Annotated in this window: 46 protein-coding genes; 23 read left to right on the top strand and 23 right to left on the bottom strand. The window is 45.2% G+C overall.

The window, feature by feature from the left end:
* Positions 1 to 135: 135 nt before the first annotated feature.
* A complete protein-coding gene (gene fdhF / locus L9Q40_RS07630) occupies positions 136 to 4,404 on the bottom strand; it encodes a formate dehydrogenase subunit alpha (protein ID WP_498792959.1) in 4,269 nt (1,422 codons plus the stop codon).
* A gap of 189 nt (positions 4,405 to 4,593) precedes the next feature.
* On the opposite strand from fdhF, the gene L9Q40_RS07625 reads away from it, so the two are divergent.
* The 5 genes from L9Q40_RS07625 (at position 4,594) to copI (ending at position 12,095) form a co-directional block, all read left to right on the top strand.
* The gene (locus L9Q40_RS07625; RefSeq protein ID WP_076633466.1) at positions 4,594 to 4,989 is read left to right on the top strand and encodes a hypothetical protein; all 396 of its coding nucleotides are present in this window, start codon (positions 4,594 to 4,596) and stop codon (positions 4,987 to 4,989) included.
* A 297-nt stretch (positions 4,990 to 5,286) separates the two neighbouring features.
* Positions 5,287 to 6,603, top strand: a complete 1,317-nt coding sequence (locus L9Q40_RS07620; protein ID WP_498792965.1) for a TolC family protein — start codon at positions 5,287 to 5,289, stop codon at positions 6,601 to 6,603.
* 2 nt (positions 6,604 to 6,605) lie between these two features.
* On the top strand, positions 6,606 to 8,321 hold the full coding sequence (locus L9Q40_RS07615) for an efflux RND transporter periplasmic adaptor subunit (RefSeq protein WP_440878747.1): 1,716 nt from the start codon (positions 6,606 to 6,608) through the stop codon (positions 8,319 to 8,321).
* 2 nt (positions 8,322 to 8,323) lie between these two features.
* Positions 8,324 to 11,464, top strand: coding sequence for an efflux RND transporter permease subunit (locus tag L9Q40_RS07610; RefSeq protein WP_498792958.1), 3,141 nt, complete (start codon positions 8,324 to 8,326; stop codon positions 11,462 to 11,464).
* 64 nt (positions 11,465 to 11,528) lie between these two features.
* Complete coding sequence (gene copI / locus L9Q40_RS07605) at positions 11,529 to 12,095, top strand: copper-resistant cuproprotein CopI (protein WP_498792957.1); 567 nt, start codon at positions 11,529 to 11,531, stop codon at positions 12,093 to 12,095.
* A gap of 71 nt (positions 12,096 to 12,166) precedes the next feature.
* On the opposite strand, the gene L9Q40_RS07600 is transcribed toward copI, so the two are convergent.
* Positions 12,167 to 13,501, bottom strand: coding sequence for a ferredoxin reductase family protein (locus tag L9Q40_RS07600; protein WP_498792956.1), 1,335 nt, complete (start codon positions 13,499 to 13,501; stop codon positions 12,167 to 12,169).
* A gap of 211 nt (positions 13,502 to 13,712) precedes the next feature.
* On the opposite strand from L9Q40_RS07600, the gene blaCARB reads away from it, so the two are divergent.
* On the top strand, positions 13,713 to 14,564 hold the full coding sequence (blaCARB, locus tag L9Q40_RS07595) for a CARB/PSE/RTG family carbenicillin-hydrolyzing class A beta-lactamase (RefSeq protein ID WP_498792955.1): 852 nt from the start codon (positions 13,713 to 13,715) through the stop codon (positions 14,562 to 14,564).
* Positions 14,565 to 14,864: 300 nt separating this feature from the next.
* Positions 14,865 to 15,923, top strand: coding sequence for a sensor domain-containing diguanylate cyclase (locus L9Q40_RS07590; protein ID WP_024372867.1), 1,059 nt, complete (start codon positions 14,865 to 14,867; stop codon positions 15,921 to 15,923).
* Positions 15,924 to 16,001: 78 nt separating this feature from the next.
* Here the strand turns inward: L9Q40_RS07590 and L9Q40_RS07585 are convergent, their stop codons facing one another.
* Positions 16,002 to 16,154: a hypothetical protein gene (locus L9Q40_RS07585; RefSeq protein ID WP_014234686.1), complete on the bottom strand. Its 153-nt coding sequence runs from the start codon at positions 16,152 to 16,154 to the stop codon at positions 16,002 to 16,004.
* Between the two features lie 255 nt (positions 16,155 to 16,409).
* Between L9Q40_RS07585 and speG the strand changes: the two genes are divergently transcribed.
* A complete protein-coding gene (gene speG / locus L9Q40_RS07580) occupies positions 16,410 to 16,949 on the top strand; it encodes a spermidine N1-acetyltransferase (RefSeq protein WP_014234687.1) in 540 nt (179 codons plus the stop codon).
* Between the two features lie 100 nt (positions 16,950 to 17,049).
* Here the strand turns inward: speG and L9Q40_RS07575 are convergent, their stop codons facing one another.
* Positions 17,050 to 18,174: an OmpP1/FadL family transporter gene (locus L9Q40_RS07575; RefSeq protein ID WP_498792954.1), complete on the bottom strand. Its 1,125-nt coding sequence runs from the start codon at positions 18,172 to 18,174 to the stop codon at positions 17,050 to 17,052.
* 578 nt (positions 18,175 to 18,752) lie between these two features.
* Between L9Q40_RS07575 and L9Q40_RS07570 the strand changes: the two genes are divergently transcribed.
* Positions 18,753 to 19,178 carry a universal stress protein gene (locus L9Q40_RS07570; RefSeq protein WP_014234689.1) on the top strand — a complete coding sequence of 142 codons (426 nt, stop codon included), beginning with the start codon at positions 18,753 to 18,755 and terminating at the stop codon, positions 19,176 to 19,178.
* Positions 19,179 to 19,305: 127 nt separating this feature from the next.
* On the opposite strand, the gene L9Q40_RS07565 is transcribed toward L9Q40_RS07570, so the two are convergent.
* The 7 genes from L9Q40_RS07565 to L9Q40_RS07535 form a co-directional block, all read right to left on the bottom strand.
* On the bottom strand, positions 19,306 to 19,983 hold the full coding sequence (locus L9Q40_RS07565; RefSeq protein WP_014234690.1) for an SDR family NAD(P)-dependent oxidoreductase: 678 nt from the start codon (positions 19,981 to 19,983) through the stop codon (positions 19,306 to 19,308).
* Between the two features lie 2 nt (positions 19,984 to 19,985).
* Positions 19,986 to 20,456, bottom strand: coding sequence for a NanQ anomerase/TabA/YiaL family protein (locus L9Q40_RS07560; protein ID WP_498792953.1), 471 nt, complete (start codon positions 20,454 to 20,456; stop codon positions 19,986 to 19,988).
* A 61-nt stretch (positions 20,457 to 20,517) separates the two neighbouring features.
* Positions 20,518 to 21,675: a sialidase family protein gene (locus L9Q40_RS07555; protein WP_014234692.1), complete on the bottom strand. Its 1,158-nt coding sequence runs from the start codon at positions 21,673 to 21,675 to the stop codon at positions 20,518 to 20,520.
* Between the two features lie 82 nt (positions 21,676 to 21,757).
* Positions 21,758 to 23,641 carry a TRAP transporter permease gene (locus L9Q40_RS07550; protein ID WP_014234693.1) on the bottom strand — a complete coding sequence of 628 codons (1,884 nt, stop codon included), beginning with the start codon at positions 23,639 to 23,641 and terminating at the stop codon, positions 21,758 to 21,760.
* Positions 23,642 to 23,746: 105 nt separating this feature from the next.
* Positions 23,747 to 24,745 carry a TAXI family TRAP transporter solute-binding subunit gene (locus tag L9Q40_RS07545; RefSeq protein ID WP_014234694.1) on the bottom strand — a complete coding sequence of 333 codons (999 nt, stop codon included), beginning with the start codon at positions 24,743 to 24,745 and terminating at the stop codon, positions 23,747 to 23,749.
* Between the two features lie 33 nt (positions 24,746 to 24,778).
* On the bottom strand, positions 24,779 to 25,654 hold the full coding sequence (locus L9Q40_RS07540; protein ID WP_498792952.1) for a dihydrodipicolinate synthase family protein: 876 nt from the start codon (positions 25,652 to 25,654) through the stop codon (positions 24,779 to 24,781).
* Positions 25,655 to 25,663: 9 nt separating this feature from the next.
* Positions 25,664 to 26,800, bottom strand: coding sequence for an iron-containing alcohol dehydrogenase (locus L9Q40_RS07535; RefSeq protein WP_498792951.1), 1,137 nt, complete (start codon positions 26,798 to 26,800; stop codon positions 25,664 to 25,666).
* 207 nt (positions 26,801 to 27,007) lie between these two features.
* Between L9Q40_RS07535 and L9Q40_RS07530 the strand changes: the two genes are divergently transcribed.
* The 5 genes from L9Q40_RS07530 (at position 27,008) to L9Q40_RS07510 (ending at position 32,957) form a co-directional block, all read left to right on the top strand.
* Positions 27,008 to 28,309 carry a four-carbon acid sugar kinase family protein gene (locus L9Q40_RS07530; protein WP_498792950.1) on the top strand — a complete coding sequence of 434 codons (1,302 nt, stop codon included), beginning with the start codon at positions 27,008 to 27,010 and terminating at the stop codon, positions 28,307 to 28,309.
* A complete protein-coding gene (gene pdxA / locus L9Q40_RS07525; RefSeq protein ID WP_498792949.1) occupies positions 28,309 to 29,295 on the top strand; it encodes a 4-hydroxythreonine-4-phosphate dehydrogenase PdxA in 987 nt (328 codons plus the stop codon). The genes L9Q40_RS07530 and pdxA overlap by 1 nt, the downstream gene beginning before the upstream one ends.
* Complete coding sequence (locus L9Q40_RS07520; protein WP_498792948.1) at positions 29,292 to 30,047, top strand: DeoR/GlpR family DNA-binding transcription regulator; 756 nt, start codon at positions 29,292 to 29,294, stop codon at positions 30,045 to 30,047. Before pdxA ends, L9Q40_RS07520 begins: the two co-directional genes overlap by 4 nt.
* A 337-nt stretch (positions 30,048 to 30,384) precedes the next feature.
* On the top strand, positions 30,385 to 31,002 hold the full coding sequence (locus tag L9Q40_RS07515) for an NAD(P)H-dependent oxidoreductase (protein ID WP_065298250.1): 618 nt from the start codon (positions 30,385 to 30,387) through the stop codon (positions 31,000 to 31,002).
* On the top strand, positions 30,999 to 32,957 hold the full coding sequence (locus L9Q40_RS07510) for a monovalent cation:proton antiporter-2 (CPA2) family protein (protein WP_498792947.1): 1,959 nt from the start codon (positions 30,999 to 31,001) through the stop codon (positions 32,955 to 32,957). The genes L9Q40_RS07515 and L9Q40_RS07510 overlap by 4 nt, the downstream gene beginning before the upstream one ends.
* A gap of 81 nt (positions 32,958 to 33,038) precedes the next feature.
* On the opposite strand, the gene L9Q40_RS07505 is transcribed toward L9Q40_RS07510, so the two are convergent.
* Positions 33,039 to 33,332, bottom strand: a complete 294-nt coding sequence (locus L9Q40_RS07505) for a hypothetical protein (protein WP_014234702.1) — start codon at positions 33,330 to 33,332, stop codon at positions 33,039 to 33,041.
* Between the two features lie 299 nt (positions 33,333 to 33,631).
* Positions 33,632 to 34,984: an alpha-amylase family protein gene (locus L9Q40_RS07500; RefSeq protein WP_498792946.1), complete on the bottom strand. Its 1,353-nt coding sequence runs from the start codon at positions 34,982 to 34,984 to the stop codon at positions 33,632 to 33,634.
* 628 nt (positions 34,985 to 35,612) lie between these two features.
* On the opposite strand from L9Q40_RS07500, the gene solA reads away from it, so the two are divergent.
* Positions 35,613 to 36,737 carry an N-methyl-L-tryptophan oxidase gene (gene solA, locus L9Q40_RS07495; RefSeq protein WP_498792945.1) on the top strand — a complete coding sequence of 375 codons (1,125 nt, stop codon included), beginning with the start codon at positions 35,613 to 35,615 and terminating at the stop codon, positions 36,735 to 36,737.
* A gap of 79 nt (positions 36,738 to 36,816) precedes the next feature.
* Here solA and pdxR read toward each other — a convergent pair whose 3' ends face one another.
* From pdxR to L9Q40_RS07480, 3 genes are all read right to left on the bottom strand, one after another.
* A complete protein-coding gene (pdxR, locus tag L9Q40_RS07490; RefSeq protein WP_014234708.1) occupies positions 36,817 to 38,640 on the bottom strand; it encodes a MocR-like pyridoxine biosynthesis transcription factor PdxR in 1,824 nt (607 codons plus the stop codon).
* A 100-nt stretch (positions 38,641 to 38,740) separates the two neighbouring features.
* The gene (gene gabT, locus L9Q40_RS07485) at positions 38,741 to 40,015 is read right to left on the bottom strand and encodes a 4-aminobutyrate--2-oxoglutarate transaminase (protein ID WP_065303882.1); all 1,275 of its coding nucleotides are present in this window, start codon (positions 40,013 to 40,015) and stop codon (positions 38,741 to 38,743) included.
* Positions 40,016 to 40,054: 39 nt separating this feature from the next.
* Positions 40,055 to 41,482 carry an NAD-dependent succinate-semialdehyde dehydrogenase gene (locus L9Q40_RS07480; RefSeq protein WP_498792944.1) on the bottom strand — a complete coding sequence of 476 codons (1,428 nt, stop codon included), beginning with the start codon at positions 41,480 to 41,482 and terminating at the stop codon, positions 40,055 to 40,057.
* A gap of 208 nt (positions 41,483 to 41,690) precedes the next feature.
* On the opposite strand from L9Q40_RS07480, the gene L9Q40_RS07475 reads away from it, so the two are divergent.
* Genes L9Q40_RS07475 through L9Q40_RS07465 form a run of 3 tightly spaced genes read left to right on the top strand, consistent with a single transcriptional unit; the run spans position 41,691 to position 44,709 of the window.
* Positions 41,691 to 42,707 (top strand): TRAP transporter substrate-binding protein, encoded by a 1,017-nt coding sequence (locus L9Q40_RS07475; RefSeq protein ID WP_065298240.1) that lies wholly within the window; start codon positions 41,691 to 41,693, stop codon positions 42,705 to 42,707.
* Between the two features lie 60 nt (positions 42,708 to 42,767).
* A complete protein-coding gene (locus tag L9Q40_RS07470; RefSeq protein ID WP_014234712.1) occupies positions 42,768 to 43,394 on the top strand; it encodes a TRAP transporter small permease subunit in 627 nt (208 codons plus the stop codon).
* The gene (locus tag L9Q40_RS07465) at positions 43,384 to 44,709 is read left to right on the top strand and encodes a TRAP transporter large permease (RefSeq protein ID WP_014234713.1); all 1,326 of its coding nucleotides are present in this window, start codon (positions 43,384 to 43,386) and stop codon (positions 44,707 to 44,709) included. Before L9Q40_RS07470 ends, L9Q40_RS07465 begins: the two co-directional genes overlap by 11 nt.
* Positions 44,710 to 44,756: 47 nt before the next feature.
* Here L9Q40_RS07465 and L9Q40_RS07460 read toward each other — a convergent pair whose 3' ends face one another.
* Together L9Q40_RS07460 and L9Q40_RS07455 are read right to left on the bottom strand one after the other, a co-directional pair.
* Positions 44,757 to 44,993, bottom strand: coding sequence for a thioredoxin family protein (locus L9Q40_RS07460; protein ID WP_065303884.1), 237 nt, complete (start codon positions 44,991 to 44,993; stop codon positions 44,757 to 44,759).
* A 9-nt stretch (positions 44,994 to 45,002) separates the two neighbouring features.
* On the bottom strand, positions 45,003 to 46,004 hold the full coding sequence (locus L9Q40_RS07455) for a permease (protein ID WP_498792943.1): 1,002 nt from the start codon (positions 46,002 to 46,004) through the stop codon (positions 45,003 to 45,005).
* A 298-nt stretch (positions 46,005 to 46,302) separates the two neighbouring features.
* Here L9Q40_RS07455 and L9Q40_RS07450 point away from each other — a divergent pair, with 298 nt between their 5' ends.
* Together L9Q40_RS07450 and L9Q40_RS07445 are read left to right on the top strand one after the other, a co-directional pair.
* Positions 46,303 to 46,482, top strand: coding sequence for a hypothetical protein (locus L9Q40_RS07450; protein ID WP_065298237.1), 180 nt, complete (start codon positions 46,303 to 46,305; stop codon positions 46,480 to 46,482).
* Positions 46,483 to 46,610: 128 nt separating this feature from the next.
* Positions 46,611 to 48,701 carry a cation:proton antiporter gene (locus L9Q40_RS07445; RefSeq protein ID WP_498792942.1) on the top strand — a complete coding sequence of 697 codons (2,091 nt, stop codon included), beginning with the start codon at positions 46,611 to 46,613 and terminating at the stop codon, positions 48,699 to 48,701.
* A 69-nt stretch (positions 48,702 to 48,770) separates the two neighbouring features.
* Here the strand turns inward: L9Q40_RS07445 and alr are convergent, their stop codons facing one another.
* Positions 48,771 to 49,850, bottom strand: coding sequence for an alanine racemase (alr, locus tag L9Q40_RS07440; RefSeq protein ID WP_020335354.1), 1,080 nt, complete (start codon positions 49,848 to 49,850; stop codon positions 48,771 to 48,773).
* 1,064 nt (positions 49,851 to 50,914) lie between these two features.
* Between alr and dgcN the strand changes: the two genes are divergently transcribed.
* Genes dgcN through L9Q40_RS07425 form a run of 3 tightly spaced genes read left to right on the top strand, consistent with a single transcriptional unit; the run spans position 50,915 to position 53,761 of the window.
* On the top strand, positions 50,915 to 51,919 hold the full coding sequence (gene dgcN / locus L9Q40_RS07435) for an N-acetyltransferase DgcN (RefSeq protein ID WP_065298234.1): 1,005 nt from the start codon (positions 50,915 to 50,917) through the stop codon (positions 51,917 to 51,919).
* Positions 51,919 to 52,893, top strand: coding sequence for an N-acetyl-D-Glu racemase DgcA (gene dgcA / locus L9Q40_RS07430; RefSeq protein WP_014234720.1), 975 nt, complete (start codon positions 51,919 to 51,921; stop codon positions 52,891 to 52,893). The genes dgcN and dgcA overlap by 1 nt, the downstream gene beginning before the upstream one ends.
* Positions 52,894 to 52,903: 10 nt before the next feature.
* Positions 52,904 to 53,761 carry a D-amino-acid transaminase gene (locus L9Q40_RS07425; protein ID WP_498792941.1) on the top strand — a complete coding sequence of 286 codons (858 nt, stop codon included), beginning with the start codon at positions 52,904 to 52,906 and terminating at the stop codon, positions 53,759 to 53,761.
* Between the two features lie 86 nt (positions 53,762 to 53,847).
* On the opposite strand, the gene L9Q40_RS07420 is transcribed toward L9Q40_RS07425, so the two are convergent.
* From L9Q40_RS07420 to L9Q40_RS07405, 4 genes are all read right to left on the bottom strand, one after another.
* Positions 53,848 to 54,693: a CPBP family intramembrane glutamic endopeptidase gene (locus L9Q40_RS07420; protein ID WP_065298231.1), complete on the bottom strand. Its 846-nt coding sequence runs from the start codon at positions 54,691 to 54,693 to the stop codon at positions 53,848 to 53,850.
* Between the two features lie 137 nt (positions 54,694 to 54,830).
* The gene (locus L9Q40_RS07415; RefSeq protein ID WP_498792940.1) at positions 54,831 to 55,574 is read right to left on the bottom strand and encodes a dienelactone hydrolase family protein; all 744 of its coding nucleotides are present in this window, start codon (positions 55,572 to 55,574) and stop codon (positions 54,831 to 54,833) included.
* Positions 55,575 to 55,835: 261 nt separating this feature from the next.
* On the bottom strand, positions 55,836 to 56,936 hold the full coding sequence (locus L9Q40_RS07410) for an alkene reductase (protein ID WP_498792939.1): 1,101 nt from the start codon (positions 56,934 to 56,936) through the stop codon (positions 55,836 to 55,838).
* A gap of 129 nt (positions 56,937 to 57,065) precedes the next feature.
* The coding region (locus tag L9Q40_RS07405; RefSeq protein WP_498792938.1) for a LysR substrate-binding domain-containing protein at positions 57,066 to 57,671 on the bottom strand (606 nt) is incomplete at its 5' end.

Here is a 57,671-nt window from a genome sequence, read left to right as displayed (position 1 = left end):
ACAGAGGGCCGTCAGAAACAGTCAATTCTCTGACAATCTCGCGTCCAATTCACATAAAAAAGGGCAGGGATCATATTATGATTCCTGCCCATTTCTTTTCGAGGCCCAATGCGAAGCCCGTTTTATCCTGTCTACCTAATCCGTATGTACGTGTTCGGTAGTTATGCTCTCAGTCTTAACGAGTTCTACTATTTCAACTTTTACCGCCGCAACCTTAAATTCTGGGATTTTCGCATGCGGATCCGTTGCCGTAGTTGTTAAGCGGTTGACTGGTGATTCCACAAAGTGGAAAGGAATAAACACCACCCCTTTTTGCATTCTCTTGGTTACAAATGCATCAATTTCGATATGACCACGACGTGTCGATATTTTCAGGCGCTGACCATTGCTGATCCCCAAAGCTTCGGCATCTTCGACGCTGATCATGGCTCTCGGTCCCGCAAGATTATCCAATCCTTTCGTTTTTCTCGTCATGGTCCCGGTATGGAACTGCTCCAGCACTCGGCCAGTTGTCAGTACCAAAGGATACTCTTCATCTGGAAGTTCAGCAGCATAACGGAACGGAATGCCGACCATTTGCCCTTTACCACGGGTAAACTGGGTTTGGTGCATGATTCGCGTGCCGTTCGGGTTATTCTTGTTGCTCGGCCATTGCACACCATTTGGCGTGATAGCGTCCCAACGTAAACCAGCATACTGAGGCGTCACACGAGCAATCTCGCTGGTAATTTCAGACACGCAGTGATAATTCCAGTCACTACCCATCGCGTTAGCCAGCTCTTGAATGATCCACCAATCCTCTTTGGCCTCTCCTGGGGCGGTAACAACAGCATTCACACGCTGTACCCGACGCTCGGTGTTAGTGAAATGACCTGATTTTTCAGCAAATGAGCAAGAAGGCAGAACCACATCGGCATACTGCGCCGTTTCAGTAAGGAAGATATCCTGCACAACCAAGAAATCCAGTGTCTCTAAGCCTTCAATGACATGCGCTTGGTTTGGATCACTCAATACAGGGTTTTCACCCATGATGTACATGCCTCGAACTTCTCGTTTGCATGCGGCATCAATAATTTCAGTCAGAGTTAACCCTTGTTCTGCCGACAAATCGGGCGCATTCCATTCTATGGCAAACTTTTGTCGTACCATTGGGTTATACACTTTTTGATAGCCCGGATAACAGTTTGGCAATGCCCCCATGTCGCACGCCCCTTGCACGTTTGACTGACCGCGCAATGGGTTGATGCCTCCACCTTCGATACCAATGTTTCCACACAACAATTGCAGGTTAGCAATCGAACGAACGTTATCATGCCCGGTGGTATGCTGCGTAATCCCCATCGAATAATACACAGCCGTACGCTTGGCAGTCCCGATCATACGTGCCATGGCGAAAATATCGTCGGCTGTCACACCCGTGACCAGTTCTACTTTGTCCAGGTTGTAAGCGGGTGACATCACTTCTTGCAGTAAGGTATCAAAGCCATCAACGCGCTCTTCGATGTACTCCTGATCAAACCAGCCATTCTTAATAATCAGCTGCATTACGCCATTTAGTAGCATGACATCCGTACCGGGACGATGTGCTAAATAAAGCTCTGCATGCTCAACAATATCGACACGTTTTGGATCAGCCACCACCAGACGTGCACCATGATGACGAATAGCTTGCTTGATATGAGATGCGATGATTGGATGCGCAGAAGTGGTGTCTGAACCGATAATAAAAATCACATCCGAGTGTTTGATACTCGGAATATCATTGGTCATTGCCCCACTGCCTAATGAGGCTTCCAGACCAGTGACGCTTGATGCATGACAAAGTCTCGCGCAATGGTCAACGTTATTGGTACCGAGTTCGCGGCGAATGAATTTCTGAAACGCGTAATTGTCTTCGTTGGTGGTTTTTGCTGAAGAGAAACCCGCCAGCGCATTGCTGCCAAAATCTTGTTTTATAGACGTAAACTTAGACGCGACTAATTGAATAGCTTCTTCCCAACTTGCTGGTTGCAGCCATCCATCTTTACGAATAAGTGGCGTAGTTAATCGCTCTTCGCTGCCAATGAAGTCAAAACCAAAGCGCCCTTTTACGCACAACATGCCTTGGTTAACCGGTGAGTCAGCACCTTTGACATAGCGAATTTTATTCTCTGCTTCGTCAACAAACATGGTTAACTTACAGCCGACACCGCAGTAGGTACAGATAGTGTCAACGGCCTTCAAATCCTCAGTTCGGCCTTGTGAACGATCACGGCTGTCTACCATTGCACCCGTTGGGCACGCTTGCACACAAGCACCACATTGCACGCACTTGGAATCGCCCATTAGCGTTAAGCCACTAGGCTTATTTGCTTTTTGTTCTGAACGGAATCGAGGCCGGTCATCCGGTCTCAGTGCCGGACGGCCATTAGCATCGCTCACAAAACTGAGCACGCCATGAACGGCTTGCTCTCGACATGCCTGAATACACTGACCACAACTGATACAGCGGTTGGCATCGAACTCAATAAACTCCGAACTGCGGTCGACTTCGTATTTATGGCGAAGATCTTTAGCTCGCAAATCAAGCCATCCTTGATGATCGACGACATTGGTTGCTTTAGCTTGTAAGGAATCACCGAATTTCTGTTCAGCTTGATATTCCGTTGAATAATCTCGTAAAGCACAGTCTGTGTTCGCCTGACAGCCACATTCAAGACAACGTGCCGCTTCTTTCATAGCCTCTTCATTGTCAAATCCGAGTTCAACTTCGGCAAAGCTCTGCTCACGCTGTTCTGGGGTTAATTCCGGCATGATCGTACGCGCGACTTTTTGGATATTTTCAAAGTGAAGCGGATCAACTTGCGACAATTTTTGCTCTTTACGAGAGTTAAAAGCCGGTGTTGGCATATCTGCCATGTCGCCATTCAGGAATAGATCAATGGCTTTTGCGGCAACTCGTCCATCTCCAACCGCTTCTACAGCAGTCGCAGGCCCGCGGCGGAAATCGCCAATACTGAAAATATTGCCTGTACCGGTATGCATGGTTTGCGCGTCAGATTCCGAAGTGTTCCAACGAGTTACGGGAATCGACAACGCATCGTTGTCTAAAAAACTTAAATCTGGCTTTTGAGACACCGCAGCGATCACCGTATCAAATGCTTCGGTGAAGAACTCCCCTGTCGGTTTTGGGCTGCGACGGCCTGATGAATCTGGCTGCCCCAAAGCCATTCGTTCTAAACGAACGGCATGAACGCGCCCGTTTTCATCCGCTAAATTTTCCGCAGGATTGGTCAGAAAGTGGAACTTCACACCTTCGTGTTCAGCTTCAACAATTTCGTAGTCTTCCGCTGGCATTTCGTCTCGAGTTCGACGGTAAATCAGCGTTGTATCAGCCCCTGCTCGTCGCGCCGTTCGGGCACAGTCGATCGCGGTGTTACCACCACCAATAACCGCCACTTTTTTGCCTGTCACATAGCGTTGTTCGGTCACGTAGTCTTTGAGGTAATCGACACCCAAATAACATCCTCTTAAATCGCTACCCGGATAGTTCATCTCCACCGCTTGAGATGCGCCGACAGCCAAACACACTGCGTCGTAATCTTCACTTAATTGGGAAAGCGTAAAGTCAACGCCAAGCTTTGTATTAGTGTTGATCTGCATGCCATTGCGACACATCAATTCGATTTCTTTATCCAGAATGTCCTTTGGAAGGCGGTATTCCGGAATGCCATAGCGTAGCCACCCACCCGCTTTCGGCATCGACTCAAAGACTGTAACGTCATAGCCTTCGTTAGAAAGATAATAGCCGGTGGTTAATCCCCCCGGGCCACTGCCTACCACCGCGATCCTAAGGTTCTTGGTCGGCTTTTTCTCCGGCACGTAAGCGTCATAAGAAGCCAAATCGGTGTCTGCCGCGTGACGCTTAAGTTGACGAATGGCAATAGGCTCATCGACTAAAGAACGGCGGCATTCGCTTTCACAAAAGGCCGGACAAACACGTCCGATTGATAGCGGCATTGGCAGCGTTTTTTTGATCACTTCAATCGCTTTTTGGTGATCATTCTGTGAGATATGGTAGAGGTAAGACTGAATATCGACACCAGCGGGACAAGCCGTTTTACACGGAGCTTCGCAGTCAGCGTAATGGTCCGTCATAATTCGGTTAAGGGCTTTTCTTCGGTGTTCACTGAGTTGCTCTGACTGGGTAACGGCGTTAAGTCCTCGATAGACTTCGAGCTCACACGCTCGTTTGGTACCACCACTTTCTATCTCAACGACACATAAGTCACATGGCACTTTCTCGTTACTTTTGTTCATGCCGCAAAGCGACGGGATTTCCACGCCACATACTTTTGCCGCTTCAAGAAGAGTTTGCCCTTCTTCTACAATTCGATACTTCCCGTCGATGATAATTTCGATCATACGCTACCCTGAGTTAGCCACTTAACCCTTACTGAATCTAAGGATAAATCCTACCGCGGGAAGTTCATGTGACAAAATGCTCACTAACTACATTTTTATCGACAAATATTAACTATTGACTTTCCCCCTAGGGTAACCTTTACTATTCAAGGGTTATTAACGAGATACATTCATTTTACTGGAACGAGTATGCACCTTAAATCCTGGCATACAATTTGGTTGACTCTGCTGACAACGCTGATCCTTTTGGTATCGAGCGTGGTAAACAGTGCACCACTAATGAACCTAAAAATGATGTCAGATCAGACAATAACTCAGCAAGATGAGCACTGTGGGTCACACAGTATGGATATGAGTATGGCGATGTCTCATAGCTCAGCCCCTTCCGACATACCAATGAGCTGTGCGGACAACTCGGGTATGGTTCATAACTGCTGTACAACGTCCTGTTCGTTTGTTTTTGTTTCACTACCCGTTCCCGAAAACAGACTTTCTCCGCTGGCACAAAGAGCCTCCTTCAATATTGAGAGCCATGACCCTGTCGTACAGGTCAGTCACGATCTCTACCGACCTCCTATCGTTTAATTCAATAAAAGCATTCGACCCTGCTTAACCTTGCAGGTTGTTTAATTGCGCCCGACGATTGGTCTATTTACTCAAATAACGCCTTACGATCTCAGATTATTTGTATCGTCTAAGAGCTGAAGTAATCACAACATCCAAACGTCCGGCAATCACCAGCTTTCGCATCGATTCACACTATTTGTGCGTTTACGAGCAAGTCTGGTATTAATTTGGATGAAAACGATGGAATTCACCCCAAATCACTTAGTGACATCAATAGGCTCACTAGCCCTGATTGCTTTGCCTGCATTTAATGTGATGGCACAAACGCCATCACACGAAAAAGCAGTCAATGTATCTCAAGCACAATCGACCCAAGAACTGGCAAAGCTGATTAATATTGCCCTTGAAAACGATGGCAATCGCAAACAGTTCTTTGCTCAATCGGAAGCCATGCGTGAGACCGGCATTGCAAGCGCGACGCTAATGGATCCGAAACTAAAAGTGGGTGTTGGCGGACTACCTGTCGACAGTTTTAAGTTCGACGAAGACCCGATGACTAATATCTCAGTTGGTCTAATGCAGCAGTTTGAGCGCGGTTCTACCCTCGACCTTCAACAGAAGAAAGCGAACCAACAAGCGGATGGTTTATCTCTGCAAGTGCATGCAAGAGAACTGGATATAGCGAATAACATGACTCAACTCTGGCTTGAGCTTGGCTATCAACAACAAGCAGAACAGATCATGTTAGAAAACCGCCGCTTGATGAAGGAAATGGAGAACTTCATACAAACCAATTACTCAATTGGCAAAAGCGAAGCTCAGGACCTTCTTAACGCACAGCTGCAAGTAAGCAAGCTGGATGAAAAGTTACAGGCTAATGCTCAAATGCAGCGACGTTTGGTAGCCCAGCTTTCTGAATGGCTAGGCTCTGACTGGTTGATTAATCATTCTCAACAAGGTACTCCATCGCTACAAGCCAGCAACCAACTTAACTGGAATAATCTGAATCAGGCCCTCTCCTCTGGGGCTGATTCTACGCAGCACTATCAACTACTTAGCCAGCATCCAATGGTGAAAATGGCCGATGTCAGCATTTCAACTAATGAAACTCAGGTTGAAATTGCCGAGCAAGCTTATAGTCCGCAGTTTGGTGTCGAAGTTGCTTATGCCTATCGCCAGTCAAACAACATGAAAGGAGAGCCAGCTTCAGATTTAGTCAGTGCGTATTTAACGATGGATATTCCGCTATTCACTGGCAATCGCCAAGATAAAAACCTCGCAGCGGCGCAGTATCAGGTAGGAGCCGCGCGCTCACAGAAAGACACATTACTGACGCAAATGAACGCCAAAGTGAACACGCTTTTGATCGACCGCAGCAACTTAAGCCAACGCCTGGAGCGTTATCAAACCACTTTACTTCCTCAGGTCAAAGCTCGGATTCGGGCAGTAGAACGGGGATACCAAAATAACACCGCGCAATTCAACGATGTGATTTTGGCCAGTACCGATGAGCTTGCTCTGCAGCTCGAGCAACAACGTTTGATCACTGATTTAAATATCGTCAATAGCAACTTAGCAACGTTACTGGGTGGTTTTGAATATCAAGTATCAGCACCGGAATTAAGGAAGTAACAATGAGTTCGAATTCTATCAAGATCGCCACCATCGCTTTAATAGTAGGTGGGGCTTTAGGCTTTGGTTTCAGCCATTTTAATCCGAGTGCCAATCATGAACTAATGGCGGCTGAGGATAGTGCGTCAAATAGCTCAAACGATCCGCTCTACTGGGTCGCCCCGATGGATCCTAACTACAAACGAGATAAACCGGGCAAGTCACCAATGGGGATGGATTTGATTCCTGTTTATGCTGAAGATCTCGCCGGAGCACAAGATAAGCCTGGCACGGTCACCATTGACCCTTCTGTCGAAAACAATCTTGGGGTTAAAACCGCTCAAGTTTCAGTAGAGAAGTTATCACCGCGTATTGAGACCGTTGGTTACATTGCCTTCGATGAGAGTAAGTTATGGCAAACTAACGTTCGTGTTGCTGGTTGGGTTGAAAAGCTCGACATCAACGCCGTTGGTGAAAAAGTAAGTAAAGGTGACGTGCTATTCACACTCTACTCGCCTGAACTGGTTAAAGCGCAGGAAGAGCTGCTCAACGCGTACCGTACTGGCCGCAGTGGCTTAGTCAAAGGCGCGACTGAACGTTTGGTCACACTTGGTGTCGATCGCTCGCAAATCAAAGCCATAACTCAGCGCGGCAAAGCTTCCCAAACCATCGCAATTAAAGCGCCAGACGACGGTGTTATCGCCAGCTTAAATGTGCGCGAAGGCGGTTACTTATCACCTGCTCAAGCCGTGATTAGTGCAGGTCCACTAGAAAATGTTTGGGTAGATGCAGAAGTGTTTGAGCGTCAGGCTCACTGGATGAAAGCCGGCAGCAATGCAACTATGACGTTAGACGCGATTCCGGGTAAAAACTGGCAAGGTACGGTTGATTACGTCTACCCAATTCTTGATCCAAAAACCCGAACCCTGCGTGTGCGTCTCAAGTTCCCGAACCCTAATGGTGAACTGAAGCCGAACATGTTTGCCAACATTGCGCTACAGCCTGTCAGTGACGATGCCGTGCTGACTATTCCTAAGTCTTCCGTTATTCGCTCTGGCGGTATGACCCGAGTTGTCCTTGCTGAAGGCAACGGAAAGTACCGTTCTACCCGAATCAAAGTCGGTCGCGAAGCCGATGACAGGGCCGAGGTATTAGAAGGCCTAAGCCAAGAAGATCGTATTGTTACCTCCGCGCACTTTATGCTGGACTCAGAATCAAGCCAAACGGCCGATCTTTCTCGTATTTCAGCTCCGCAAGAGTCTGCTGCGGAAACGGCTTGGGCGAAAGGAGAAATTACCGATGTAATGAAAGACCATCGCATGCTCACCATCAATCATCAACCAGTACCGGAATGGGATTGGCCGGGCATGGTGATGAACTTTACCTTTGCCGACGGCGTGGAAATGGGTGATCTGCAAAAAGGTCAAAACATTGAATTTGAAATGCAAAAAACCGATTCAGGCCAATACGAAATTATTGATTACAAAGCAGATGGTAGTGTCGTTGCTACCGATGTATGGCTTACGGGTGACATCAGCATGCTCATGGCTGACTTTGGCATGATCACGCTAAATCACATGCCTGTTGCAGAATGGAACTGGGACGCTGGTGAAATGAACTTCACGGTAGGTGACGAAGTTAGCTTATCTGGTTTCAAGGAAGGCCAAAAAGTTCGGTTTCTAATCGAGAAGCAAGGCACTGACTACGTATTAAAACAACTCGAAGCGATTGAGGGCTAACTATGATTGGAGCAATAATCCGTTGGTCTATCAACAATCGCTTTATGGTGTTAATCGCCACCTTAGTGGTTGTGCTATCAGGGCTTTACAGCGTAAAGAATACACCTGTTGATGCTATTCCCGATCTTTCTGATGTTCAGGTAATCATAAAAACCAGCTACCCAGGCCAAGCACCGCAAGTCGTTGAAGATCAGGTCACTTACCCGCTTACCACAGCGATGTTGGCCGTTCCGGGCGCAGAAACAGTGCGCGGCTATTCTTTCTTCGGGGATTCGTATGTTTACATCATTTTCAATGATGATACCGACATGTACTGGGCGAGATCCCGTGTTTTAGAATACCTAAGCCAGGTAGCACCGAAATTGCCGCCAAGTGCAAAACCGACGCTAGGTCCGGACGCGACAGGTGTGGGCTGGGTTTACAGCTATGTACTGCAAGACAAAACAGGGCAACACGACCTTGCTGAACTTCGTAGTTTTCAGGACTGGTTCTTAAAATACGAACTTCAAACCGTTGATGGGGTTTCTGAGGTAGCCACTGTTGGCGGGATGGTCAAACAATACCAAGTCCAGATCGACCCGGCCAAACTGCGTGCCTACAACCTCACGCTGCAGCAAGTGAACATGGCGATTAAAAACGGCAACCAGGAAACTGGCGCATCCGTTGTGGAAGTGGCAGAAGCGGAACACATGGTTCGCACAACTGGCTACTTAACCAGCATCGAAGATATTGAATCTCTGCCAATCAAAGTGACCGACAAAGGTACGCCGCTCCTACTTGGAGACATCGCAGACATCAATCTCGGCCCGCAAATGCGTCGCGGTATCTCTGAGCTAAATGGTGAAGGGGAAGCCGTCGGCGGCGTTATTGTGATGCGCTACGGTGAAAATGCCAGCGAAGTCATCAGTAAGGTCAAAGAGAAGCTGGATGATTTACAGCGAAGCCTGCCTGATGGCGTAGAAATCGTATCAACTTACGATCGCTCAACGTTAATCAATGCAGCAGTAGACAACCTATGGAAAAAACTCGCCGAAGAGTTCATCGTGGTAGCGATTGTTTGTGCCTTGTTCTTGTTCCATATCCGCTCTTCTTTAGTTATTGCTCTTAGCTTGCCAGTGGGTATTTTGGCTGCCTTTATTGTGATGCACTATCAAGGCATTAATGCCAATATCATGTCACTCGGTGGGATAGCTATTGCCATCGGGGCGATGGTGGACGGCGCGATTGTGATGATAGAAAACGTCCATAAACACATCGAACGGACGCCACTTACAGACAAAAACCGTTGGCAGGTAATTGGTAAAGCAGCCGAAGAAGTGGGTGCTCCCCTATTCTTCTCGCTCCTCATCATTACATTGAGCTTTGTACCGGTGTTCGCGCTGGAAGGGCAAGAAGGCAAAATGTTCTCGCCACTCGCCTTTACTAAAACGTACGCGATGGCCTCGGCGGCGGCTTTGGCTATCACGTTAGTCCCAGTATTAATGGGTTACTTTATTCGCGGTAAGGTACTTCCTGAACACAAAAACCCGGTTAACCGCAGCTTGGTGGCACTTTATCGTCCACTGCTGAACCTCAGTTTGAAGTATCCAAAAGCAATGATCGTGCTGGCTCTTGGGCTAATGGCATCGGCCTACTACCCGACCAGTAAACTGGGCAGTGAATTCATTCCGCCTCTGGATGAAGGCGATTTGATGTACATGCCGACCACCTATCCGGGTATATCTATCGGTAAAGCACGTGAATTGCTCCAACAAACCAATAAGTTGATCAAGACCGTACCGGAAGTGAAAACGGTGTGGGGCAAAATTGGTCGTGCTGATACGGCAACCGACCCTGCCCCACTGACGATGATCGAAACAGTTATTCAATTTAAACCACGTGAAGAATGGCGTGAAGGGGTGACAACAGAATCTTTGCGTAAAGAGTTTGACCAGCTGGTGCAATTCCCTGGATTAACCAACGCCTGGGTTATGCCGATTAAGACTCGTATCGACATGCTCGCAACTGGTATCAAAACCCCTATCGGGATAAAAATCGCCGGCCCTGACCTGAAAGAGATCGAGAAAATTGGTGCGCAAATAGAGCCAATTCTTAATAACGTTTCTGGCACCTCATCGGTTTACGCTGAGCGTGTTGCTGGCGGTCGCTACGTCACCATTGATATCAAACGCCGTGTCGCTGCGCGTTACGGTCTGAATATCAAAGATGTTCAACAGGTGATTTCCACTGCGGTGGGAGGCATGAATGTCGGTGAAACTATCGAAGGTCTGGAACGCTACCCGATCAACGTTCGTTACCCGCAAGACTACCGTGATTCGGTGGTGAAACTGCAAAACCTACCGTTGGTAACACCAAACGGTGCACGTATCGCGCTCGCTGATGTGGCCGATATCCGCTACGAAGATGGTCCACCGATGATCAAAACAGAAAACGCGCGTCCAAATGGCTGGGTGTTTGTTGATATCGACGGACGAGATCTTGGTTCGTACGTGATCGAAGCACAGCAAGCCGTCGCGGATCAGCTGGTTTTACCTACAGGCTATTCTATTGCTTGGTCGGGTCAGTATGAGTACATGGAACGCGCGAAAGACCGACTCAGTGTGGTCGTGCCGATTACTTTAGTGATCATCATGATGTTGCTCTACTTCAGTTTCCGTCGCATCGGAGAAGTCTTGATCATCATGGCGACGCTGCCATTGGCGATGGTGGGTGGCTTGTGGTTAATGTACAGCCTCAGTTACAACTTCTCGATTGCTGTCGGGGTTGGCTTTATTGCCCTTGCGGGTGTCGCTGTTGAGATTGGGGTCATTATGCTGGTTTACCTCAACCAAGCATGGCACCACAAAAAACTGGATGCAGAAGAAAAACGCCAGCCACTGCGCTTAGATGATTTGACTAATGCGATACGCGAAGGGGCTGGTCTACGTGTGCGTCCAGTGATGATGACCGTACTCACCGTCATTATTGGTCTGATTCCAATCATGTATGGCGACGGTACAGGCTCACAGGTAATGCAACGTATCGCTGCCCCGATGATCGGTGGTATGGCATCTGCCTTACTGCTAACTCTACTGGTACTGCCAGCGATTTTTATGCTCTGGAAACAGCGCGAAGTAAAACCTAACAAAAACACAGAGAAATAAACATAAAGCGCTATGGTTCCAATGACCATAGCGCACTACCTCATTGACGATAAAGGAAACCGATATGAAAAAGACACTGATCACTCTTGCTCTGACCTTAGCCTCTGGCAGTGTATTTGCTCAGATGGATAACTCAACCATGGACCATGACAACATGGATCACGGCTCTATGCCTATGGAACATGCGCAGAGCGACAGCATGCCTATGGACCATTCCAACATGGATCATTCTAGTATGGGAGGCATGGTAGCAACGTCTGCCGTCGGCATGCCTGCAAATGGAGCGAAACCGGATAAAGTCGTGCACGTTCTTTTAAGTGATGACATGAAAATCACCTTTAAAAAAGAAGTGAAGATCGAACCCAATGACGTTGTCCAATTTGTCGTAATGAACACGGGTAAAATAAATCATGAGTTCACCATTGGTTCAGCCAAAGAACAGCTAGAGCACCGTGAAATGATGAAAAACATGTCTGGCAATCATATGCATGATTCAGATAATGCCGTAACGGTTGAACCGGGCAAAGCTAAGCAACTCTTGTGGCACTTCCACGGCGACAACAATGTCGAGTTTGCGTGTAACATCCCGGGCCACGCAGAAGCTGGCATGGTGAAAAAACTGAAGTTATAACCTTCAGGGACGGTACATCCATAAAACAAAAGGAGCGGATTGCCGCTCCTTTTATTCGTTCAAACGGATGCTCATCTCATCACAAATAGCTCTTCATGATAGTGATGCTCGGTGTCGAATCGATACTCCATCAGCTGTTGCTTCAATGCTGAAGAAAATGCTTCAGGCCCGCAGAAATAAAGCTCATAGTCTGCCAAATTACCACACTGCTTAACGATGTGTTGTGCGTTAAGTCTTGCCGAAACCTGAGTATCAATAACACTCAATTCAACATCCGCGTGATGAGCACAACGCCATAACTCATCCACTAGTTGACTATCCAATCCGCGTGCACAATAGAATAGATGCACTGGCTGATGCGATTTACGCTCTTTTAATGAAGCAAGTATCGCAAAGAAAACCGCAATACCAACACCACCCGCTATCCAGATCTGAGGTTTGGTGACGTCAAACTCTAATCGACCATAAGGCCCTTCCAGAGTAACTTCATCGCCTGCTTTTACCCTTTCACATAAGCCTGTCGTAAAGTCACCTAACTCTTTGATCAAGAAACGTAACTCTGGTTCACCATTAGCGGAGGCGATGGTAAACGGATGCGGGTCTTCATCGCCAAATCGTATATAGGCGAATTGTCCTGCTTTATGCCCCTGCCAAGAATCTGTTGGGGTGAGTACTAATTCCATGACTCGAGCTTGTGGGAAAAAGCGCGTCGATTTCACTTTCATATTGTGACGGTTAACTCGGCCAACAAAACCCGACAAGCTATAGATAGCCGCAGCGCTGCCAATTAAGGCGAATGCGATAGAAATATAGAAAATCGACTCACCCCAATAGGCTCGCTTGATCAACAACACAGAGTGAACCGCAATCATCAAATAGACCGCCGCCATCATGCGATGCGAGACTTTAAAAGGCTTGTACTTCACGACAGTCCAGAGCGAAATAACAAACAGCACAACTAATAAATAGAAGCCCCACTCGCCAAGGCTAAGGCCAACATCACGCAGGTCAACAATCCAGGATTCCAACGCGGTTAAGTTATTCCCACTAGGCCCTTCCCCGGTATGTTTAAGCGGTTTTTCCAGCATTCCAGACTGGACTAACCATTTGGGTACTTGATAAAGCAGCCAATGCACAATGCCTAAACTCACTCCCGAAATACCCAACCACTTATGAACCCGGTAGGCTTTATCCATACCATTCACCCATTTTTCTACAACAGGTAAGCGCAGTGCTAACACCATAGCAATAGACATTAAGGCGAGTGATACAACACCTGAATATTGAATCAGCGCTGAGCGCCAATAGAAAAACTGCGTCGATGAAAGCAGCTGTGGTTCACTCAAACACCATATGACCGAAACGACTGCAATAACAAGACATATAGAATTCCGTACTGTTTTCATGCTCACTACTCCACCACTGACGACAATTCTAGTTTAGTGCACCATACGTAAAGCAACGTAAACAAAGGTAAAGCAGAGAAAAACGCATCACTTGAGAGGAATTCTACAAAAAATCTACAGGGATTTAACAGTCGTTAGCGCACTCCATCGCTATAGTCACGGTTGATTTCGCATCAATGCGAACCAGAAAAATTAATAAAGATAATCACTCATGAAAAAGTTACTTTTTTTGCTTGCGCTGATGGTCGGCTCACCTTTAAGTCACGCATCGAAACTACATGAAGACGTTTCTCTTCTTGAGCAACAGATCTCCGGACGCATTGGGATCGCCGTCTGGGATACTCAGACCGATAAACACTGGGCTTATCGTGGTGACGAACGATTTCCTTTAGTCGGTACCTTCAAAACGCTAGCTTGCGCAACCATGCTGAGTGAGATGGATACCGGTATCCTCAAAAAAAATGCCACCGCGACTGTAGAAAAACGAGATATGGTGATGTGGTCTCCCATCATGGATAAACTGGCTGGGCAGAATGTCCGTATTGAGCATGCCTGCGAAGCCGCGATGTTGATGAACGATAACACAGCGACGAATCTCGTACTGAGTGAAATCGGCGGGCCTAAGTCGGTCATGCTTTTCCTGCGTACCATCGGAGACAAAGCCACCAGACTCGACAGCGCGGAACCGAGCGTCAACGAAGCTATGCCGGGCGATAAGCATGACACGACAACGCCTAACGCTATGGTAAACACTCTTGAAACACTGATCGATGGTGATGCGCTCTCTTATGAATCTCGCATTCAATTAAAAATTTGGATGCAAGACAGTAAAGTGTCTGATCCACTCATGCGTTCCGTTTTACCGTCGGGTTGGTCTATTGCCGATCGATCAGGAGCAGGTGGCAACGGTTCACTTGGCTTTAACGCCATCATCTGGAAAGAAAACCATAAACCGGTATACATCAGTATCTACCTGGCAGAAACCGAGCTGTCGCTTCAGGCAAGAGAGCAACTCATCGCCCAAATTAGCCAACTTATTTTGTATAAGTACCGAAACATCTAGCAACGAAAACGCAGTGCCCTTCCCTTCCTTAACAAGGGCACTTTTTACGCTAAGCTATCCAAGATTTCTCCTATGTCTACCTTCTTAGTAGTATTTACAGTCACTCAACTCCTACTGTATACATCTTTCGGGTTATTAATTCCTATCACCAGATAAAGTGATATAGTTCTCACTTTGCGTTAACACTAGGGTGAAATAGGCGACAAATTAATCGCATGTTATTCAGCGTTAATATTTTTCTTGAAAATATCTAAGCGTTACTTATTGTTTATATTAAGGGAATGCCCGAGGAGATGGCTATTGAGACTTGAAAGAACATTTGCCCCCACTGACCTATCGACGCAAAACATGGAAAGCCCGATATGTTTGCCGATCGGCTTTGTTCACTTTTTGGCTCAGTCACAAACCTTACAGCAGGTACTTGATACCGTCGCAGAGTGGATTCACCGAATCTTTGAATCTGATCGCGCAAGTATTACTTTGTATGAAAATAGTGACTTCTTGAAGGTCTACTCTTTTTCTGGAAACAAAGCGATCCCGACAGATTTTCTCGTGCCAATTGCCCAGTCTTTCGTTGGCCGAGCTTTTGATACTCAGCAATTGATCATTTGTGACGACTTAAGCCAATCCGATGAAATCGATTGTGTCATGCTGTCTTCAAGCGGAATGGGGACGTGTATGGATGCGCCCTTGATGCACGGCAAGGCTTGTTTGGGTACGCTGAATGTCGCCCACAATCAAACCCACTTTTACACTAAAGAACAAGCCTCGCAGCTGCAATGTATCGCGAACTGGATTGCATTGAATATCGCTTTACATATTCAGGTCATGAAAATGGAGCATCTTGCGAAAACGGATGATCTTACGGGAATACCAAACCGCAGAGAGTTCATGCGTGAGATTGAAAACCGCCTTTCAGACTACCGTACTCAGGGAATCAAGTTCCACGTAGCTATTCTGGATTTAGATCACTTCAAGAAGTTAAATGACAAGTATGGGCACGATGCTGGCGATAAATCGCTGATTCACGTAGTTAATACCATAAAGGGTCATTTGCGTGACTACGATTTACTTGCGCGAGTTGGAGGCGAAGAATTTGCGATTGTCCTTCGACGACGATCATCTCAGGAAGCACTTGATACATTAGAGACCATCCGCAACGCACTAGAAAGCACCGTCATGAAACACTCTGGCCTTGAAATGCCGATAACTGCCAGTATTGGGGTTACTCAAGTGTGCAGTGTTGATAATTCGTTTGAACCACTGATTAAAAGAGCTGACTTAGCGTTATATAAAGCAAAAGAAACGGGTAGAAACCGCGTTGAAATAAACCATGAAGCCCAAAATAAAAAAAGGTAGCGACCTAAAACGCTACCTTTATCCCTACTCGCGCTGACTCCAGACTTACTCAGGTACCAGCGAGATGAGCAGATTCAATTATGCTTTCTTAAGGTCTTTAGTTGGGTATGTTAACGTCGCTTCGCCCGCTTTTACGTGTGTGTAATAACCGCCGCTGCTCACACCTCTAACTACCATTTTACCTAGGTCAACACCCTTAGTTGCAACTACTTCTTCGCCGATTGAAAACATATAAAATACCTTTTATTCAGATTTAGACAATGAGTCAATGCGAGGTATTTAATATGAAATAGCATCGTTTACCTAATCAGCTTTTTTGTCGTTAGGATTAAGTTTTTTACTATTTTTCATCCCTCTCCTTGCTATTTTTCAACACGGATAAACTTCACTAAATCATAAAAAAACAAGTAATAAAATTCCGTATAGTAAGTTAATATTTTCACACATAAGAATAGGAGCAACACCTGCTCCCATTGGAGAAGTATCATGACGAAAGGGCTAAAAATGCGTGCGTTAGAACGATCGGACCTTCGTTTTATCCACGAGCTAAATAACAACCGAAATATTATGGCTTACTGGTTTGAAGAACCTTACGAATCTTACGATGAGCTAGAGGAACTTTATCGAAAGCACATTCATGACGATGCAGAAAGACGCTTCGTCGTAGAGGATATTGACGGTATTGTTATCGGCTTAGTTGAGCTTATCGAGATAAACTACATCCACCGAAGCGCAGAGTTTCAGATCATCATTGCGCCGGAGCACCAAGGCCGTGGCTACGCCATGGAGATGATACACAGAGCGTTAGACTATTCATTTTCTATCCTCAATCTGCGTAAAATTTATCTGTTAGTAGCAGTAGAAAATGAAATTGCAATCCACTTATATAAAAAGTGTGGGTTTATAGAAGAAGGCCACTTAATTGAAGAGTATTTCATTAATGGTGGTTATCGAGACGTTAAGCGTATGTATATTCTGAAGCATCAATATCAAAAGTCGATGGAAGAAAAGAAAGAGAGCAATTAATTCGTCGCAGATTCAGCCTACCCAATCAGCTATAAATAAAAACGCAGCTCAATCACTGCGTTTTTATTTCATCTAAACTCGGGGTACCGATTAATTCTTATTATTGATTTTTCCAGCTATAGCCGAAGCTTAGGAAGTACAACGTAGGGTCTTTGTATCCGGCTAGCTTAGTACCATTCGCCAACGTCGATTCCGACGAGTCAATGATGACAGCTTCAAATGCGACGCTTACTGTATTTTTCTCATCCCACTTGTAATCAACGCCTGTGCCTAGTCGGTATGCATCACCAGTAGGAACGGTAATGTCCCCCTTCGACTGATCCTCATACATACTGCTATCAAACGCCACACCAGCATTCCACATCACTTTGCTATTCAGCTCATACTGAGTACCAAAAGCGACCTGATAAGTATCCTGAGTATCGACATTCAATGTGGTTTGGTACTCGCTCCAGTCTTGCCAGTTCACGTTACCCATCCACGCAAACTTATCATTTATCTGCTGATAAATACTGAAGATCACTTGTTGAGGTGCAACAGATTCTGAGTTTTCAAACTCAAACTTAGTCTCGCTCGAGTAAGATAGCCCGAAGCGCGTCCCTGGAACCAACTCGTACAGCACCCCAAAGCGACCATTGACCTGAACATCGGTATCATCATCTTCAAATGAGAAATTATTATTTGCCGAGCTGGCGTTTGCTTCCACTTGATATTTACCATACTGAACACCGAGCGCAGCTCCCACCGACCACTGGTCATTAATTCGATAAGAAGCACTCGGCTGGACAGTTACCGCTTGTGTAATCGCGGTAGGAATATCTAGTTTAGCAACGGTTCTGTCCACCAACCCTTCGTAGCCCAGTCCAAGACCATAGTTTCCATATAGACCGATACCCAACGTCCATTTTTCGTTCACTTTCTGACTATAAAATGCAGAGCCCATAGGAACAAAACCAATTACGTTACCCGCATCTCCCGCTAATGTATCCAGCTGTGCATCGCCATAAAGACTGATTAAGTGACCAGAGAAAGATTGACCTGAAACATTTGCCAAACCAGCAGGGTTTGCTGCCATAACTGACGCATCCTGTGCTCTTGCAGCCATCCCTGCAGATGCGAGACCGATGTCCGTTGTATTCGTTTCGTATAAGTATAAACCAGCTGCTTGAACCGTCGCGCAGCTTAATAGCGAGCCTGCGACGATGATTTTTGATAGATTTTTCATAACAAAGCCTATTATTTTTAGATAGAACCTATGCCACAGTGAACCGATGTAGGTTATTGAAAAACACTGCCGTTGTTACAAAGCATAGGTCTCAATGAAGTAGAGCGCGAAGAAAGTATTGAATCGATAGTCCAGATTTACTTTTGCTCTCCCAAACCTCACTCATATTGGTATAAGAACACGCGATGAGACTGCATGCCCTATGAGTTCGTCGTTGTAAAAACGGTCCTACTCTAGCCATTTAAAACCAGTCTATTTTCAATTGCGATTTGCTAGTGAAGAGTAAACACAGCGACAAACATCAACTTCTGTCTCAATATTTATACACATGAAAGCACTCTGTGCCTCCGCCTCACGCTCTTTCCGACTAAACCGTGAATAAGCAGCTATCATGAGACTCATTGCATCGTCGAAACCAAAATTAGTGAGCGAACAGTCAACACTAACAAATCACTCCAACTCATTACTTTTATTGATCTTTATTTACACCTTTAACTGGTTTCGAGATCTTGTCGACACAATTTTTTGTCAAGCCATACTATGCTTAGGGTGAATATAATCCACTTAAGGGCGTGGTTATGAAATACAAACATATTCTTGTCGCACTAGAACTTGCTGATGAAAGCACAGTGCTGATTGATAGAGCAGTAGAAATGGCAAACTACCTCGACTCCGACATTTCATTCATCCATGTGGATGGTACTCATGGTGAAATTTATCGCGAGCTCGTGGATATTAAAGCTAACCCAGATCATGTACCGCTAAATGAGCATTCGATGGAGTGTCTAAAAACGTTCAGCGATTATATGGACTACCCACTAAAACACTTCTTTGTGGGTACTGGCGATTTAGCTGACAAACTAGAAACAACCATAAAAGAGCAAGAAGTCGACTTACTGATCTGTGGTCACCATCAGGATTTGTGGAGCAAACTTATCTCCTACTCTCGTCATCTAATAAATAAGTCACCAGTCGATATTCTGGTTGTGCCTATTCACGACTAGGGTTTTCAAATTTCCAGCGCGGATATGTACGATGCATAAAACAAAAGCCAGTAGTTTTAAACTACTGGCTTTTTATTAAGTACATCCCCATAACCTTGATTCTATCGACTAAGCAGATCCGATCCCTCTAGAGAGACGCTCCTCCGCACATGACCAGTTCCTGACCTGTAATCGCGCTAGCATGCGGTGAAAGAATAAACTTCACGTACTCTGCCACTTCGTAAGGAGAAATAAATCGCCCCATTGGTGGAAGCTTTGGTGGGGATGACTTTCTGTCTGGGTTTAGCAGCATCGGCGTTTCTGTCGCGCCAGGAGCAATGATGTTGGCGGTAATACCTTTCGGCGCTAATTCAGCAGCCCAACTGCGTACCATGCCAAATAAAGCTGATTTAGTCGCGACGTATTGCGAACGACCAGCAACCCCTTTCGACGTGCGGCTGCCAATAATCACAATTCGCCCACCATCGCCCAGTTTTGTCGCAAAGTGGTTGGCTAATATTTCTGCTACGTGTACGTGAAGGTGCCAGACAGACTGGCTCTCTTCGATATTCAACTCACCTAAAGGGGCTGCCACCATTTTCCCCGCAGCATGGATAACCGCATCAACCGAAGGCAAGGTTTCCAGACAGCTAATTAAGCTGTCAGTGTCAAACAAATCGACGGTCTGACTGACAAAATTAGGATTCTCATGTTCAACTTTGGAACGGCTTAACCCAGTAACCTTCCATCCTTCGGAAAGTAACGTTTCAGCAATTGCTTGCCCGATACCAGAGCTTGCGCCTGTAACGACGGCATGACGACTCATGATCATTCTCCCAAGATAGATAGAGGGACTTTGAAAACGGCTTTTCGGATTTGCTTAGGTTCTGAAACCATACACAAAGCCTGATGAGGCTCACCTGGCATGAAAATAGCGAAGTCGCCTGGTTTGAGGTGGACAGATTGAGACAGCGTTGGATTCGTTAAAATTAATAAATCCGGTTTCTTTTCTACCGCTTCTTCATCTGAACAATCAACAACACCGTAATTAATAATTTCTTCACCTTCCAATACAACCTGTATATCGGCATACAGATGATGAAACTCTGTGTGTCTTACTTCTTGTTCTTGTGTTTGCGCCGGACCAATATTAACGAACCACCCTTGATCAGATAATTGAATTTTTCCGTCATCTGATTGAATAAGCGAATCAAATAAGCATTCTGGATGAGATAAAATATCTTTAAACGTTTTCGGCAAACCAGCAGTGTTTAGTGATAATAGATTTCCACATATCATAATAGTATCTCTTAATAGCCGGTAGCCCGATATATCAGGCTACCGTTTTAGTTGCGCCTATTTATAGGTGATTGATACGTACATATTTAATTGCTTGGCGGAAATATGTATAGGCAATATGAATAGCGCCGTCGCTAGATTGAGTAATCGTCGGGTATGAGAATTCACGATTGAGTTTTTCTTGTGAATTGTTGGTCATACAGAAGCCATCACCCTCGTCGAGGTTCGCAACGATTTGCCAGCTTGCGCCGTCATCTTTAGAGATAGCCAGTGACATTGGTGCACGAGGTGCTCCCCAGAATGCACTTTTTCCATCGATAATTTCAGGTTCTTTTGCATCGCTATCGTCTTCAATTTCATCATACAAGGAGCTACGACGATCCGTTGCACCTTCTGCACTCATATTATTAAAGACCATCGCCAGGTCACCGTTGTTCAACGCGGTAAGCTGAATCGAAGAGTTATTGTTTGGCAGCTCAGTCGGAACTGGCGCACTCCAGGTCTCACCATTATCGTGGGAGTAGCTTTGGTAAATGGAGTCAGCCCAACGACTACGGTATACCGCGATTAGAGAGCCATTTTTCAATAGCGCTACCGACATGTGCACGCAACCCAAGCTTTCTGGTACGTCTACGTCTCTCCACGTTTGACCCTTGTCTTCCGAGATCTTTACGCTGCTGGTGTCGTAGTTACCCACCCATTTCTCGCCCGGCTTGATCGTGCAGTTAAATATTGGAAGTAACCAGTTACCATTAGGTAAAACAACAATAGGCTGACGGATAAACGTTCCAGGCTTATCGATTAATACATCGATATCTTGCCAAGTTTCACCCAAATCAAAAGACTTACGGTAACGCACAATAGCCGTATCTTGGTTACCCGCAAGTTGAGCTGTCCAAAGCAACCAAAGTGTGTTGTCTGGATCCAAGAATAATACTGGGTTTTGTTCAGAACGCTCTGGGTCATTGGACAGTTTGACTGCCGGTTCCCACTCATTCGAATCTTTACGTAAGCGTGAACACAAAATAGAAATATCAGACACCCCTTCCTGAGTTCCTGCAAACCAGGTACATAGCAAGTCACCATTTGGTAAAACAAGCAAATTCGATGCGTGGTTTTGAGGATAGTCTGAAGGTAGCATCGCGTTATAGTATTGCTCACGATGCTCAACTGGCACTACTTTACCGTCACGTTCTACAGTAATAGCTTCTTGATTCATTGAATTTGCCCTATAAATTAAAATTTAAAACTTGAGTAAATACAGCTCTCTGTTTTAGAGAGCTATATTCGTAACCGAGGAGTTATGCGAGGGTCGTTGCTGAACTAACCTTTTTTGCAGAAGACTTCCAGCACCATAGAATTAACATGGTCGCCATACCGATAAAGAAGAACCAGAACGGTGATGCAGAGTTATCTAACACAATACCTAAGCTAGCAACTAAGAACAGTAATCTTTCCACAATATTCAGGTTTTTCTTCAGCCAGCCTTGTAGGAATACAGCCCAGCAGAATGTCGCCATAAGCATACCCATGAAAGCAATCAGAATGAGATACCAACTACCTTTCCAAAGCACGACAGGGTCTGTAATAAAGCTAAACGGTACTAAGAAAATAACCAGTGCATAAGAGAATGCGATAAAGCCAGTTTTCGACGAGTCACTATGACCGATTGCTGATGCCGCGTAAGCACATAGCGCAACTGGTGGCGTTACCATTGACAGTACGCAGTAGTACATGATGAACATGTTTGCAGCCAGCACATCAACACCCATCGAAATCATTGCCGGAGCAAAGATAATTGAACCGATGATGTATGCTGCAACCGTAGGCAAGCCCATGCCCATGATAATACAACCAACAATCACCATAACCAGCGATAGGTAAAGGTTGTTCTCACCGACAGAACTCAATATTTCTACGAATTTAAATGCTAGGTTTGATTGAGTTGCCAGCACCATGATGATACCAACAGATGCAAGAGGCACAGAAACCCAAGACATTTGCTTAGCCACATCCATGATCATCGGGTAGATAATCTTATAGCTGTAGCGAGTATGCTTTCTGAATAATGGTGCAATCAGAGCAAACACCGTACCGATGAAAGCCGCGTATGGTGCAGAGTATCCAGAAATCAGAGCAATCACCAAGAACGCTGGAGAGATCAATAAGTGCAGGCGTGGAAGAATCGGCTCAAATTGTAGATCTTCTTTAGAGATATTACCTGTACCTGTTTTTCTCGCACGTAGATCGATGATGATGAACAGTGCAAAGTAAAACGCAGCAGCCGGAATAATACCTGCAGCAGCAATCTCAGCGTAAGGAATGCCAAGCATGTCAGCCATAACAAACGCGGCGATACCCATGATAGGCGGCATCAGCTGACCACCAGTTGAAGCAATCGCTTCTGTCGCTGCAGCTTGTTCTTTACTGTAGCCAGAGCGCTTCATGATAGGAATCGTCAGTACACCTGTCGAGGTTGTATTTGCAACCGCAGAGCCGCTCACCATACCAAACAAAGCAGAGCCAAGTAGTGACATTTTTGCTGCGCCACCAGTCAGAGATGCAGTGGCCTTCATTGCTAAGTCAATAAATACGCTTCCGCCGCCAGTCATGGTGAACACACTACCAAACATAACGAAGAAGAATACAAAGTTAACAGCGGTACTTGCAGTGATACCGAACAGACCATCAGCTTGCATACTGATTAACTCTGTCATTGTATCTAAAGAGAAGCCTTCAAACGCAGTCCAGCCTGGGAAGTATGGACCTAAGAAACCGTAGGCAACAAAGACAATAACAACAGAGAGAAGAGAGAAGCCTACTGAACGTCGAACTGCTTCAAATAGCATCAAACAGCCAACAATAAACGCGTATTTATCAGAGAATAATACATCGTCGATCATTTCCAGGCGAGTTTCTAACCTTGGGATTGACGTATAATAGTGGTAGACCACCGACAATGTTAATCCGATAAAAATAAGGTTAATTATTCTACCGAGATATAAAAACGCGCGGTTTTTAAACTCAAGAGGTTGAAAACATAAAACTAAAGCTGTCGCCGTAAAGACATGAATACTTGCAGCCGTTAAAGGAGATAGCGGATAAAAAAACTGTCGAAGTAAAAACACGATATATGCGATACCAATTACCGCAGTTAGTGCTTTCATAAAGTTTTTGTAGTTCATAACAATACCCTACTTACTAAACTCATTAAGCAAAGCTTAATTAAAGCTTTAGAGAAACAGATGCATATATTATTTATATATACATCTGTCTTACTCAAACTAGACTTATTTAATCCAGCCTTGTTCTTTGTAATATTTAGCTGCGCCTGGGTGTAGCTCAACTAGTTGCTCTGCTTGACCAATCTCTTCTGGGTGCCAGAATTTTAGAGGTGAGTGTGACTTCTTAATTTCAGCCTGATTTTCAACCAGTGATTTAGTTACGTTATAAACAACGTCATCACTCACTTTCGAGTTAGTTAAAAATACAGTAGCACTAACTGGGTTCACGTAATCTGCCGATTGGCCATCATAAGTACCAGAAGGCATCGTGCCCGTTGGCAGACCAACTTTCGCCAAATCTTTAAGCGTCTTATCAGAGTAAGGGATATAAGTTACATCACTTGTTAGTGTCATTTCAGTCAAGTTAGGGTGCATCGCTGGAACGTTATCAATATAAACATCGATAGCGTTATCACGCATCATTTGGCTTGCTTGACCACTGCCCATTTGAACAATCTTACCTTCTTTCTTTAAGGTCTCGAAGTCGGTACCTAAAGATTCAAAGATGTAATCAGCAATGATAGGAACCTGAGAACCTGTTGGCTTCATCGCGATAATGACTTTATCGGCGTTGATGATTTTTTCCCAAGTATCGTTACCAGTCTGATCAACCCATGCTTTACGAGCCACAGTGATGGTGTACGCTTGTTGAACATTATCCAGAACCATACGCAGTTCTTTGTTCGTGCGGCCTTTATAGATGTCTGTCAGACCATCGCGAGCCCAAACAGCAGCGTTAGATGTTGCGAAACCAAAGTCAGCTTTCTCTTGGTTTACAACAACAGGGTTTGTCATACCGCCGCCACGAGGGATAAGTTTGATTTTGTACTCATCGTTAGTAGCACGCGGAATTAATTGTGAAAATGTCGTGCCATACGTGTACCAGCCGTTTCCTGGTGGCTGAGAAATAATACTTGCGGTAGAGGCAGCTTGTACGCCTGCAGCAACAAGAGTTGAACACAATACAGCGGTTTTGAGTGCAGATTTAAGGTTTTTGTTAAACATTACTGGGGATCCTTATTATAAGTATACGTCTGGCTATGCCTTGACAATAGACAATATCTTGTCGGTATCTTCCTGAGTGAAATAGACCGGGTAACGGCTCTCTCCGACTTTTTCACCGAGTAAATTCATCGTTTTCTTAACAACAGCAGGCGCAAATGCAATTGGGTATAGGGTTGCACGTAAATGATTTATCTTTTCTTGTGCTTTATTTGCTAACTCTTGGTCGTCTTGTACGAAACCTTGATAAACCTGGTTAACAAGCTCTGGCACAATATTCGCGATACCCGAGATACAACCAACAGCTCCAAGGTTGTAACCAGTCAGAATCAGTGAGTCCGGACCAGTCAGTACATCAAAGTTTTCCGCTTCTTCACTAACAGCAAGGAATCCCTGCAGACTTTCTAGAGAGCCAGCGCTGTCTTTGATGCCATAAATGTTTGGATGCTTCGCTAACTCGGCAGCAATCTCTGGCGTGATCGTGTTTCCGGTGCGAGCAGGAATGTTGTACAGGTAAACAGGAACCGGCACCGCATCCGCGACTTGTTGGAAATAACGAACTAACTCTTGTGGACGTAAAGCTGAAAACCAAGGCGTAATTACGGATACAGCCTTAATTCCCATCGCTGCAACGTCTTTACCATGTTGAATGGTTTGAGCAAGGTTCGTTTCACCAATATGAGTAACAACCAGGTTGCTATCCTTTGCTTCATCAAGACAGATTTCTGTTACTCGACGCTTTTCGTAATCACTCAAGACAAAGAATTCGCCATTCGTTCCATTACAGAAAATCTTATTACCGTTTGATAGCTGTCTGCGAACTTGTGCTCTTAGCGCAGCTTCGTCCAATGTACCTTGACTGTCGAAAGGGGTAACAACAGCAACGTGTGGACCTGTTATTGGGCTGGTCATAGTTTGTCCTTACTTAGTGATGCTCTGATAAAGCTCCAAAACATCTTGTTCAGAAACTTTAACTGGTGAATGGTTAAGTAAACGGGTCACTTGCATTGCGCTAGCCGCCAATTCAGGTAACTGTTCGCGCTCAATGCCAATGTCATTGAGGTAAGTAGGTAGGCCTAGCTTTTGCACTAGGTTTTCTAAGTAATCTACCAACGCGGATGCCATTTCTGCTTCGGACAACTCAAGGTTGGCAGAAGGCAGTAGTCGGTAGACATTCGCTAACTTTTCTTCGCAGTGACTGTAGATATGCTTCATAACTGGCACAAGCAACAGTGAGTTCGCCAGGCCATGTGGAATTTTATATTTGCCGCCAAGTGGGTAAGACAACGCATGCACAAGGTGGGTACCAGAATGAGAAATGGATGCCCCGCCGTAGTACGAAGCCCACAAAAGGTTAAGTCGAACCATTAAGTCTTCTGGTGTTTCAATCACTTGCTCAATATTCGCGAAAAACTTCTGCATGCCGATCAGCGCGTAGTTATCACCAACTGGGTTAGCTACGCTCGCGGTGTAACACTCGATTAAGTGACATAACGCATCAATCCCTGTTGAAGCAGTAATGTGCGCTGGCATAGAAGTGGTCAACTCAGGCACCAAAGCAACATAATCAGGAAGCATCACTGGAGAAATGATGCCCACTTTTGTTGCACGCTCTGGGATCGCGATGATTGAGTTTGGCGTTGCTTCTGCACCAGTACCTGCTGTAGTAGGAACAAGCACTAAAGGAATTCGTGATTCTGGTGTTTCCCCTTTTAATAAGCGGTTAAAGCACGCCAGATTCTCTGAAGGTGATGCGTAAAGCACCGAAATCAGTTTCGAAATATCAAGGACACTACCACCGCCAATACCAACAACAGCATCTACGCTCTCTGGCAATGTATCGAGTAGGCTTTCGACATCAAGGTTGGTCGGCTCTGCAGGTAAGTCGCTGACTAACGTATAGTGGTATCCCTGCTTATCAAGTGAAGAAACAAACGACTGAACCTTGTCCAGCTTAATAACGTTGCTGTCTGTCATTATTAACAGATTCTGTTCACTTGATAACACCTGAAACATCTGTTCGATGCCACCACTTATCACAGTTGTAAAAATATTCATTCACTTCCCTTATCTTTCGCTAGGACTGATTATTTTCAATCATCGCCGTTATTAAACTTGATATATTTATACATAAAAATTCTGGTCATCGACGAGATTTAGCTCACAAATAATCATTTTGATTAAATTTAATCAAAAAGTTCTTTATTTGAGCGATTTTTTGATTACAATAATTGTAGTTGCAAATCTTGGAGTAAGAATTTCGTCATGAAGGAAGGAATAGAGAAACCTGTTTACATTGTTGCTGACGATTTCACTGGCGCAAACGATGTAGGTGTCGCATTAGCCTCATCAGGAGTAGAAACACAAGTTCTGCTTACTCCTGAAGTACTTAGCGACCAAGGTACCGCCGTTCGCATCATTTGTACTGACTCCCGAGATCTAGACAAGCAAGACGCGAAAGCTGAGCTCGCTCAGATATCAAAACGCTTTCATCTAGCTGAACATCAACCACTGCTTATAAAGAAAGTCGATTCAACTTTGCGTGGCAATGTTGGAAACGAAATCGAAGCATTGATTGATTCCGGTTATGCTTTTGCCATCGTCGCAATCGCCGCCCCAATCGCTAAAAGAAAAACGGTTAACGGCCTTTGTTATGTCAACGACACTCCACTGTCAGAGACAGAGTTTGCTTCTGATCCGAAATCGCCGATTACTTCCTCAAGAATCGTCGATATCTTGGGCTCACAAACTACCAGTGAAATGAGTGAATATCTTCAGTCAGATCACAATAATGATCCTCACGAACAACATTTCAATAAATTTTATGAAAGCGGTACCAGAATTGTTGTCTGTGACGCAAATTCAAACAAAGATTTGCTTGATCTCTATCAGGCAGCGGCGAAGTTATCGATACCAACGGTCTTTGTCACCACTGGGGAACTGACCCAAGCAATCGTCGACAATACAAGCACTCCAACGCCAGCACTGAATCACACTAAAGGGCCTGTGTTGGCGATAATTGGGTCGATGAGCCAAACCACTTTCAAACAAACACAGTTCCTAATTGAAAATGAAATCGCGCAAGTTGTTGCACTGGAACTAGAAGCGTTGTTGTCTTCTGAGTTTGAGTCGTACTTACAAGCTAAATCATCAGAAGCCATCCAATGGCTGAACAGCAATCACAACTGCGTAATAAGAAGCTGCAAAGACCCTGAGATTCGACATGAGCTCAGCGCGATAGCAGCGCAACACAACTTATCTCAAAAAGCACTGGCTGAGCATGTTCGTAACTGCTTGGCGGAGTTAGCGACACAAATTATTGCCACCCTCGAGCCCACTCAAAAGCTCGGAGGCATGATTCTTTGCGGGGGTGACATTGCCATAGCCACCGCGCAGAAATTGAACGCCCCTACCTACAACATCGGCGGTATTGTCGCTGATTGCGTGCCATGGGGAACACTTGATAGCGAATTAATCCAATTTCCTATCTTCACGAAAGCAGGCGGGTTTGGCGACGCTAGCACTTTCTCTAAAGTTATTCAGCATTTAAATAAAGAGGTCAAATAATGAAAGGTGTAATTGGTATTACAATGGGCGACCCTGCAGGTATCGGCCCGGAAATCATTCTTAAAGCACTAGCCGAAGATTCGCTATCTGGAACAAACTGTGTGGTAATCGGTAGTGTTGAAGTTCTTGAGGAAGTGCTTAAGCAAGATCTTGCCCCATCTCAAGAAATCAATGTTATTAACAAGGTTAGTGAAGCTAATTTTAGTACTGGCGTTGTGAATGTTATCGATATTCCACTGGAAGACATCGGTTCATTTAAGATCGGCACAGTGCAAGCCCAAGCTGGTGACCTTGCCTACCGTTGTATCGAAGTAGCAACTTCGCTAGCCCTAGATGGTGAAATCAGCGCAATTGCCACAGCGCCTCTGAATAAAGAAGCGTTGCACTTGGCAGGCCATAATTACCCTGGTCACACCGAGTTGCTTGCGAAGCTTACGGATACTAAAGATTACGCAATGGTGCTTTACACCGATACACTACGTGTTATCCATGTAACTACACACATCGCGTTGCTAAAATTCTTGGAGACTCTGAATCAGACTCGCGTAAACACAGTGATTAAGATTGCTGACGAGTTTATGAAAAAAGCTGGTTTCGAAACGCCTAGAATTGCAGTTGCAGGCGTTAACCCTCATGCTGGCGAAAACGGTTTGTTCGGTACCGAAGAGATTGAAGTCCTGAACCCATGTATCGAAACAATGAAAAAAGAAGGCGTTGACGTTTATGGCCCATGCCCACCAGATACGGTATTCCTACAAGCGTCACAAGGCCAATATGATATTGTCGTTGCCATGTACCACGATCAAGGACATATCCCTCTGAAATTGATGGGCTTCTACGACGGTGTTAATATTACCGCTGGTTTGCCGTTTTTCCGCACCTCTGCAGACCATGGTACTGCATTTGATATTGCATGGTCAGGTAAAGCGAACCCTGAAAGTATGATTAAGTCCGTCGAATTGGCGGTTAAATTGAGCAATGTATGAAAAAACACCGCGTTGAGCAAATAACTGAGTATCTCAAACACCATAACCTGGTGACAGTGGATGATTTGGTCAAAGTTGTGGCAGCATCACCTGCCACGATTAGACGAGACCTGATCAAACTGGATGAGCAAGGTGTCATCACCCGAACTCATGGTGGCGTATCTTTAAATCGATTTGTCGCCAATCAGCCAACTACTAATGAAAAAATGCTACGCAGTATGCGAGAAAAGCAACACATCGCAGACAGAGCAGCGGAATTAGTTCAGGCTGGAGATTCCATCGTGTTGGATGCCGGGACCACGTCAATGGCGTTGGTCAAAAACCTTACTCATCTACCACTTCGAGTTATTACGGTTGATCTGCACATCGCGTTGTTTCTGTCTGAGTTTAAACAGATAGAAGTCATTGTTACCGGAGGCGCTGTGGACCATAGCAGCCAGTCAACCATTGGTGAGCATGGTAGACAGCTACTCCGCTCTATTCATCCAGATATTGCCTTCCTAACTTGTAACAGCTGGAGCTTGGAAAAAGGTGTCACAACACCAACCGAAGAAAAGGCGTCTTTGAAAAGAGACATAATTCTAAACGCCAACAGAAAGGTGTTGATTGCGGACAGTTCAAAGTACGGAGCTTATTCGCTCTACAAAGCCTGTGATTTAGTCGATACCACGCATATCATCACCGATAGCAGTCTCGAAGCCGATACTCAATCCCAAATTCGATCAAAAGGTATCGAACTCATTACTGTTTAAATCAATTTAAGCCTTAAACAGTGCGTTATCATCAATCATTAGACTGCAGGTTTGTCCTTAATTTCATAGCTATCCTATCCCAACATATGGACGAACATCGACTCTTCAAAAACAAAGCCAGTAGCTAAATCAGTACTGGCTTTTTAGTCTTATATCAAGCCTGAGCACACCCCGAGAGAGTGCTTTGAGTGCGTCTTGACCGAAACTCTCATCCGTTTTGCCTAACAACACTATATCGCTGTCTAGCAACGCTATTCTATATGGGTTACATTTTTAAATGACTCACGCCTAACTGTTCCTCGTAGCCAGTTAGGTTAAGCAGCTGGCAAGGATCCCCATGACCAATAAAAAAGTATTAATTCTCTTTGCTCACCCTTCTCAACATCGTTCAGAAGTGAATATAAAGCTATTTAAAGAAGCTCAGAAAATACATGGCGTAACATGTGTCGATCTTTATGGTGAATATCCGCGATTTAATATCAATATCGATCGTGAACAACAGCGCTTGCGCGACCATGACGTAGTGATTTTTCAGTTTCCTCTATATTGGTACTCTACCCCATCGATTCTAAAAGAGTGGCAAGATCTGGTTTTAGAATATGGGTTTGCTTATGGGACCGATGGTACTGAGTTACAAGGCAAAACCATGCTTTGTGTGCTTTCTGCTGGCGGCAAAGAAGAAGCTTACAAAGCGGAAGGCTATAACCATTTCACGATTCGTGAGCTGCTGGCTCCTATTGAACAAATGTCCGCTCTGACAGGCATGAACTACGTCGCCCCTCTGGCAATGTTTGGAGCACGTACGGCAGCAGAAGAAGGCCGGATACCTCGGCATGTGGAACGCTACAGAAAGCTATTAACCGCATTGGTTGAAGACAGGCTTGATATTGATGCAGCTGCTTCACTGATTAAACTCAACAGCGCTCTGCCTGAACTGATTAAGGAAGCCTCATGACAGGAATATTTTTACAGGCTTTTGTCTACCTTTTTGCCGCAGTCATCGCTGTACCGCTCGCTAAGCGGTTTGGTCTCGGTTCCGTCTTAGGCTATTTAATCGCGGGCGTTGTCATCGGCCCAATTATTGGTTTGGTTGGAGAAGAAACAACGACTATACAGCACTTCGCTGAATTTGGCGTCGTGATGATGTTGTTCTTAGTCGGCCTGGAACTCGAACCTAAAATGCTTTGGGCAATGCGTAATCGCTTAATGGGTTTAGGTGGTCTTCAGGTTGTAGGAACCACAGGCGCTATCATGGCGATTGCCTTGTACTTTGACCAGCCATGGACCATTTCGCTGGCGATAGGTTTGATTTTTGCCCTTTCTTCCACGGCGATCGTACTGCAAACTTTCAGCGAAAAAGGTTTAACGAAAAGCGATGGTGGGAAAAACGCATTTTCCGTGCTTCTTTTTCAAGATATTGCCGTTATCCCAATGCTGGCTTTCATTCCACTTCTCGCATTACCTGAACTCGTGGAGCTCGCTCAACAAACTGCTCAAACTGCAGCGCAGCACCACGACGATTTAAATCTCGTCGCCGATTTACCAGGCTGGGCGTACGGGCTGGTGATAACCGCTTCGATTGCTATCGTCGTTGTTGGCGGACACTATTTGAGCCGTCCTCTACTCAGTTACGTTGCCAGCTCAGGGCTGCGCGAAATCTTTACCGCCACCGCCCTGATGTTAGTGATCGGTATCGCTGCACTGATGAGCTTGGTTGGCCTATCGCCTGCGCTGGGAACCTTCTTGGCCGGAGTAGTGTTAGCCAACAGCGAGTTCCGCCATGAGCTTGAATCCAACATCGAACCATTTAAAGGGCTATTACTAGGCTTGTTTTTTATCACCGTTGGCGCGGGGATTAACTTTTCCGTTTTGTTTGGTGAGTTCTGGTTAATTTTGGCACTGACACTTAGCGTCATGGTGTTAAAAGCCTTAGTGCTGTTTAGCCTCGGGATCACCTTCCGAGTTAAAGGCAGTAACCGCTGGTTGTTCACGCTGAGCTTGGCTCAAGCCGGTGAGTTCGGTTTTGTACTACTCAGCTTCTCAGTACAAAACCACGTGATCCCTTATGAGTTATCACAAACCCTGTCTCTTGTTGTCGCGATATCCATGTTCCTGACGCCAGGACTGTTTATTTTGTTTGATAAGGTCATTCTGCCTCGATTCGAGAGTCAGTCTAATCAACGAGAAAGTGACACGATTGAAGAAAAAGGAACGGTAATTATTGCGGGAATCGGGCGCTTCGGGCAAATAGTGAATCGCTTATTGGTGTCCAATGGGGTCAATACCGTGGTGCTGGACCACCAAGCCGACCAAGTTGATAACTTGCGCCAAATTGGCACTCGTGCTTATTTTGGTGATGCAACTCGTCCAGACATGCTGCATACCGCTGGTATCGAAGAAGCAGCAGCATTTGTCGTCGCTATCGACAATCGAGAAGCCAGTGTTGAGTTAGTCAAATACGTAAAACACACCTACCCCAAGGTGAAAATTCTCGCGCGCGCTTTCGACCGAGGCGATGGCTACCTTTTGAGACAGGCAGGAGCAGATATCATTGAGTCAGAAACTTATCACTCAGCGTTAGAATTGGGAGGGCAAACAATGAATGTTCTTGGCATTCACCCTTTCTATGTCGAACAGCAAAAAGCGACCTACAAACGCGTTGAGGAACGTAAATCAGAAATGCTGTACAAAGCGTGGGAAGACGACTCGGAAGGGAAACGCTTTGATAACAACTATCGCCTGCTGTTTATTCAGTTAGAGGAAAAAATGGCGGAGGAAATGGGCAAAGACCGCCACGATAATCTTTCTCGTTCTGAGCGTGGTTGGACACCGCCACCTAAAGAGTATGCAGATACTTTTGAAGGTGAAAACGTTCACGAACTGCACCTTCCCAAGGAAGAAACCCAGTAGTTTGCTAAACAAAAAAAACCTCCCTGATTTAGGGAGGTTTTTAATATTTAGAACACCACTACACGCCACTAGAAGTCGAAATCACATAAGATCATTCATTAAAATCTCATATTCTTCACTCGCTTCCTCGACTAAATGAGAAAGCTCTCTAGCGTCAGAAACCGCAAGCTTGAATTGCCAAGGAGTCGCGTTGTCTTTACCGCAAATTCGCGTCTCGTTGCCGCGGCTTTCAAAAGACAAATCGTCAAACGCGGTCGAGTGACACTCTTGAAGTTCGACGATTTCGACTTTTAATTTACCGACTGGGTTTACTTCTATATGCGCGTGTAAATCCGGGCGTCTGGATAAACAATAGTCTCGATGAACTGCAATCATAGCCGTCTCCTTGTGCCTGCCGATTCAACAATAAGTGTAGATGACCTAATGTGACCGACAGGTGAAAAAATGGTTAAGATTGATCTGTCTCATCAGATCAAACAAGTTTTCTCCCAAACCAAAATATCGGCATGAAACTCTCCGAACACTCGTTCGAAAAAAACTCGATACTAAACGCTTTATACCCAAATAACCTCGAGATGCTTGGGTCAGCGAGAATGACTTGGCTCTCAATGCTCATATCACCAAGAAGGCTTGTTTAACGCCTTAACGAATCGACGTTAAACAAGCGCGTTTAACTATAACTGCGCCAAAAGTAACATTGAGGATTTAGCGGGCACTTTAATCTCCTCGCTGGATGAGATTGACAACCCGGTCATCATATCTATCCAGTTCCCCTTTGTGGAAAGCGACAAAGATTGTGGACGAGACGATTTATTAAGGATCACTATCCCCTTGTCACCTCGTTCTATCACCAACATGTCGTCGTTACCTTCTAAAACCGTCATAGGTTGACCATGAACTGCATTATGGAACTTAATCATGGTAGCCATGCGAGGATCACTCCATGCCCCTTTCCATCTTGGTTTACCGTTTGTGTCTTTAATCCCACTGGTGTCTAAGTCGGTGTAAACCAAAGGGACACCACCGTCTCGACCCAATATATACGCGTACGCTAACCATTCGTCTTCTTCATCCATAACGAGGTCGAGGAATACATCGTTATTTGGAATATCGTGCGTCACAACAAAAGTGATGGCTCGACCCGGTGACAATGCCTCACCGAAACAATATGGGTCGATCAACGACTTAAAGCTACCTGCTTTAGAAAACGCTTTAAATATGGTGGTAAATAACGGGAAGTCATAGGCACCTAAGCGCGTTTCTTGCAAGTATGGTTCAAGAAAAAGCTGATACTCTTCGACTGTTGCTCCGCCATCAGTAATGATCTCACCAAAAATGTGCACATCTCGGGTAATCTCATCAGTCCAGACAAGCTTAAGGTGCTCGAGAGTCATATGTTTGGCCGCATCAATACGGAACCCTTTTACACCAATCGTTTTCAGCGCTTTCAAATAAGCTCGCTGCTGCTCAACAACATGATCACATACTTTTAGCGTCGGCAAACCCGGATCGGCAGGCCCACCAGTAATTCGACCATTTTGTACTTGCCATTTGTCTTTCCAGTTTTTAATGCCAAATGCTTGCGCGAAGTCTTCTTCGGTAAAAAGCGGTTCAGATAAGTCACCAAACAGTTTGAGCGTTTGGTATTTCTCTGGGTGATTTTGGTATTCCTGTAAAATCTTTTGACTTGGGTACTGTAGGTCTTGGCGCATATGCGCTTCATTCGCCATATGGTTAAAGACAACGTCTGCATAAACTAGCACACCAAAACGTTCTAGCGCCTGAACCATATGGATAAAGTCTTGAGTGTCACCGAGGGCATTGTCGATAACACGGTAATCTTGCGGCTGATATCGCTGCCACCAGCGTTCATCGTTGGCACTTTTCATTGGTGGAGAGACCAGAACAGAACCATAGCCTAGCTCATGTATCTCTTTTGCACGTCGGGCAATGTCAGCATACTTCCAATCAAAAGCATGCAGAATGACGTTTGCACCAGCTGATTGTATTTCCTGTAAGCCACTCATGTTTTTTCTCCTACTCGCTCCACTTACCTGTTGCTGCTTGTATAGTTTTCGATTCATAGTAAGTGGATTCAATAGTAAAAATTATAAGTGCTATCTTCGGGAGCCCCTCACCCTTTGAGGCTTTACTCAAGGATGAAAATTAAGGCGTACTCCCTACTCCTTTTCGGTACATCAAGGCTTACTTAACCCTTTACCGTGTGACAGCCCTTATAAAAGCTCTCCCAAAAAGCAATTAACCCACTGTTTTATAATCATATTACCACTATATGAATATAAAACTCATATACGCCCTGATTTTGTTGCTCTCGGTACAACAAGCATTTTCTATCCTCTAGACAACAAAGTTTCAACAAAAAGAATCTGGACGCTGGATCACATTCGGGGAGAAAGAAAACAGCTCTCAAATAGAGTAAATAAAGCATAATTCAGGCCAAAGAAGCAGATGAATAGTGTTTTTCACCTCGCTGTCTGGAAGTACCGCTAAAAAATGACTGTTTAGTAATGTCGGTGAGCCCATACCGTAAAGCAGTAAAACTCGAACTTACTCGTTTACCTTTATTAGTGCCTTTGTAATCTATTGAAATATGATAGAGTCTCAACAGCTTTACATAACGTTAACGGAGTCATAATGCAGTACGATGTGATTGTTGTCGGTGCAGGATCAATGGGCATGTCCACAGGCTACTTTTTAGCTAAACAAGGGAAAAAAGTACTACTTCTTGATGCTTTTGATCCACCCCATTCACACGCCAGTCATCATGGTGAAACCCGCATTATCCGCCATGCATACGGAGAAGGTGAAGAATACGTACCATTGGCGTTACGAGCGCAAGAATTGTGGGGCGAGTTAGAACAGTTATCAGGCAAATCTCTATTCCTCAAAACAGGTGTTCTTAACATTGGTGATGAACGCTCGCCTTTTATCTCGATGCTGATTGCCAGTGCAAAAAAACATCATCTTCCGCTTGAAATTTTAAGTGCCGATGAGGCGAACCAACGCTTCGAAGGCCTCAACCTGCCACCAGAATATATCGGTTGTTTTGAGTCGACGTCAGGCGTGCTTAGAGTGGAAGATTGCATTCAGGCATACCGTGATCTCGCCCTTGCTCACGGCGCAACACTGCTTACACACCACAAGGTATCTGGCATTGAACGCCTTGAAGATGGTGTCAGCGTTACAGCAAACGGCAATACATTTCAGGGTAAGAAATTGGTCGTCTCCGTTGGTGCATGGTCAAACGACCTGCTGGATATGCTAGGCGTAACCTTACCAATCAGCCCTATCCGTAAAACATTTGCCTGGTACAACGCACCAGAAGCTCTTTATGGAGAGGGAACTTTCCCAGCCTTTTCCTTTGTGACGCCAGAGGGTATCTATTACGGGTTCCCAAGTATTGACGGCGCAGGATTAAAAATAGGCCGTCATGATCTAGGTGAAGACCAAGATCCCAACGCAGAGATCACGCCTTTCGACAACCAAGCAGATTCAGCAGACCTTCAACAACTACTAGATAAACACATGCCCCACGTTGAATCGCTGAAGTTTGGTAAAACTTGTATGTACACCCGAACGCCAGATGAAAACTTCATTATCGATAAGCACCCTGATAACGACAATGTCGTGCTAGTGTCCGGCTTTTCAGGGCATGGATTCAAATTCGCCAGCGTGATTGGCGAAGTGGTCGCAGATATGGCGATTGATAAACCGGCTAAGTTTAACTTGTCGCTGTTCTCAGTGGACCGGTTTAATTAAACCCAGCGCTATTAAGAAAATAGCCAGGTCGAATTTGAACATGGTTGATTATATACAACCATGTTCTTTTGACTGGTTTCTAGGCTTGGGCTGTTTCACCAACCAGCGTGGCATCGCCAATAAAGTAGCCATCTTCACCAAACCGCTTGATAGCGTCGCCATCCAAAATAACCGTTACTCTGCGTACATCCGCAAATTGCCAGTTACGCCACTGGTACATAAAGTGATTATTTTCAATCCACCAGTAACCTTCATCCGCGTCATTCGGTCTATCCGACACCCCTGTCATCTTACCATCCGCTTGGAAGGTGATTCGGTATGGGATATTGAAGCAATCTCTTGTCAGAACGACCCTGTCAGAAAGTAACTCTCGTATACGCTTGCCGTTTAAGCGAACGCCTTCTGCATCTTCTACTCGCGGAATAGGTAGTATTTTCTTTGCCAATTGAGCGAGCTTCTCGATACCGCTGCGAATATCGGAATTCTTTATCGACTGAAAACTGAGGCGGAAACTGTTATTACGTTTTTCACACGTATAATACTTGGCACCGTTGTTTATCAATATGCCATGAGCCTTCGCCAATTCCTCAAGTAAACCGGCATCAAAGTCTTCACGATAATCTATCCAAAATGCGGTTCCCGCGAGCGAGGGAATAACACCGGATTGAGGAAAATAAGTGTTTAACGCTTTTTCCATGGTTAACCACTTCTCACGATATTTCTTCAACATCTTCTGGATTAACGAATCGTAATAACCAAGGCTAATGAAAAGTGCCAGCGTCTGGCAGTTATTCTTTGGCGGCAGGCTGTGCATGCGCTGCTGAACTTGTCTTATCTGCTTAATGAGCGGTGGCGACGCCACAATAAACCCTAACCTTAAGCCCGGTGCGATAATCGAGGAAAAGCTAGAGATATAAATAATACGCTCACTCGGGTACTCGCTACGAAGCGCCGGGCACTTGTCGCTGATGAAGTTGATGTCATGCTCAAAGTCGTCCTCAATAACGAGCAAATCTTCCTGCTCAGCCTTGTCCATCAATTGCTTTCTTCGTTGCGAAGACATTCTAACTGTAGTAGGAAACTGATTACTCGGTGTCGTGTAAACAAGCTGACAGGAGTTCAATCTGTCGTCGACAACCATGCCTTCTCTATCGACTTCTAACGGTTGAACGTTGGCCCGCCTTGCTCTGAACTGCTGAAGTGCTTCTGGGTATCCTGGGTTTTCAAAGCCGACTTTTGTATAACGTGAAACCAGCAGTTTGGAAATTAAGTACAAACTGTTCTGGCAACCATGAGTCAACGCAATCTGATCCGCATCGACAAAGATCCCGCGATTCGGCAGTACCCGGGTTCGAATCTGCTCAATAAGATCGTGGTAGTCATTATCGTCAGAAGTCCAACTTTTGTGATTGATCTTATTCAGTGATTGAATGCTGCATTTACGCCACTCGGATACCGGGAAGAGATCCTCATCGACCTGACCATGAACAAAGAGGTAAGGATAATTCTTGAGATTATTCGCGGCGGAACCATGCGCTTCATCGCCTTCTATCAGGTATTTTTCCCAATCCAGTTGCCTTTCAGATTCAAGTACGCGTTCAGGGGCTTTTTTTTCGGAAACTTCTAACTCAGGATTAACGAAGTAGCCTTTTCTCTCTACCGAAATGAGTAAACCTTCATCAGTGAGTTGGTCATAGACTCTGAGTACAGTGTTCCGAGATACAGAAAGGGACTGAGCGAGCTTTCGTGATGATTCAAGGCTGCGGTGTTTGGAAACAAAGCCATCAAATATCGCCTGAGAGATGCTGCTTTTGATTTGTTCTTGTAACGTACGAGAATCGAGAGGATCGATGTGAATGTAACCCTGGAGCATAAATGACCTAGCCTTTACTGCGCCGGCCATTTACACATGCCCGGCTTCAACTACTTAACCTGAATTCAGGCCACTAAACCTTACCACTCAAAAGCAGCACGTTAAATGCCGCTTTTGAAGGTTTTATCAGCTATCGAGTTAAAGCCTGCAACTCAGATTTGATGATATCTAACCCTTTACAGATCAGTTCATCTTCAATCGTTAGCGGTGGCAGGAAGCGGATAACGTTTCCTTTTACGCCACATGAAAGCAATACCACGCCTGCTTTATTTGCACTTGCAACCAGCTTTTTCGTCAGTTCAGGTAATGGCGCTTTAGTACCAGGGTCGTTAAATTCGATTGCGATCATTGCACCAACTTGGCGAATGTCACCAATTTGGGGCACTTCTTTCTGCATCTCAGATAACAACTCGGCGAAGGTTTGGCCAATCTGCTCTGCTCTTTCACACAAAGATTCTGACTCAATAATGTTAAGAACTTCAATACCAGCGACACAAGCCAAAGGTGAACCAGCATAAGTACCACCTAAACCACCTGGATTTGCTGAATCCATGATCTCAGCTTTACCAACAATACCCGATAGCGGGAATCCACCAGCGATACCTTTTGCCATTGTAGTGATATCGGGAACGATTCCAAGATATTCTGAAGCAAACATCTTGCCAGTTCGAGCAAAGCCGGTCTGAATTTCGTCACAGATAAGAACAATGCCGTGTTTATCACAAATCTCTCTCAGCTTTTGTGCCCACGAAGCAGGTGCCTGGTAAAAGCCACCTTCGCCCTGAATTGGCTCAAAGATCATCGCCGCAACGCGAGTTGGTTCAATATCACACGCGAACAAATCATCCAATGCATCTAAGCTCTGTTGCTCAGAGATACCATGATATTCATTTGGAAACGGCAAGTGATAGATTTCGTTAGGAAAAGGACCAAAGCCTGCTTTGTACGGGGCAACTTTACCCGTTAGGCCCATACACATATTGGTACGACCATGAAAACCACCTTTGAAGGCAATCACGCCACTACGGCCAGTATGAGCGCGTGCCACTTTCACTGCGTTTTCCACCGCTTCCGCGCCCGTGGTTAAAAAGGCAACTTTTTTCTCACCTTCACCCGGCGCAACATCGACGATTTTTTCTGCCAATTCAATAAAGCTGCTGTATGGCGTAACCATTGAACAAGTGTGACTGAACTTTTCTAGTTGCTCTTTTACTGCTGCAATAATTTGAGGGTGAGAATGCCCCGTGTTCGTTACTGCGATACCAGCGGCAAAATCGATGTATTCTTTGCCTTCGATATCCGTCAAAAGTGCATTTTTCGCACTCTCGATGTATACCGCGCTAAGGTTTGCCATGCCCTTAGCAACTACTTTTTCTTTACGCTCTTGCCATTGTGAATTTGTCATAGCCTTGTTCCTTTAAAACTATCGTCAGTCTGTTGTTTATTACATTCCGCCGAGGCAGATGTATTTAATGTTCAAGTATTCATCGATACCTTGTTTTGCACCTTCGCGGCCAAAACCAGATTGTTTAACGCCACCAAACGGAGCGACTTCATTTGAGATAATCCCTTCGTTCACTCCCACCATTCCGTATTCCAGCTTTTCGACGATAGAGAACGCGCGAGTTAGCGTATTGGTGTAGAAGTAACTGGCTAAGCCGTAAATCGTATCGTTGGCGAGCGTGACCAGCTCTTCGTCATTGCTAAAACGGATAATTGGAGCAACTGGGCCAAATAGTTCCGTCTGTACAATATCCATATCCTGAGTCACATCCGTCAGAATCGTTGGCTGTACGTATAATCCACCCAGGTCATCGCCACCAAAGGCTACGTTCGCGCCTTGTGCGACAGCTGTTTCGATATAACCCATCACCTGTGCTTTCGCTTTGCTGTCGATAAGTGGCCCAATTGTTACGCCAGGCTCAATACCGTTTCCGACTTTGAGCTCAGCCACAGCGGCTTTGAATTTTTCAACAAATTGGTCGTATACGGCATCCTGCACATAGAAGCGGTTAGCGCAGACACAGGTTTGACCCGCGTTACGAAACTTAGAGGCGATCGCACCTTTAACCGCTTCATCAATATCGGCATCATCAAACACAATAAATGGCGCGTTTCCGCCGAGTTCCATGGATGTGCGCTTGATGGTGTCAGCACACTGTTTTATCAGTTGGCTACCCACCCCAGTCGAGCCAGTGAAAGACAATTTTTGAATATCTGGGTGTTGGCAGAAAAGATCGCCAATCGCGACAGAAGAGTGATTGTTCACCACAACCAGCAACTCTTTCGGCAGTCCAGCCTGATAAGCTAATTCAGCGATAGCGTAGGCAGAAAGCGGAGTTTGATTTGCTGGTTTGACAATAAAGCTACAGCCTGCTGCCAATGCTGGCGCGGCTTTGCGCGTGATCATCGCAGTCGGAAAATTCCATGGTGTAATCGCTGCAGCAATACCAATTGGCTGCTTGATTGTCATGAGTCTTTTGCTACCCGCTGGTGTCGGAATGGTATCGCCATATGTGCGCTTCGCTTCTTCGGCAAACCACTGAATAAATGATGCGCCGTAAATAATTTCACCTTTCGCTTCAGCTACTGGTTTGCCTTGCTCCAAGGTCATAATGCGGGCGAGATCATCACTGTTTTCGATAACCAGATCGTACCAACGCCTTAAAATGGCGGAGCGCTCTGACGCGGTTCGATCCTGCCATAATTTCTGAGCTTGTTTGGACTGCTCAATTAGCCCTTCAATTTGCGCTGGCTGTAGTGATGGAACATAGCCAATCACTTCATTTGTTGCTGGGTTCACAACAGCAATAGCGTCATCGCTTGCATCACACGTTCCCTTTAACAGGGATTGGTTCGAAACCTTGTCCATAATTCACTCTCTTACTTTCGTCTATGAGAAGAATGCTATCGACAAAAAAAACGGCGCCTAAGTACCAGTTTGAAAATATTCATGGTACCAGCATAAAAATTTAAACTGGTACCATCGTATGTCACCGACTGGTTCTATTCCTTTAGCACTCGACTCTTAATATGAGTATCGAAAACGGAATCGAAAAACATTTAGAAGAGGGCTTTCTATGCTAAAGGGAAAAGGTAAAAAGCTACTGAGCAGTATGCTTGCAGCGACACTGGGATTGGGCGCTATGGCTACTTCAGCGGCAAGTTTTGCTGCAGAGCAGAACTGGCGCTTTGCCAACCTTTATGGTCGTGGAACGGCTTATGGACAAGTTTACGAAAACCTGGCAAAGAATATTGAAACCATGTCTGACGGTCGCATCGCTGTACAGGTTTTATATTCAGGCGAAGGCGTTGGTACTAAGGGTATTCTGGGTGCTGTTAAATCTGGCCTGATCCAGATGGGTGCACCATTTCAATCTATGCACGCGGGTGAACTCCCAGCTGGCGTTGTCGAGATTGGCTTACCGGGCGGTACTGACGATGTGGGCGAACTTTCGACCTTGTTCCACGAAAAGGGTTGGTCAGAAGTATTAAAAGACGCCTATGGTTCTCAAAATCTAGTGTGGTTGGATCCTTACATTCAGCCTCCGGTATACATCATTACTAAAGAAGAAATTAAGTCTGTTGAAGACTTCAAAGGCATGAAAATTCGCGCGCCAGGTGCTTACGGCAAGTTCCTGAGAAACCTTGGGGCTTCACCTGTTTCACTCGCTTGGAGTGAAATCTACACCTCTCTGGCTACAGGCGTCATCGACGGTTCAATTGGCTCGAACATGATTGACCACCGCGACGGTAACCACGTTGAAGTAGCGAAATACATGTACCCGCTACCTCTGGCTGGCGCACAGGTGTTGCCGATTGTGGTCAACAAGAAAGCGTGGGCGAAGCTATCTCCGGACCTACAAGCTATCGTCAGCGCTGCTACCACCGTTCACGCACAAGAGCAGATGACCAAATCTATCCTGTGGGAATCTCAGGCAATCGCCGATATGGAAGCGAAAGGTTTGAAATGGAGCCCAGAACCATCTGAAGCAGACAAAAAAGCATGGGAAGAAGCGGGTAAATCTCTTGCAGCAGAATACGCAGCAGCAGATAAGTACTCTAAACAGCTTATCGACATATTGGAAAAACAGTAACAAAGAATTGAGAGGTGGAGTTCGCTCCGCCTCTGTTTGTCTGTTTTGCAAGGAGGCCACATGATTGAAAAAATTCTCATAGGATACTGTCGAGTTGTTCAGAGTGTAGTTAGAGGTATTGGGCGTTCTGTTTCCTACCTCCTGCCAATACTCGCTGGTGTCGTCGCTTACGAAGTGTTCGCAAGATATGTTCTGGACCGCCCGACCATTTGGGGATACGACACATCGTTGTTTCTATTTGGTTATATTTCAGCACTGGGTGGCGCGTATGCACAGCAAAAAGGCGCCCATATCAATGTAGATATTATCCACGCTAAGGTTTCCGAAAAAGTTAGACGTTGTTTCGATTTGCTAACAGCCGTATTGGCTATCGGCTTCTTAGCCGTAATGGCCAAAGTGTGCGGTGGCATGTTTTTCGAAAGCCTGGAGCTTAACTACCGAACTCAGAGTGAATGGGCTCCACCGTTACATCATTTCTGGCTGATGATTACGGTATCTTCAGGGGTTTTTATTGCCCAGTACTCGGTGCAAATCATTTGCAACCTGTTCTATCTGCTGACATCCAGAGAACTTCTGAAACCATCAAAGCACGACGTACCCTCTTCGCTTGAAGAGCAGCCGTTCAAAGTAGATTCAACAAAATTTAATAAAGAGCAAAACACAGAGGAAGTGGCATATGGAGATTGAAGTACTTACAGGGGTGTTATTGGCCTGTATCCTTACCGCTTTTGCTTTAGGTGCACAAGTCGGACTCGCATTAGCGGCAATCGCCATGGGCGTTGGCTACATAACGTGGGGTGAAGGTTTATTTAATATTATACCGACTACCGTAGAGAGCACCTTTTTCAACTTCATCCTTTTGGCAATACCACTATACATTTACATGGGCCAGATTCTGACTCGCTCGGGCATCGGGGATGCCATGTTTAACGCCAGTCAGTTAGCTATCGGGCGAATTCGCGGCTCATTGGCGATCAGCGTTATAGGCGTGTGTTCAATGATTGGCGCTATGGTTGGTATTATCGGCGCAGGTATCATGACGTCGAGCAGCATCGCATTAAAACCGATGCTAGAACGTGGCTACGATAAACGCCTGGCATTGGGTGTCATCATGGCTGGCGGCTCTCTAGGTATCCTCATTCCGCCAAGCATCCCTATGATCATGTTTGCATCCGCGACCCAAAACTCGGTCGGAAAGATGTTTCTTGGCGCTATGGTTCCCGCATTGATTACTATTGTGCTTCTTATTAGCTACGTAGTGATTTCCTGTAAACTCAACCCGGATCGCGCTCCACTAGACACTGATAGCGACAATGACATCGAGATCCCGAAAGGTTATGAGTTGTTCAGAACCATTCGTGACGGCGCGTCTTCTCTGTTACTAATTGTTGCTGTGTTGGGCAGTATTATCGCCGGTATCGCGACACCGACCGAATCCGGTGCAATTGGTGTTGTGGGTGCGATTATCCTGTCTATTTTGTTTAAACGCTTTAAGCCAGCAATGGTTCAGAAAGCCGGGCTACAAACGGCAACCTTAGTCAGCGTCGCAATGTGGATCATCCTTGGTGCGTCAGTATTCAGTAACTTCCACCTTCTGATGGGAGTACAAGGCATGGTTTCAGACATTACAACCAGTCTCGATCTACCACCGATCATGATCATAATCATGTTCCAGATCATCATGCTACTTCTGGGCTTCATCATTGATGAGTTCATTATTGTCTTGATGTGTGCGCCGATCTTTACACCAGTCGCTGTCGCACTGGGTTACGACCCTATCTGGTTTGGTGTTCTGATGATCCTAAACATTGTTATCGCAGTACAAACTCCACCTTATGGCTTCGCTCTGTTCTACTTAAAAGGCATCGCGCCAAAAGGTATTACCATGCTGGATATCTATAAATCAGTTACCCCATTTATCCTGGTTCAGTTGCTGGTTTTGTGTATCGTTATGGTTTTCCCAGATTTAGTGACTTGGCTACCAAACCAAGTCATGGGCTAGATATTAAAGAAAGGAAGACTGTTGCAAAACAGCCTTTTTTATTGCCATCAAGATGTTAGCCACGACTGAATTTTTTCCGCTTGAGGGACTCCGCCAGAATGCACCAACTCTTCGTCCATCACCACGGCTGGTGTAGACATCACTCCGTAGTTCATGATGGTTTCCATATCCGTAATTTTCGTCACTTCAACCTCAACACCTTGCTCCGCCGCAATTTTTTCAATCAAGTTAGCGGTATTAACGCAGTTCGCACAACCTGACCCCAACACTTTAAAAATTTTCATCTCCAGCTCCTAAAATCGCCACAGTGGTAAATTAAATATCCATCCCATCATCGTAAACGCGAGCAGCAACATACCGAAAAGCATACCAAGAAGCCGCCACTGCATAACTTGTTTCAGCATTACAAACTCAGGAATACTCACCGCAACAGTACTCATACAAAATGCTAATGTTGTACCGATTGGCAAACCATTTTGAAGTAAGCTTTCCATCACCGGAATCACACCAGTCGCATTCGAATAGAGCGGAATACCAATAAGTACCGACGCCGGAACCGACCACCATTGACCGGATCCCAAATGTGTTTCTATCCAACCATCAGGAACAAAGCCATGTAAGCCAGCTCCAATGCCGACACCAATAAACACCCACTTCCAGACACGACCTACAATCTCGACCATCTCTTGCTTGGCAAACGTGTGTCGCTCTGACAACGTTATTCCCGCGCTCCCATTGCCACTTAGGGTTTCATGACTCTGTTGCGGAGTTTTGGCGTTTCGCATCGCCTTTGATGCCAGTGGCTGTAACCAGCGCTGTGCGCCGATCACATCAAGGATCCAGCCACTCACGATGCCGATAAGCATCCCTATCACCACGTACATAACGGTGAACTTCCAGCCAAGTAAACTGAATAGCAACAACACGGCGATTTCGTTAATCAATGGTGAGGTAATCAAGAAAGCCATAGTGATACCAATAGGAATACCTGCAGAGGTAAACCCTAAAAAGATTGGAATGCTAGAACAAGAGCAAAATGGTGTGATTGCACCAAAGAAGCTGCCCGCAAGATAACCAAACCATCTACGTTTTCCCGCTAAATAGTGCCGCACTTTTTCGACATTTAACGAGGCTCTAAACAGTGCAATTACATAAATCATAACGACCAGTAGCACCAGGATTTTACTGACGTCTTCAATAAAAAAATGCATAGCATCCGCGAGCTTGGTATTGGGCTGTAAAGAAAAAAGCTGGTAAGTCACCCAATCAGCGAGACGTGTAAAAACCTCAAACATATCGAATCCTTATACTTACTACGATGACCAGTCTGCTCATCGATATTGCAAGTAAGTCAACAGCGTGAGACAAGGCACTCTGATACCTTGAGAAATAAGTTCTTTTACTCTAATTCTAGTCTATGTCTTCAGGCTAATTTCATTTAACAGCACTATTTCACCTTTGTTTTTTAATCTTTCACGACAAGCATTTAATAGTCTTATTGGCTAGAAAACACCAAGTTGAAACCTTCGACATCATCATTGCCAAATCCTTAGCTATAGTTAGTCACAGATACAACGATCAAGGAGTTGTAAAATGAACGATGAGACAAACCCGAAAGATAAAAGCAACTGGGCTATTGGCGGTGGAACACTACTCGGCTTAGGGGTGGGAATGATCTTTATTCAGCATTCTGCGCTCGCCTTTGTCGGCTGTCTGATTGCTGGCATCGGGATGGGGTTAATCATTGCGGCCGTCATTAGCTGCAAAAAGTAAATTCGATCGCGTGAATGATAAACAGATAAGGAACATTAGGTACTTTTCAAATTAATCAGGAATCTTATCCAAAGATGAACCATTATTAATTCATAGGTTTAGCGCAGCCAATAAGACGTCCAGTAAGTATGAATGTTCCTGATATTTTCATATCATCGATCTTAGGTATCGTACTGTTAATCACGGTATCCGTGGCTTCGTCCCTGATAGCAAGAGCGCTGCAAGTCCCCTTCCCAATTATTCTGGTGATGTCTGGTGTTTGCCTTACACTTCTACCCGAACTGCCAGCAGGCATCAGCATATTCTACGAACCCGATATTGCAGAGAAGACTATCTTATTCGTCTTCCTACCGTTATTGGTGTTTGAGGCCGCCTATAAATTCGATTTTGCTAAGTTCACCGCTAACTGGTCCGCGATTATGATCATGGCCATTCCCGGCGTCATGTTCTCAACGTTAGTCATTACGGCGACACTTGTTTTTATTGGTATTTTAACGCCTCAGACCGCCCTAATCCTTGGGATTATTTTAAGTGCTACCGACCCCAGCGCCACGATCGCTATTTTTAAGGAGTCCGGCGCGCCTAAAGATCTCATCACGATTGTAGAGGGAGAAAGTTTATTCAATGATGCAACCGTCATTGCAGCATACAAAATCGCAGTGCTAATTTTTGCCATGCACCTAACCCCGACCGAAATGGTAGTCACCGGGCTGTGGCAATTCACTTGGGTCTTTGTAGTCGGTGCACTTTGTGGCTATGTCACGGGTCACCTGCTTCTCTGGCTGATGAAGGCGCTGCCCGACGATCCTTATATCGAAATAAGCATCAGCCTTGTCACTGCGATTGGATGCTTTGTCGCTGTTGAGCAGTTTGTCCATGCCAGCAGTATTGTCGCTTTGACGATTTGCGGTTTGGTCTTGGCAAAAAACACACCATTGCCGATAAGTAATGAGTCCAATCAGTATCTAAATAGCTTCTGGACCTACTTATCCGATCTCGCTAAAGCCATGATTTTTATACTGGTGGGGTTGTGGTTAAACTTGGAACTGATCGCGTCGCACTGGTTAAACACTCTGCTGGTGATCATTAGCATGCTTGCCGCAAGGGCGGGTTTTGTGTACTGGATTTTGCCATTTTTTGGGCGACTTCGCCGCCTTTCTTACTCGCTGCCTCGATCATACCAGCACATCTGCTTATGGGGTGGGCTAAGAGGTGCGGTCACTCTTGCACTTTCGATATTGGTGATTACCGATACCTCATTATTTGCTATCGAAGAACGAGAAACCATGTTAGCCGTCGCCATGGGTGCGGTGTTCTTTACCATTTTAATTCAAGGGCTGACGTTATCTCCTCTTGCGAGCCGCTTAAAACTGGATGAAACCAGCATTGAAGAGAAGATTACAAAGAAAGAACTTATGTTATCGGCGATGAAAGCCAGTGAGAAAGTGTTGGCACATCTGGCTAAAACACCGTTAGCCGACAGCGGTGCTCCTGATGAAATCATGCAATCACTTAAATCGCATGTGGATGAAGAAAAGCGCGACTTACGCCACCTCTACACCACAGCAGTGGACACTCAAAGTTTGTATAAGAAACTCATCATGGAAGGCCTGAGTATCGAGAGTGAATATCTCTATCTGCTTTATGATCAAGGCTTGATATCAATGGAAAGTTATCAAAAGCACAGAGAGTTTTTTGATCAACAAATGGATGCGGCGCGTCATAAATACCAACATCCAGCCACTCAAACTACTCATAAGCGATGGCTGAGACGCGCGCTTGATAAATGGTCACATAAGCCAACATCCGATGTGTCCATTCAATACGAACTCGCTTGGTCGCGATTACTTACTACCGATTTAACGCTTATCGAACTTAAAGCTCTGCTAAACGACTACCCAGTTGAACCCGCTTTGAAAAAACAAGTGCTTCAGGTTTGGGCGTCCTGGCGCCAGCAAAGCGCAGATACCGTCAGTCAGCTGGACAAAACCTACCCCGTAATTACAGCGACAGCCCATAGAAAATGGCTACACCATATGCTGAATACGGTTCAAAAAGCGCACCTTGAGAAGTTTGTCAGGCAGCGTCTGATCAGTGAGTCGGACAAAGAGCAGATCGTAAAACAGCTGATGCATACCACCTCATCCTTTTATAAGGATTCGGTTGATAACATTCGAACTGGCCGTGACTCAACCCACTCTAATGACGACTCTAAATAGCGAAACCAACCCAAATATTTCTATGGCTTGAACCCTATTAATCATTTGATTAAGCAGGGCTGGTTGCAACTAAACTTCTACGTACGTTTTGCGAACTCGCTTAGTCAGTTTGATTACGAGCTCATAGGGAATGGTACCTATGTGTTTCGCGACTTTTTCAATCGGTAGATTGTCGCCCCAAAACTCGACGGTATCTCCGACAGCATCACGTGCATCAGGCCCAAGATCCACAGTAACCATATCCATAGAAACGCGACCAGAGATAGGAACGATTCGTCCGTTGATATAGACAGGTGTACCTACCGGTGCATTTCGTGGATAGCCGTCACCATACCCCATCGCGATAACACCAATGTTGGTATCACGTTCTGAAGTCCAGCTTTCACCATAACCGACAGGTTGATTCGCCTTATGCTCACGTATCGCAATGAGCTTTGAGTTCAGCGTCATTACACAACGTAACCCATGCTCCTTACCCGTTTCATTTTCATTTGGGCAGATACCATAAAGAGAAATGCCCGCTCTCATGTAATCGAGGTGAGAGTCAGACCAATACAGAATGCCCGCTGAGTTAGCTAGTGTTTTAGGTCCTGGGAAGTCGGCGGTTTGCGACAGAAACAGATCGATCTGCTTTTGTGTCGCAGGAGAGGATAAATCGTCAGCACAGCTAAAATGACTCATGAAACCAACCGGTCCCGCGAGTTTATTCGTCGCTTCGATTTGTCGAACGTAGTCGCTGAGTTCATAGGGGTGGATCCCCAACCTATGCATCCCAGTATCCAGTTTTAGCCAGACCGTAACAGGGGTAGTGATATCAGCCTGTTTAAGATCTTCCAACTGCTCTTTGCAATGAATCGCCGTATGGAAACCTTCACGTGCAGCCGTTTCCAGATCGGCTTTACAAAAACAACCTTCCAGCAGCAGTATTGGCTGTTTAATACCTTCGCTTCTTAGCTCTAGCGCTTCTTCGATACGAGACACAGCAAACATGTCGGCTTGCGTCAGTGTTTGTGCAGTTTTTACTGCGTTATGCCCGTAAGCGTCACCTTTTATCACAGCGACAACAGATTTATCAGCGCATTTATTTTTAAGTACATCGTAGTTATCGCTAAGTGCTTTTAGATTGATAACAGCTTCAGCAGTGATCATTAACTCTTTCCCAGTGATATACCAATCGGAGTAAGTTTTTCATCATTCTTGCAGGTTAAATTCGCTGATGGTTGGGTAAGAGATCGGTAATTAAAATAACAAGTTAATGCTATCGACACCTTGCTCTATGCGATTTATCCAACGCAATGAAATGACCATTTCCTCATTCAAATTGGTATTGAATTTCTTCCATGTCAGCTCTACGAACACAATTCATTGGATTGTATTTGATGAGCCGATTAATAACGGTTATAGCTCTTATTTTGCGATAATTTACGGTCTTTCTACACGAGTTGCCTAAGCCACCAAATAAACTCAACGCAAATACGCTCAATATCAATTAAGCAATATACAGACCATCGTTCCAATCAGCACATACACTCAGCCATTAAGCTTTTTACAGTGAGATACCCTAAATAAACTCTCATGGTATAAGTTCCGAACTGGAATTCTAAAACCTGTATATTATTTCGATATAAATCAAAATATCAGATTAATATATAAAAGCAAGCACCAATAAAACCATAAAATAAATATGGGATTATTACGATAAAAACAAGACAAAAATGACAAACTACGCACCAATTAGGGTCAATATGTATTATTTTGGTGCATTTGGATGAATATTAAAAAATATCATTGGGCTCTAATTATAAAACCAACCAGGAAAATTTGAATTACATCACAAAATAGAATCATCTATATATTAATTTAAACTTAGTATAAATGACCAATGAATAAGTCATGGCGTATTTTATAGATAAGACGCGTAATTCACTAAGTACTAAAACAATCTGTTACTGACATACACATAAACGACATTTAACGCGCGACGCCAAGGTCAAAATCAGAATATTATGAAAACAAAATTAAGTGAATATATATGCATTAAATGCATTTTATTTGAATATATATTGCATGTTTTTGAGTTTCATTGCTTATACTTTAAATATTTTCACGTATCGACTGATGTTGATGTCACGAATTTTGCACTGTAGTTTGTATTGAGAAGCAAGATTAAAAGCTAGTAAGAAATCCAATTCACGACATGGAGTTAACACAAGATGGAACTTAAACAACCTTATCTATTATTTTTAGGCGATGCTGCAGATGCTTTAGCAGCGAAAGTCGCACAGGGAATCAAAACGTGGCGACCAGAACATTGTGTTGGACAATTACGCCTTGAGGGTTGTAATGCTGATGTTGGTCTTGACGATCTAAGTGTGGCACAAGCTGTTGAGGCGGGTGCCAAAACATTGGTTATTGGCGTTGCTAACCGAGGTGGCGTGATTTCTGAGGAGTGGATTTCGGTCCTGATCGAAGCACTTGAATCAGGTATGGATATCGCTGCAGGTTTACATAATAAATTAAGCGACATTCCAGAACTGGTAGAGAGTGCAAAGAAAAATGGCTGCAGCCTTTTCGATGTTCGCTATCCAACACAAACCTACCCTGTCGCAAACGGTAAGAAACGTTCAGGCAAACGCCTACTAACGGTAGGTACAGACTGCTCGGTAGGCAAAATGTATACCTCGCTGGCGATCGAGAAAGAAATGAAAGAGCGAGGCATCGATGCTGATTTTCGCGCCACCGGTCAGACGGGTATTCTGATCACTGGTGATGGTGTGAGTGCAGACTGTGTGGTCGCCGATTTCATTGCCGGTGCTATTGAAACCATCGCGCCAGAAAATGATCCACAACATTGGGATGTCATAGAAGGCCAAGGATCGTTATTCCACGCTTCATTTGCAGGTGTTACCACAGGTCTTATCCATGGCTCTCAAGCAGACGCTTTAGTGTTGTGTCATGAGCCGACTCGCACCCATATGCGTGGCCTGCCTGATTATCCATTACCGGATATCAAAGCTTGTATGGAAGCCAATATTGCCACCGCAAAACTCACCAATCCAAATGTCCAATTTGTCGGTATCTCAATCAACACTTCAGGCCTGTCAGAAAGTGAAGCGATGGAATACATGGATAACGTTGAGTCTGAAGTAGGCTTGCCAGTTGTCGATCCATTCCGTCAGGGCGTAGCGCGTATTGTCGATAAATTAGCGGAGCTGTAATGAAGGTTAGTCTTGAAACGAAAAGTTGGCCGATTCTCGGTAGTTTTACTATCTCTAGGGGTAGTAAAACCCACGCAGAAACCATCATTGTTGAAATAGAACACCAAGGCTTGAAAGGACGTGGCGAATGTGTCCCATATGGCCGATACGGTGAATCTATTCAAAATGTGTTGGCAGAGATAGAAAGCATCATCCCTGATATTGAAGCTGGGATAAGCCGAGAAGAGTTGCAACCGTTATTACCATCGGGCGCAGCGCGTAATGCCGTCGACTGCGCTCTGTGGGATTTGGAATGTAAAACCGCAAACCAGTCTATCTGGGAAAAAATTGGTTTGGCAGCAGGTGAACTAACCACAGCGTACACCCTCTCTTTGGATACCCCAGAAAATATGGAGAAAAAGGCAATTGAGCATTCTCATCGACCACTGCTTAAACTGAAATTAGGTGGTGCAGAAGATCTTGAGCGTGTTCAGGCAGTGCGCCGCGGTGCACCCAACTCTGCGATCATTCTGGATGCCAACGAAGCATGGACGTTAGATACCTATAATCAGCTGATACCTGAACTATTAAAGCTGGATGTTTCAATGATTGAGCAGCCGTTTCATGCCGATGACGATCATATATTGGATGACCTTGAACGACCGATAGCAATTTGTGCCGACGAATCTTGTCATGATCGAATGAGTCTACCAAAGATCATTGGTCGATATGACATGATCAATATAAAGCTCGATAAAACGGGTGGCTTAACTGAAGCTCTGGCACTGAAAGAACAGGCTCAAGCGGCAGGTCTACGTATTATGGTCGGGTGCATGGTGGCTTCTTCATTAAGTATGGCGCCAGCATTTGTCGTCGCCCAAGGAGCGGAAGTCGTCGATTTAGATGGCCCGCTGCTGCTCAGTGAAGATATCGAACATGGCTTTGAGTTCGAAAACAACTCTATGCTGCCTTTCGACAGAAAATTGTGGGGATAAGGGGAAAGTAATGGAACGTATTGTATACCTCAATGGAAAGTTTCTCGCTGAAAGTGAAGCAAAAGTTTCCGTATTTGACAGAGGATTCCTCTTTGCAGATGCCGTCTATGAAGTAACGGCGGTATTAGATGGTAAATTGATTGACCACGAAGGTCACCTTGCCCGCTTAGAACGTTCGGCTAAAGAGCTTGGCATTAAGATGCCAGTCACTGGTGAACAGTTGATGGATATTCAGCGTCAGCTCATTGAAAAAAACAGTTTAGTGGAAGGGGGAATCTATCTTCAGCTAACTCGCGGGAATGAAGGTGACCGCGACTTTTCATACAGTGACAAGATTGAACCCACACTGGTGCTGTTTACTCAATCACGCAATCTGATTGATAGTCCAAAAGCTCAGAAAGGGATTAAAGTCATTTCGTTTAATGATATTCGCTGGCGTCGACGTGATATTAAAACCACCAGCTTGTTACCCGCATGCTTAGCGAAACAAATCGCCCACGAAGCTGGCGCGGAAGACGTTTGGCTAATTGAAAACGGTTATGTTACCGAAGGTGGTTCAAGTAACGCCTATATTGTTACCCAAGATGATGTGCTGGTCACTCGCCCGCTAAGCAATGATATTCTGCACGGAATCACCCGTGCATCATTAATGACGCTCGCTAAAGATCTGAACTTAACCATTGAAGAGCGTTTCTTTACCATCGAAGAAGCTTATCAGGCAAAAGAAGCGTTTATCAGCTCTGCAACAACCTTCGTGTGGCCTGTCGTAGCAATCGATGATAAGCCGATTGGCACTGGCAAACCTGGTGAAATCGCATTAAGGCTGCGTGATATTTACATTAAGACGTCAAAAGAACTGGCGGTTTAACTCCAACATACTTTTCAACTATTGTGGCCAAACAACCTTGGCCACGGTTGAATCTCTTTTCACACCGAAGAGTTACACGATAACAATCATTGTGCGGCTGCCGGATAGGTAAAGAAAATTAGATGAGCAAAGTTAAACAGAAAATGCGCCAATACCGCACACCATAATCGGCCAGTCACGTAGAAAATCAACCCGTAGCCTAACCCTGCAAGCGTCGCGAATAAGACAAGTAATCCGCCACCAGCGATATGCGCGACACCAAACAACACACCCGCAACTACCAAGCCAACTTTCCAGTTAAAACGACGGCCCAGAGATTGTTGAATCAACCCACGAAATAATGCTTCTTCCGCAACGCAGGTAATCATCAAGTTATTAACAGCAAATAACCACCACCAGCCAGGTAGGCTAAGTTCCACCTTCAATGCTCCCAAAAAACTCGCAATTGGCAGTAAGCTGAGCAACGGAACCAGTATCAATAAAATATGCTTAAATTCGATTTGCTGTGTTTCCCCCAATAACTTCGGGTAAGCGAGTAGAAGAGCAAAAAAGGCGAGTGGTTTATCCAAATTCAAATACATTGAGAAGGGAATACTTTGCGGGCCCGATTTAACATCATCAAGCACTTGGAGGTTATTAAATCCCGGCATAGCGTGGGTAAACAGCACCGCACACCAAATCAGAACAAGTGCCCAGCCACTATAGTAAACCCACCTACCCTTTTGGTTGTTAGCAAGCCTGGGTAATTGGTAAGCGGTAGCGAGCACAAACAATGCCGTAATAAACGCGATAAACTCAATGCGGTCAACGATAAGAGCACATACCAGAGCCAAGAGTAACAGCAATATCGCCGCCAATTTATGTCGAGTGAAAGCTGTAGCTGTCGCAAACAAAAGGGGTAGCCATACCCAGACGGTGGCATCAAGAAGCATGAAAAAGTCCTTTTTTATAATTGTGCTTCAGTAAATCAGGGTTGAATTGTAAAGGAAAGAAGTACAGACAGTAAGAAGGCTACCGTGAATCTTGGTAGCCTTTGAGATTTGATGAGATGCTACGTGATGCTTTAACTTTACTTTGTCGTATTCGCGGTCAAGAAGCTTGAGAATGCTTGCCAAGACTTTTCATCCGCATCTTTACGATAACGATCGGAGTCCCACACGGTGAAGGCATGAGGTGCACCGCCGTAAGCCACCATTTCATGTGGAACTTTGTTTTGCTCGAGTTCGTCAGCCAACTGAGCAAATTCGCTCATTGGTATTGCAGTATCAGCCGTGCCATGAAGAATAAGAACCGGAGCCTTGGTATCTGCATAACTTTGACCTTCTGGTGTTTTAAGGCCACCATGGAAAGTGACGAAACCTTTCGCACTCATGCCAGATCGCGCAGACTCCAATACTGCCGCACCGCCAAAGCAGTACCCCATCACAACCGTGTTATCTAAATTGCCACCCAGCTTGCCCGCTTCTGCCAAGCTGGCGTTCATTAGCGTTCTCAGCTTTTCCCTGTCCTTATAAAGCTCCCCGGTATGCTGCCTTTTATCTTCCACTTTAGTTGGGCGTACTCCTTGGCCAAACAGATCAGCAGCAAATACGTTGTAACCCATGTCGTTAAGCATTTGCGCTCTCTTTTCTTCGTACTCGGTCAGCCCGTCCCAATCGTGGACCAACAACACGAGCGGCGCATTATCGTCAACTTTAGCCCAATACCCTTCGTAAGAAACATCACCAACTTGGTAAACCACGTTCTCACCAGCAGAAACAGAGCAGCTGCCAGCCGCAGCAAGAAGTGCCAACCCAATGAGCTTGATTTTCATAACAATTCCTTTTTGTATTATGTTGATGGCTGTCTAAGTAGCTTAGTACATCCTCAAAAAGGAACGGTTATTTGAAGATGAAACTTTGCGACTCGTTCAAACGACTTATACCAGCGAGGAGAATGAAATGATCAGGTTATATGACACCATTAAGTAGCTAACTATCAATGATCTGGAGAGATACTCCAAACTATTTCCCGCCCCCAAAGAATAGAAAAGCCTCACTGAAGAGGCTTAACATGAACGTAGCTTAAATGGAGATTAGCTCTCAGAATAAGTTGGGTAATCAATCAACCCTTTTTCGCCGCCACCAAATAGAGTGTCAGGGTGATGAGATGCCCAAGGATGACCATGTTTAATTCGGGCTGGTAAATCTGGGTTTGACACAAATGGTCGTCCAAACCCAATCATATCAGCCAAACCTAAATCCAAAGCTTGAACTGCTTTTTCCACGTTGTATTTACCCGCATAGATGATGGTACCAGAGAAAACCTCACGTAATTCCTGCTTAAAGGTAACGGGCATCAGAGGAGCATCTTCCCAGTCTGCTTCTGCGATGTGCAAATACGCAATGTCATGTTGATTGAGCAACTTGGCTGCCGCAACATAAGTTTCAGCAGGATTCGCATCCACCGTTCCATTTAATGTTGTCAGTGGTGCCAGGCGCACACCAACGCGGTCAGAACCAATCGCCTCACACAGTGCGGTCACCACTTCGTCAAGAAAACGGAGTCGATTCGGTAAACTGCCGCCATACATGTCTGTACGGTGATTCGATTCAGAGTCGATAAACTGATTGATAAGGTAACCATTCGCAGCATGAAGTTCGATACCATCAAATCCGGCTAGCAACGCATTCTTTGCTGCTTGATGAAATTGACCAATGACCTGCTGAATATCTTCTTCTGTCATGGCTCTTGGCTCAGCAGTATCAACAAAACCTGGTGCATCCGTACCATTATCAATAAACACTTTAACCCCTTCAGCACGAATGGCTGATGCTGAAATAGGTTGTTCGCCAAGAATGTTATCTGGATGAGTAACGCGCCCCACATGCCAAAGCTGCGCAAAAATGACACCGCCTTCAGCATGCACGGCATCTGTCACTTTTTTCCAACCCGCGATTTGCTCTTCACTGTATATACCAGGCGTCCACGCATACCCTTTACCGTTAGGCGCAATTTGAGTCCCTTCGCTGACGATCAGGCCCGCACTCGCTCGCTGAGCATAATACTTGGCCATCAATTCATTTGCCGCATCATGTGGTTGAGTCGCTCTTGAACGAGTCATTGGCGGCATAACGATACGGTTAGCTAACTGGAATCGACCTACTTTGAGCGGTTGAAATAATGCGTCAGTCATAAGAGCCTCTATTGATATCTGAATACGTTTTAGCGGAGTTTAACAACGCAGCTCACATCAATTAAGCAGCAAAAGGACAAAACATTTTTGCAATAATTGCAAAAGTAACAGGAGAAATGACAGATGGAACTAAAGCGTCAGACGTGGCTTGATAAAGTCGATGAACGCCGATATCCGGCGAGCGACGTGTGAAGATTTGTAATACACGGCATTGATCAACTCACGCTCTGAAGATCGAGTCATAAACGAGTCCAAAAGGACCACTAATCGCCCTGCTGCAATATCCTTCTTTACCATATATCCAGACAGACAACTGACCCCATTTCCACTGAGAACAAGCTGTCGAACCGTTTCACCACTGCTACACGCAATAGTAGGTTCAATATAATCAACACCTTGCACTGGCCAGACATTTAACGCCCTAGGCGAAGTGAAGCCGATAATATCGTGCTGTAAAAGGTCTTCGGGCGTAAAAGGGAAACCTTTTCGGGCGAGATAATCGGGAGATGCCACCACGAACAACGCACTCTTACCCAAGAATGATGAATGTAGCGAAGAATCGGCGAGTTTACCGATTCGAATCGCGACATCTGTGCGCTTCTCAAGTAAATCTACGTAACCTTCGTTTGAGGACAATTCCAACTCAATATCAGGAAAACACTCGTGAAATTCCTGAGTGAGAGGGACCAATTGATTAAGCATAAACGGACTTGCTGCATCCACACGAAGCTTGCC

Source organism: Allocatenococcus thiocycli (genome assembly GCF_921292965.1).
GTDB classification, from domain to species: Bacteria; Pseudomonadota; Gammaproteobacteria; order Enterobacterales; family Vibrionaceae; genus Vibrio; species Vibrio natriegens.
The sequence above is the reverse complement of the archived record's forward strand: the minus strand, read 5'-3'. Positions and strand labels throughout refer to the sequence as shown.

Excerpts from the sequence above, each read along its gene's own strand:
- fdhF (WP_498792959.1), bottom strand. The coding sequence starts at position 4,404 with ATGATCGAAATTATCATCGACGGGAAGTATCGAATTGTAGAAGAAGGG.
- L9Q40_RS07625 (WP_076633466.1), top strand. The coding sequence starts at position 4,594 with ATGCACCTTAAATCCTGGCATACAATTTGGTTGACTCTGCTGACAACG.
- L9Q40_RS07620 (WP_498792965.1), top strand. The coding sequence starts at position 5,287 with ATGGCACAAACGCCATCACACGAAAAAGCAGTCAATGTATCTCAAGCA.
- L9Q40_RS07615 (WP_440878747.1), top strand. The coding sequence starts at position 6,606 with ATGAGTTCGAATTCTATCAAGATCGCCACCATCGCTTTAATAGTAGGT.
- L9Q40_RS07610 (WP_498792958.1), top strand. The coding sequence starts at position 8,324 with ATGATTGGAGCAATAATCCGTTGGTCTATCAACAATCGCTTTATGGTG.
- copI (WP_498792957.1), top strand. The coding sequence starts at position 11,529 with ATGAAAAAGACACTGATCACTCTTGCTCTGACCTTAGCCTCTGGCAGT.
- L9Q40_RS07600 (WP_498792956.1), bottom strand. The coding sequence starts at position 13,501 with ATGAAAACAGTACGGAATTCTATATGTCTTGTTATTGCAGTCGTTTCG.
- blaCARB (WP_498792955.1), top strand. The coding sequence starts at position 13,713 with ATGAAAAAGTTACTTTTTTTGCTTGCGCTGATGGTCGGCTCACCTTTA.
- L9Q40_RS07585 (WP_014234686.1), bottom strand. The coding sequence starts at position 16,154 with ATGTTTTCAATCGGCGAAGAAGTAGTTGCAACTAAGGGTGTTGACCTA.
- speG (WP_014234687.1), top strand. The coding sequence starts at position 16,410 with ATGACGAAAGGGCTAAAAATGCGTGCGTTAGAACGATCGGACCTTCGT.
- L9Q40_RS07575 (WP_498792954.1), bottom strand. The coding sequence starts at position 18,174 with ATGAAAAATCTATCAAAAATCATCGTCGCAGGCTCGCTATTAAGCTGC.
- L9Q40_RS07570 (WP_014234689.1), top strand. The coding sequence starts at position 18,753 with ATGAAATACAAACATATTCTTGTCGCACTAGAACTTGCTGATGAAAGC.
- L9Q40_RS07565 (WP_014234690.1), bottom strand. The coding sequence starts at position 19,983 with ATGAGTCGTCATGCCGTCGTTACAGGCGCAAGCTCTGGTATCGGGCAA.
- L9Q40_RS07560 (WP_498792953.1), bottom strand. The coding sequence starts at position 20,456 with ATGATATGTGGAAATCTATTATCACTAAACACTGCTGGTTTGCCGAAA.
- L9Q40_RS07555 (WP_014234692.1), bottom strand. The coding sequence starts at position 21,675 with ATGAATCAAGAAGCTATTACTGTAGAACGTGACGGTAAAGTAGTGCCA.
- L9Q40_RS07550 (WP_014234693.1), bottom strand. The coding sequence starts at position 23,641 with ATGAACTACAAAAACTTTATGAAAGCACTAACTGCGGTAATTGGTATC.
- L9Q40_RS07545 (WP_014234694.1), bottom strand. The coding sequence starts at position 24,745 with ATGTTTAACAAAAACCTTAAATCTGCACTCAAAACCGCTGTATTGTGT.
- L9Q40_RS07540 (WP_498792952.1), bottom strand. The coding sequence starts at position 25,654 with ATGACCAGCCCAATAACAGGTCCACACGTTGCTGTTGTTACCCCTTTC.
- L9Q40_RS07535 (WP_498792951.1), bottom strand. The coding sequence starts at position 26,800 with ATGAATATTTTTACAACTGTGATAAGTGGTGGCATCGAACAGATGTTT.
- L9Q40_RS07530 (WP_498792950.1), top strand. The coding sequence starts at position 27,008 with ATGAAGGAAGGAATAGAGAAACCTGTTTACATTGTTGCTGACGATTTC.
- pdxA (WP_498792949.1), top strand. The coding sequence starts at position 28,309 with ATGAAAGGTGTAATTGGTATTACAATGGGCGACCCTGCAGGTATCGGC.
- L9Q40_RS07520 (WP_498792948.1), top strand. The coding sequence starts at position 29,292 with ATGAAAAAACACCGCGTTGAGCAAATAACTGAGTATCTCAAACACCAT.
- L9Q40_RS07515 (WP_065298250.1), top strand. The coding sequence starts at position 30,385 with ATGACCAATAAAAAAGTATTAATTCTCTTTGCTCACCCTTCTCAACAT.
- L9Q40_RS07510 (WP_498792947.1), top strand. The coding sequence starts at position 30,999 with ATGACAGGAATATTTTTACAGGCTTTTGTCTACCTTTTTGCCGCAGTC.
- L9Q40_RS07505 (WP_014234702.1), bottom strand. The coding sequence starts at position 33,332 with ATGATTGCAGTTCATCGAGACTATTGTTTATCCAGACGCCCGGATTTA.
- L9Q40_RS07500 (WP_498792946.1), bottom strand. The coding sequence starts at position 34,984 with ATGAGTGGCTTACAGGAAATACAATCAGCTGGTGCAAACGTCATTCTG.
- solA (WP_498792945.1), top strand. The coding sequence starts at position 35,613 with ATGCAGTACGATGTGATTGTTGTCGGTGCAGGATCAATGGGCATGTCC.
- pdxR (WP_014234708.1), bottom strand. The coding sequence starts at position 38,640 with ATGGCCGGCGCAGTAAAGGCTAGGTCATTTATGCTCCAGGGTTACATT.
- gabT (WP_065303882.1), bottom strand. The coding sequence starts at position 40,015 with ATGACAAATTCACAATGGCAAGAGCGTAAAGAAAAAGTAGTTGCTAAG.
- L9Q40_RS07480 (WP_498792944.1), bottom strand. The coding sequence starts at position 41,482 with ATGGACAAGGTTTCGAACCAATCCCTGTTAAAGGGAACGTGTGATGCA.
- L9Q40_RS07475 (WP_065298240.1), top strand. The coding sequence starts at position 41,691 with ATGCTAAAGGGAAAAGGTAAAAAGCTACTGAGCAGTATGCTTGCAGCG.
- L9Q40_RS07470 (WP_014234712.1), top strand. The coding sequence starts at position 42,768 with ATGATTGAAAAAATTCTCATAGGATACTGTCGAGTTGTTCAGAGTGTA.
- L9Q40_RS07465 (WP_014234713.1), top strand. The coding sequence starts at position 43,384 with ATGGAGATTGAAGTACTTACAGGGGTGTTATTGGCCTGTATCCTTACC.
- L9Q40_RS07460 (WP_065303884.1), bottom strand. The coding sequence starts at position 44,993 with ATGAAAATTTTTAAAGTGTTGGGGTCAGGTTGTGCGAACTGCGTTAAT.
- L9Q40_RS07455 (WP_498792943.1), bottom strand. The coding sequence starts at position 46,004 with ATGTTTGAGGTTTTTACACGTCTCGCTGATTGGGTGACTTACCAGCTT.
- L9Q40_RS07450 (WP_065298237.1), top strand. The coding sequence starts at position 46,303 with ATGAACGATGAGACAAACCCGAAAGATAAAAGCAACTGGGCTATTGGC.
- L9Q40_RS07445 (WP_498792942.1), top strand. The coding sequence starts at position 46,611 with ATGAATGTTCCTGATATTTTCATATCATCGATCTTAGGTATCGTACTG.
- alr (WP_020335354.1), bottom strand. The coding sequence starts at position 49,850 with ATGATCACTGCTGAAGCTGTTATCAATCTAAAAGCACTTAGCGATAAC.
- dgcN (WP_065298234.1), top strand. The coding sequence starts at position 50,915 with ATGGAACTTAAACAACCTTATCTATTATTTTTAGGCGATGCTGCAGAT.
- dgcA (WP_014234720.1), top strand. The coding sequence starts at position 51,919 with ATGAAGGTTAGTCTTGAAACGAAAAGTTGGCCGATTCTCGGTAGTTTT.
- L9Q40_RS07425 (WP_498792941.1), top strand. The coding sequence starts at position 52,904 with ATGGAACGTATTGTATACCTCAATGGAAAGTTTCTCGCTGAAAGTGAA.
- L9Q40_RS07420 (WP_065298231.1), bottom strand. The coding sequence starts at position 54,693 with ATGCTTCTTGATGCCACCGTCTGGGTATGGCTACCCCTTTTGTTTGCG.
- L9Q40_RS07415 (WP_498792940.1), bottom strand. The coding sequence starts at position 55,574 with ATGAAAATCAAGCTCATTGGGTTGGCACTTCTTGCTGCGGCTGGCAGC.
- L9Q40_RS07410 (WP_498792939.1), bottom strand. The coding sequence starts at position 56,936 with ATGACTGACGCATTATTTCAACCGCTCAAAGTAGGTCGATTCCAGTTA.